The 57,671-nt window shown below is 26.4% G+C and carries 68 protein-coding genes and 1 CRISPR repeat array (2 of these 69 cut by a window edge); of the genes, 62 read left to right on the top strand and 6 right to left on the bottom strand.

Features of this window, described 5'->3' with window-relative positions; translation table 11 throughout:
* The 8 genes from J2S18_RS06160 to J2S18_RS06125 all read left to right on the top strand — a co-directional run.
* Positions 1–4, top strand: partial view of a 2-thiouracil desulfurase family protein gene (locus J2S18_RS06160; RefSeq protein ID WP_307484605.1) — the 3' end only. Its footprint begins 464 nt before the window's first position; the window shows 4 of its 468 coding nt (coding positions 465–468); the start codon falls outside the window, past its left edge; its stop codon occupies positions 2–4.
* Positions 5–126: 122 nt separating this feature from the next.
* Entirely contained in the window at positions 127–987 is an 861-nt protein-coding gene (gene licT, locus J2S18_RS06155; RefSeq protein ID WP_307484602.1) for a BglG family transcription antiterminator LicT, read from the top strand.
* A gap of 163 nt (positions 988–1,150) precedes the next feature.
* Positions 1,151–3,226 (top strand): glucose-specific PTS transporter subunit IIBC, encoded by a 2,076-nt coding sequence (ptsG, locus tag J2S18_RS06150; protein ID WP_307484601.1) that lies wholly within the window; start codon positions 1,151–1,153, stop codon positions 3,224–3,226.
* Positions 3,227–3,343: 117 nt separating this feature from the next.
* Positions 3,344–3,940 carry a 50S ribosomal protein L25 gene (locus tag J2S18_RS06145; RefSeq protein ID WP_307484598.1) on the top strand — a complete coding sequence of 199 codons (597 nt, stop codon included), beginning with the start codon at positions 3,344–3,346 and terminating at the stop codon, positions 3,938–3,940.
* A gap of 139 nt (positions 3,941–4,079) precedes the next feature.
* Positions 4,080–5,807, top strand: a complete 1,728-nt coding sequence (locus tag J2S18_RS06140; protein WP_307484595.1) for a phospho-sugar mutase — start codon at positions 4,080–4,082, stop codon at positions 5,805–5,807.
* A gap of 59 nt (positions 5,808–5,866) precedes the next feature.
* Positions 5,867–6,967, top strand: a complete 1,101-nt coding sequence (locus J2S18_RS06135; RefSeq protein ID WP_307484594.1) for a tetratricopeptide repeat protein — start codon at positions 5,867–5,869, stop codon at positions 6,965–6,967.
* A 132-nt stretch (positions 6,968–7,099) separates the two neighbouring features.
* Positions 7,100–7,651 carry a nitroreductase family protein gene (locus tag J2S18_RS06130; protein ID WP_307484591.1) on the top strand — a complete coding sequence of 184 codons (552 nt, stop codon included), beginning with the start codon at positions 7,100–7,102 and terminating at the stop codon, positions 7,649–7,651.
* Between the two features lie 87 nt (positions 7,652–7,738).
* Positions 7,739–8,383, top strand: coding sequence for a cyclodeaminase/cyclohydrolase family protein (locus J2S18_RS06125; protein ID WP_307484589.1), 645 nt, complete (start codon positions 7,739–7,741; stop codon positions 8,381–8,383).
* Between the two features lie 12 nt (positions 8,384–8,395).
* Here J2S18_RS06125 and pdaA read toward each other — a convergent pair whose 3' ends face one another.
* Positions 8,396–9,205, bottom strand: coding sequence for a delta-lactam-biosynthetic de-N-acetylase (gene pdaA, locus J2S18_RS06120; RefSeq protein ID WP_307484586.1), 810 nt, complete (start codon positions 9,203–9,205; stop codon positions 8,396–8,398).
* Positions 9,206–9,370: 165 nt separating this feature from the next.
* Between pdaA and ychF the strand changes: the two genes are divergently transcribed.
* The 5 genes from ychF (at position 9,371) to J2S18_RS06095 (ending at position 15,588) form a co-directional block, all read left to right on the top strand.
* Entirely contained in the window at positions 9,371–10,468 is a 1,098-nt protein-coding gene (ychF, locus tag J2S18_RS06115; protein ID WP_307484583.1) for a redox-regulated ATPase YchF, read from the top strand.
* Between the two features lie 528 nt (positions 10,469–10,996).
* Positions 10,997–11,758 carry an SDR family NAD(P)-dependent oxidoreductase gene (locus tag J2S18_RS06110; protein ID WP_307484580.1) on the top strand — a complete coding sequence of 254 codons (762 nt, stop codon included), beginning with the start codon at positions 10,997–10,999 and terminating at the stop codon, positions 11,756–11,758.
* A gap of 280 nt (positions 11,759–12,038) precedes the next feature.
* Positions 12,039–13,189: a CRISPR direct-repeat array (repeat unit 30 nt; unit sequence GATTAACTTTAACAAGAGTTGTATTTAAAT).
* A gap of 131 nt (positions 13,190–13,320) precedes the next feature.
* Positions 13,321–13,515: a hypothetical protein gene (locus J2S18_RS06105; RefSeq protein ID WP_307484577.1), complete on the top strand. Its 195-nt coding sequence runs from the start codon at positions 13,321–13,323 to the stop codon at positions 13,513–13,515.
* Positions 13,516–13,643: 128 nt separating this feature from the next.
* On the top strand, positions 13,644–13,976 hold the full coding sequence (locus J2S18_RS06100) for an inorganic diphosphatase (protein WP_307484576.1): 333 nt from the start codon (positions 13,644–13,646) through the stop codon (positions 13,974–13,976).
* A gap of 181 nt (positions 13,977–14,157) precedes the next feature.
* Positions 14,158–15,588, top strand: coding sequence for an MFS transporter (locus J2S18_RS06095; protein ID WP_307484574.1), 1,431 nt, complete (start codon positions 14,158–14,160; stop codon positions 15,586–15,588).
* 97 nt (positions 15,589–15,685) lie between these two features.
* On the opposite strand, the gene J2S18_RS06090 is transcribed toward J2S18_RS06095, so the two are convergent.
* The 4 genes from J2S18_RS06090 to J2S18_RS06075 all read right to left on the bottom strand — a co-directional run bounded on the left by J2S18_RS06090 (position 15,686) and on the right by J2S18_RS06075 (position 19,011).
* On the bottom strand, positions 15,686–16,348 hold the full coding sequence (locus J2S18_RS06090) for a phosphate ABC transporter ATP-binding protein (RefSeq protein WP_307484571.1): 663 nt from the start codon (positions 16,346–16,348) through the stop codon (positions 15,686–15,688).
* Entirely contained in the window at positions 16,332–17,159 is an 828-nt protein-coding gene (locus tag J2S18_RS06085; RefSeq protein ID WP_307484569.1) for a PstA family ABC transporter permease, read from the bottom strand. Before J2S18_RS06085 ends, J2S18_RS06090 begins: the two co-directional genes overlap by 17 nt.
* A 5-nt stretch (positions 17,160–17,164) precedes the next feature.
* Entirely contained in the window at positions 17,165–18,028 is an 864-nt protein-coding gene (pstC, locus tag J2S18_RS06080) for a phosphate ABC transporter permease subunit PstC (RefSeq protein WP_307484567.1), read from the bottom strand.
* 77 nt (positions 18,029–18,105) lie between these two features.
* A complete protein-coding gene (locus J2S18_RS06075; RefSeq protein WP_370873762.1) occupies positions 18,106–19,011 on the bottom strand; it encodes a phosphate ABC transporter substrate-binding protein in 906 nt (301 codons plus the stop codon).
* 240 nt (positions 19,012–19,251) lie between these two features.
* On the opposite strand from J2S18_RS06075, the gene J2S18_RS06070 reads away from it, so the two are divergent.
* The 22 genes from J2S18_RS06070 to J2S18_RS05965 all read left to right on the top strand — a co-directional run bounded on the left by J2S18_RS06070 (position 19,252) and on the right by J2S18_RS05965 (position 38,385).
* Complete coding sequence (locus tag J2S18_RS06070) at positions 19,252–19,935, top strand: DNA alkylation repair protein (RefSeq protein ID WP_307484564.1); 684 nt, start codon at positions 19,252–19,254, stop codon at positions 19,933–19,935.
* A 97-nt stretch (positions 19,936–20,032) separates the two neighbouring features.
* Positions 20,033–20,464, top strand: a complete 432-nt coding sequence (locus J2S18_RS06065) for a hypothetical protein (RefSeq protein ID WP_307484562.1) — start codon at positions 20,033–20,035, stop codon at positions 20,462–20,464.
* A 216-nt stretch (positions 20,465–20,680) separates the two neighbouring features.
* On the top strand, positions 20,681–21,109 hold the full coding sequence (gene mraZ / locus J2S18_RS06060; protein ID WP_307484559.1) for a division/cell wall cluster transcriptional repressor MraZ: 429 nt from the start codon (positions 20,681–20,683) through the stop codon (positions 21,107–21,109).
* Positions 21,110–21,124: 15 nt separating this feature from the next.
* Positions 21,125–22,057: a 16S rRNA (cytosine(1402)-N(4))-methyltransferase RsmH gene (gene rsmH, locus J2S18_RS06055; protein ID WP_307484556.1), complete on the top strand. Its 933-nt coding sequence runs from the start codon at positions 21,125–21,127 to the stop codon at positions 22,055–22,057.
* 38 nt (positions 22,058–22,095) lie between these two features.
* Positions 22,096–22,539, top strand: coding sequence for a cell division protein FtsL (gene ftsL, locus J2S18_RS06050; protein WP_307484554.1), 444 nt, complete (start codon positions 22,096–22,098; stop codon positions 22,537–22,539).
* A gap of 89 nt (positions 22,540–22,628) precedes the next feature.
* Positions 22,629–24,824, top strand: a complete 2,196-nt coding sequence (locus tag J2S18_RS06045) for a stage V sporulation protein D (RefSeq protein ID WP_307484552.1) — start codon at positions 22,629–22,631, stop codon at positions 24,822–24,824.
* 108 nt (positions 24,825–24,932) lie between these two features.
* Complete coding sequence (locus J2S18_RS06040) at positions 24,933–26,387, top strand: UDP-N-acetylmuramoyl-L-alanyl-D-glutamate--2,6-diaminopimelate ligase (RefSeq protein WP_307484549.1); 1,455 nt, start codon at positions 24,933–24,935, stop codon at positions 26,385–26,387.
* A gap of 11 nt (positions 26,388–26,398) precedes the next feature.
* Positions 26,399–27,754, top strand: a complete 1,356-nt coding sequence (locus tag J2S18_RS06035; protein WP_307484547.1) for a UDP-N-acetylmuramoyl-tripeptide--D-alanyl-D-alanine ligase — start codon at positions 26,399–26,401, stop codon at positions 27,752–27,754.
* A 44-nt stretch (positions 27,755–27,798) separates the two neighbouring features.
* The gene (gene mraY, locus J2S18_RS06030; protein WP_307484651.1) at positions 27,799–28,773 is read left to right on the top strand and encodes a phospho-N-acetylmuramoyl-pentapeptide-transferase; all 975 of its coding nucleotides are present in this window, start codon (positions 27,799–27,801) and stop codon (positions 28,771–28,773) included.
* A gap of 24 nt (positions 28,774–28,797) precedes the next feature.
* Positions 28,798–29,931 carry a stage V sporulation protein E gene (gene spoVE / locus J2S18_RS06025; RefSeq protein ID WP_307484544.1) on the top strand — a complete coding sequence of 378 codons (1,134 nt, stop codon included), beginning with the start codon at positions 28,798–28,800 and terminating at the stop codon, positions 29,929–29,931.
* A 154-nt stretch (positions 29,932–30,085) separates the two neighbouring features.
* Positions 30,086–30,850, top strand: coding sequence for a cell division protein FtsQ/DivIB (locus J2S18_RS06020; protein ID WP_307484543.1), 765 nt, complete (start codon positions 30,086–30,088; stop codon positions 30,848–30,850).
* Between the two features lie 15 nt (positions 30,851–30,865).
* Positions 30,866–31,603 carry a DUF881 domain-containing protein gene (locus J2S18_RS06015; protein ID WP_307484541.1) on the top strand — a complete coding sequence of 246 codons (738 nt, stop codon included), beginning with the start codon at positions 30,866–30,868 and terminating at the stop codon, positions 31,601–31,603.
* Complete coding sequence (locus tag J2S18_RS06010; RefSeq protein ID WP_307484539.1) at positions 31,603–31,941, top strand: small basic family protein; 339 nt, start codon at positions 31,603–31,605, stop codon at positions 31,939–31,941. Before J2S18_RS06015 ends, J2S18_RS06010 begins: the two co-directional genes overlap by 1 nt.
* A gap of 15 nt (positions 31,942–31,956) precedes the next feature.
* Positions 31,957–32,691 carry a DUF881 domain-containing protein gene (locus tag J2S18_RS06005; RefSeq protein ID WP_307484537.1) on the top strand — a complete coding sequence of 245 codons (735 nt, stop codon included), beginning with the start codon at positions 31,957–31,959 and terminating at the stop codon, positions 32,689–32,691.
* 93 nt (positions 32,692–32,784) lie between these two features.
* Complete coding sequence (locus tag J2S18_RS06000; RefSeq protein ID WP_307484535.1) at positions 32,785–33,447, top strand: YggS family pyridoxal phosphate-dependent enzyme; 663 nt, start codon at positions 32,785–32,787, stop codon at positions 33,445–33,447.
* 12 nt (positions 33,448–33,459) lie between these two features.
* The gene (locus tag J2S18_RS05995; protein WP_307484533.1) at positions 33,460–33,930 is read left to right on the top strand and encodes a cell division protein SepF; all 471 of its coding nucleotides are present in this window, start codon (positions 33,460–33,462) and stop codon (positions 33,928–33,930) included.
* A gap of 14 nt (positions 33,931–33,944) precedes the next feature.
* On the top strand, positions 33,945–34,220 hold the full coding sequence (locus tag J2S18_RS05990; protein ID WP_307484530.1) for a YggT family protein: 276 nt from the start codon (positions 33,945–33,947) through the stop codon (positions 34,218–34,220).
* A gap of 1 nt (position 34,221) precedes the next feature.
* Complete coding sequence (locus J2S18_RS05985; RefSeq protein WP_307484527.1) at positions 34,222–34,989, top strand: YlmH family RNA-binding protein; 768 nt, start codon at positions 34,222–34,224, stop codon at positions 34,987–34,989.
* Between the two features lie 16 nt (positions 34,990–35,005).
* Complete coding sequence (locus J2S18_RS05980) at positions 35,006–35,602, top strand: DivIVA domain-containing protein (protein WP_307484524.1); 597 nt, start codon at positions 35,006–35,008, stop codon at positions 35,600–35,602.
* 112 nt (positions 35,603–35,714) lie between these two features.
* Positions 35,715–36,632 carry an RluA family pseudouridine synthase gene (locus J2S18_RS05975; RefSeq protein ID WP_307484521.1) on the top strand — a complete coding sequence of 306 codons (918 nt, stop codon included), beginning with the start codon at positions 35,715–35,717 and terminating at the stop codon, positions 36,630–36,632.
* A gap of 13 nt (positions 36,633–36,645) precedes the next feature.
* A complete protein-coding gene (gene pyrR / locus J2S18_RS05970) occupies positions 36,646–37,188 on the top strand; it encodes a bifunctional pyr operon transcriptional regulator/uracil phosphoribosyltransferase PyrR (RefSeq protein WP_465254223.1) in 543 nt (180 codons plus the stop codon).
* A gap of 33 nt (positions 37,189–37,221) precedes the next feature.
* The gene (locus J2S18_RS05965) at positions 37,222–38,385 is read left to right on the top strand and encodes a THUMP domain-containing class I SAM-dependent RNA methyltransferase (protein WP_307484520.1); all 1,164 of its coding nucleotides are present in this window, start codon (positions 37,222–37,224) and stop codon (positions 38,383–38,385) included.
* A 35-nt stretch (positions 38,386–38,420) separates the two neighbouring features.
* On the opposite strand, the gene J2S18_RS05960 is transcribed toward J2S18_RS05965, so the two are convergent.
* Positions 38,421–40,151: an Rqc2 family fibronectin-binding protein gene (locus J2S18_RS05960; protein ID WP_307484518.1), complete on the bottom strand. Its 1,731-nt coding sequence runs from the start codon at positions 40,149–40,151 to the stop codon at positions 38,421–38,423.
* 99 nt (positions 40,152–40,250) lie between these two features.
* Here J2S18_RS05960 and dapF point away from each other — a divergent pair, with 99 nt between their 5' ends.
* The 27 genes from dapF to J2S18_RS05825 all read left to right on the top strand — a co-directional run.
* Positions 40,251–41,069 carry a diaminopimelate epimerase gene (dapF, locus tag J2S18_RS05955; protein WP_307484515.1) on the top strand — a complete coding sequence of 273 codons (819 nt, stop codon included), beginning with the start codon at positions 40,251–40,253 and terminating at the stop codon, positions 41,067–41,069.
* Positions 41,070–41,094: 25 nt separating this feature from the next.
* Positions 41,095–42,105, top strand: a complete 1,011-nt coding sequence (locus J2S18_RS05950; RefSeq protein ID WP_307484513.1) for a hypothetical protein — start codon at positions 41,095–41,097, stop codon at positions 42,103–42,105.
* A gap of 90 nt (positions 42,106–42,195) precedes the next feature.
* Positions 42,196–43,578 (top strand): GspE/PulE family protein, encoded by a 1,383-nt coding sequence (locus J2S18_RS05945; protein WP_307484510.1) that lies wholly within the window; start codon positions 42,196–42,198, stop codon positions 43,576–43,578.
* Positions 43,550–44,581: a type II secretion system F family protein gene (locus J2S18_RS05940; RefSeq protein WP_307484507.1), complete on the top strand. Its 1,032-nt coding sequence runs from the start codon at positions 43,550–43,552 to the stop codon at positions 44,579–44,581. Before J2S18_RS05945 ends, J2S18_RS05940 begins: the two co-directional genes overlap by 29 nt.
* A complete protein-coding gene (locus J2S18_RS05935; protein WP_307484503.1) occupies positions 44,578–45,012 on the top strand; it encodes a pilus assembly FimT family protein in 435 nt (144 codons plus the stop codon). Before J2S18_RS05940 ends, J2S18_RS05935 begins: the two co-directional genes overlap by 4 nt.
* A complete protein-coding gene (locus tag J2S18_RS05930; RefSeq protein ID WP_307484500.1) occupies positions 44,999–45,457 on the top strand; it encodes a hypothetical protein in 459 nt (152 codons plus the stop codon). The genes J2S18_RS05935 and J2S18_RS05930 overlap by 14 nt, the downstream gene beginning before the upstream one ends.
* Positions 45,418–45,930 carry a hypothetical protein gene (locus J2S18_RS05925; protein WP_307484497.1) on the top strand — a complete coding sequence of 171 codons (513 nt, stop codon included), beginning with the start codon at positions 45,418–45,420 and terminating at the stop codon, positions 45,928–45,930. The genes J2S18_RS05930 and J2S18_RS05925 overlap by 40 nt, the downstream gene beginning before the upstream one ends.
* On the top strand, positions 45,921–46,340 hold the full coding sequence (locus tag J2S18_RS05920) for a hypothetical protein (RefSeq protein ID WP_307484495.1): 420 nt from the start codon (positions 45,921–45,923) through the stop codon (positions 46,338–46,340). The genes J2S18_RS05925 and J2S18_RS05920 overlap by 10 nt, the downstream gene beginning before the upstream one ends.
* The gene (locus J2S18_RS05915) at positions 46,330–46,899 is read left to right on the top strand and encodes a hypothetical protein (RefSeq protein ID WP_307484493.1); all 570 of its coding nucleotides are present in this window, start codon (positions 46,330–46,332) and stop codon (positions 46,897–46,899) included. Before J2S18_RS05920 ends, J2S18_RS05915 begins: the two co-directional genes overlap by 11 nt.
* Positions 46,900–47,283, top strand: coding sequence for a hypothetical protein (locus J2S18_RS05910; RefSeq protein WP_307484490.1), 384 nt, complete (start codon positions 46,900–46,902; stop codon positions 47,281–47,283). It begins immediately after the preceding gene.
* A 3-nt stretch (positions 47,284–47,286) separates the two neighbouring features.
* The gene (locus J2S18_RS05905; RefSeq protein WP_307484488.1) at positions 47,287–47,655 is read left to right on the top strand and encodes a hypothetical protein; all 369 of its coding nucleotides are present in this window, start codon (positions 47,287–47,289) and stop codon (positions 47,653–47,655) included.
* A 199-nt stretch (positions 47,656–47,854) separates the two neighbouring features.
* A complete protein-coding gene (gene efp / locus J2S18_RS05900) occupies positions 47,855–48,412 on the top strand; it encodes an elongation factor P (protein WP_307484486.1) in 558 nt (185 codons plus the stop codon).
* A 62-nt stretch (positions 48,413–48,474) separates the two neighbouring features.
* A complete protein-coding gene (locus J2S18_RS05895; protein ID WP_307484483.1) occupies positions 48,475–48,840 on the top strand; it encodes a CD1247 N-terminal domain-containing protein in 366 nt (121 codons plus the stop codon).
* Positions 48,841–48,984: 144 nt separating this feature from the next.
* The gene (gene spoIIIAA / locus J2S18_RS05890; protein ID WP_307484480.1) at positions 48,985–49,905 is read left to right on the top strand and encodes a stage III sporulation protein AA; all 921 of its coding nucleotides are present in this window, start codon (positions 48,985–48,987) and stop codon (positions 49,903–49,905) included.
* Positions 49,893–50,408 carry a stage III sporulation protein SpoIIIAB gene (spoIIIAB, locus tag J2S18_RS05885; protein ID WP_307484478.1) on the top strand — a complete coding sequence of 172 codons (516 nt, stop codon included), beginning with the start codon at positions 49,893–49,895 and terminating at the stop codon, positions 50,406–50,408. Before spoIIIAA ends, spoIIIAB begins: the two co-directional genes overlap by 13 nt.
* A gap of 15 nt (positions 50,409–50,423) precedes the next feature.
* Complete coding sequence (gene spoIIIAC / locus J2S18_RS05880; protein ID WP_307484475.1) at positions 50,424–50,621, top strand: stage III sporulation protein AC; 198 nt, start codon at positions 50,424–50,426, stop codon at positions 50,619–50,621.
* A gap of 8 nt (positions 50,622–50,629) precedes the next feature.
* Positions 50,630–51,013 (top strand): stage III sporulation protein AD, encoded by a 384-nt coding sequence (spoIIIAD, locus tag J2S18_RS05875; protein ID WP_307484473.1) that lies wholly within the window; start codon positions 50,630–50,632, stop codon positions 51,011–51,013.
* Between the two features lie 9 nt (positions 51,014–51,022).
* Positions 51,023–52,228: a stage III sporulation protein AE gene (spoIIIAE, locus tag J2S18_RS05870; protein ID WP_307484471.1), complete on the top strand. Its 1,206-nt coding sequence runs from the start codon at positions 51,023–51,025 to the stop codon at positions 52,226–52,228.
* Between the two features lie 6 nt (positions 52,229–52,234).
* Entirely contained in the window at positions 52,235–52,819 is a 585-nt protein-coding gene (spoIIIAF, locus tag J2S18_RS05865) for a stage III sporulation protein AF (protein ID WP_307484470.1), read from the top strand.
* A 14-nt stretch (positions 52,820–52,833) separates the two neighbouring features.
* Positions 52,834–53,436, top strand: a complete 603-nt coding sequence (spoIIIAG, locus tag J2S18_RS05860) for a stage III sporulation protein AG (protein WP_307484467.1) — start codon at positions 52,834–52,836, stop codon at positions 53,434–53,436.
* 39 nt (positions 53,437–53,475) lie between these two features.
* On the top strand, positions 53,476–53,997 hold the full coding sequence (locus J2S18_RS05855) for a SpoIIIAH-like family protein (RefSeq protein WP_307484466.1): 522 nt from the start codon (positions 53,476–53,478) through the stop codon (positions 53,995–53,997).
* Positions 53,998–54,081: 84 nt separating this feature from the next.
* On the top strand, positions 54,082–54,465 hold the full coding sequence (locus tag J2S18_RS05850) for an Asp23/Gls24 family envelope stress response protein (RefSeq protein WP_307484463.1): 384 nt from the start codon (positions 54,082–54,084) through the stop codon (positions 54,463–54,465).
* A gap of 103 nt (positions 54,466–54,568) precedes the next feature.
* On the top strand, positions 54,569–54,973 hold the full coding sequence (gene nusB / locus J2S18_RS05845) for a transcription antitermination factor NusB (RefSeq protein ID WP_307484459.1): 405 nt from the start codon (positions 54,569–54,571) through the stop codon (positions 54,971–54,973).
* A gap of 13 nt (positions 54,974–54,986) precedes the next feature.
* Complete coding sequence (locus tag J2S18_RS05840) at positions 54,987–55,835, top strand: tetrahydrofolate dehydrogenase/cyclohydrolase catalytic domain-containing protein (protein WP_307484457.1); 849 nt, start codon at positions 54,987–54,989, stop codon at positions 55,833–55,835.
* The gene (xseA, locus tag J2S18_RS05835) at positions 55,825–57,048 is read left to right on the top strand and encodes an exodeoxyribonuclease VII large subunit (RefSeq protein ID WP_307484454.1); all 1,224 of its coding nucleotides are present in this window, start codon (positions 55,825–55,827) and stop codon (positions 57,046–57,048) included. Before J2S18_RS05840 ends, xseA begins: the two co-directional genes overlap by 11 nt.
* Complete coding sequence (locus tag J2S18_RS05830; RefSeq protein ID WP_307484453.1) at positions 57,032–57,256, top strand: exodeoxyribonuclease VII small subunit; 225 nt, start codon at positions 57,032–57,034, stop codon at positions 57,254–57,256. Before xseA ends, J2S18_RS05830 begins: the two co-directional genes overlap by 17 nt.
* Positions 57,246–57,671: the start of a polyprenyl synthetase family protein gene (locus J2S18_RS05825; RefSeq protein ID WP_307484645.1), read on the top strand. The gene runs 444 nt beyond the window's last position; the window shows 426 of its 870 coding nt (coding positions 1–426); its start codon is at positions 57,246–57,248; the stop codon falls past the right edge of the window. Before J2S18_RS05830 ends, J2S18_RS05825 begins: the two co-directional genes overlap by 11 nt.

The following is a 57,671-nucleotide window of genomic DNA, read 5'->3' as shown; positions in this document are numbered from 1 at the left end:
TTAATTATGTTAAATTTATTAACGAAATAAATAAATTTGTTATTGATTAATTATAAAAATTAAGACAATACCTAAATCAAAGTAACTTGGTTTAGGATTTTTTATTTGCTTCATGGAGAGATTACTATGATTATAGAAAAAATTTATAATAATAATGTATTATTAGCTATTGACTCTAAAACAAAAGATGAGGTAATACTTACAGGCTGTGGTATAGCCTTTAAGAAGAAAGTTGGACAAAACATAGATGAAAATAAAGTTGAAAAAAGATATGTATTAAAAAGTCCAAGCTTTGGGGATAAGATAAATCAATTAGCTAACAAGATTCCAGAGAAAATTTTTGAAATAACTTCAAAAATAATTGAATATACTGAAAAGAAATTAAATGTAGATTTAGATGAGCATATTTATATTGCATTAACTGATCATATATATTTTGGAATAAAAAGATATAAAGAAAATATGATGATTAAAAATGAACTTTTAAATGAAATAAAAAGAATTCATAGAAAAGAGTATGAAGTAGGTCTTTGGGCTGTAAGTTATATAAATAAAAAATTAGATGTTAAATTTACAGATGATGAAGCTGGATTTATTGCACTTCATATAGTTAATGCTAATTTTAGGGAAGAAAAACAAGGAACCTATATAAGCACAAAAATAATAAAGGGAATTCTTAATATTATAAGATATAGTTTTTCAGTAGAATTTTTACAAAATGATATTAATTATGATAGACTTATAACCCATTTAAAATACTTTTCAAAGAGAATAATTTCAGAAGATACTTCCTATAGTAAAGAGAGTAGTGAATTAATTGATATTATTAAAGAAAAGTATAAAGATGAGTATAAATGTTCAATGAAGATTAAAAAATATATAAAAGACAATTTTAATTATAATGTTAATGATGATGAAATAGTTTATTTAAGTATTCATATATCAAGAGTTATATCTGTTATAAGATTTGAAGAAAAAATTAAATAATAAGATTGTTACTGATAACGCAGGCAAGACTTGAATTTATTAAAATAACACATAGATTTAAGAATAGTTTATTCTAAATTTTTAATGTGTTTAATTTTGATAGGTTTAAGTCTTTATTTTTTTATAAATTATTTATTTTATTGAAAGAAGGAGAGACATATTAATGAAGAAAATATTCGGTGTTTTACAAAGAGTTGGTAAATCATTAATGCTTCCAGTTGCATTGTTACCAGCTGCTGGTATTTTATTAGGAGTTGCATCTGCATTTTCAAATCCTGATTTAATACAGCACTTTCCAGCATTAAATTCATATGGTGTACAACTTGTTGTTAGCGTATTACAAAATGCTGGACAAATAATTTTTAGTAACCTTCCACTAATATTTGCTGTAGGTGTTGCAGTTGGATTAAGTGAAGGTGATGGTGTTGCAGGACTTGCTGCAGTAGTTGGATTCTTAATAATGAATGTAACTATGGGAGTAGTAGGTGGAGTTACTACAGAATTTATTACAGTAGACCATAATCCAATGTATTCAATAGTTGCAGGAATTCCAACACTTCAAACAGGTGTGTTTGGTGGTATTATAATAGGTATTATTGCATCAGTTTTATATAAAAGATTTTATAAAATACAATTACCACAATATTTAGGATTCTTTGCAGGTAAAAGATTTGTTCCTATGATAACTGCTCTTGTTGCAATAATTTTAGGTGTAATACTTACATTTGTATGGCCTTTTATACAAAGTGGATTATTACATTTCTCACAAAGTATGATAGATGCTAATAGAACATTAGCTGCTTTTGTATTTGGACTTGTTGAAAGAGCTTTAATTCCATTTGGATTACATCATATTTGGTATAACCCATTTTGGTTCCAATTTGGAGAGTATATAGATAAGGCTGGAAATCTTATTATGGGAGACCAACAAATATTTTTCCACCAATTAAGAGATGGTGTTAATTTAACAGCTGGAACATTTATGGCAGGTAAATATCCATTTATGATGTTTGGACTTCCAGCAGCAGCTTTTGCTATGATTCACGAGGCTAAACCTTCAAAGAAGAAGCAAGTTGCAGGAATTATGATATCAGCAGCCCTTACTTCATTTTTAACAGGTGTTACTGAACCAATAGAATTTGCTTTTCTTTTTGTAGCACCAGTTTTATTTGCAGCTCATTGTATTTTTGCAGGACTTTCCTTTGCAATAATGAGTATTTTAAATGTACATATGGGAGTTACATTCTCAGGAGGATTATTTGACTTTTTAATTCTTGGAGTGTTACCTAATAGAACAGCATGGTGGCTTGTAATAGTTGTAGGATTAATATTTGCAGTTTTATACTACTTTGGATTTAGATTCTTAATTAGAAAGTTTAATTTAAAAACTCCAGGTAGAGAAGATGATGATGACATAGTTGATGATTCAGTTGCAAAGGGTGGACATAATTTAGCCTTTGAAGTTTTAGAAGCTTTAGGTGGAAGTGCAAATATAGTTCATTTAGATGCATGTATAACAAGACTTAGAGTTACAGTTAAAAATGTTTCAGATGTTAACCAAGATAGATTAAAAGCTTTAGGTGCAGCTGGAGTTATGATTGTTGGTGAAAACATACAAGCAATCTTTGGACCTAAATCAGATGTTTTAAAAACTGAAATAGGTGAAATAATGACAGGTAAGGTTCAAGTTAATAGAGATATTAAAGATGATCCTAAAGATTTAGAAAAAGAAATAGAAGAAGTTAAAGAATGTGAAAAAGAAACTTCAAAAGATAATGAAGAATTTGATATAATAGCTTCAGCAACTAATGGAGAGCTAGTAGACATAAGCGAAGTTCCAGATGAAGTTTTTGCAAGTAGATTAATGGGTGATGGTTTTGCTATGAAATCAGAAGATGGAATTATAGTAGCACCGGTTGAAGGAACTTTAGAAGTACTATTCCCAACAAAACATGCTTGTATAATAAAAACTAAAAATGATTTAGAAGTATTACTTCACTTAGGAGTTGATACAGTAAACCTTAAAGGTGAAGGATTTGAAACCTTTGTTGAGATTAGACAAGAGGTTAAAATTGGAGATAAGCTAATAAAAATGGATTTACCATTTATAGAGGAAAATGCTAAATCATCAATGATACCAGTTGTATTTACTAATTTACCAGAAGATCAAAAAATTGAAATTAAAGAAGGAAAAATAAAAGCTTCTGAAAAAGAAAGAATTTCAATAATTAAAAAATAAAATGAAAACTATAGATCAAAACTTTTGGTCTATAGTTTTTTTCTTATAAATGAATAAATCTATATCTTTTTAGGCATACTTAAAAAGAGTTTGTGATAAAGATTAGGAGGTATTCATATGAATGAATTAAATATACAAAAAAGAAATAAATGTGGAAACAGTGGAAGAAAAGCTAGATCAAAGGGGCTAGTTCCAGGAATACTTTATGGAAAAGAAATGGCAAATTTTATGTTTGAAGTATCTTCTCTAGAACTTGGAAGAGAAATTTCAAATAGTGGAGAACATGGAATATTAAATGTAAATGTTAATGGAGAAACTAAAGAAGCTTTAATTAAAGAAGTTCAAAGAGAACCTGTTAATCATGAAATAATTCATTTGGATTTAGAAATATTAAATGGAAATGAAAAAATAGAAGCAGAAGTTCCTATACAGTATTTAGGAGAAGGATATTTAAATAAAAAAGGTGCAGTTCTTCAAAAGGAAAAAGATTTAGTAAAGGTTTTGTGTAATTCTAATAAATTACCAAAGCATATTAAATTTGATGTTTCAAGTGGAATTAATGGTTCTGTATATAGAATGTGTGATTTAGAGTTAGCAAATGAAATAACAATATTAGATAATTTAGAAACTGTTATAGCATCAATATCAAATGAAAGAAAATTAACTTCTGATTTAATGGAAGAAGAAAAATATGATATTGTTTTAGATAAATAATTAATAATAAAGAAGAAGGCTTAAACTAAAAATTAGCCTTCCTTTTTTATGGTAATTGGAAGTAAGGAGGGAAAATATAGTTTGAATTTTTTACCTTATGTTGTATAATATATCTGAAACAATTAAAGGAGGTTCATAGATGGATTATAGGGAGAAATACAACATATGGTTAACATCAGATAGAATAAATGAAGATACAAAGAGAGAATTAAAAGAGATTAAAGATGATAAAGAGATTGAAGATAGATTCTATAAAGATTTAGAATTTGGAACTGGGGGACTTAGAGGAATTATAGGAGCTGGAAGCAATAGAATGAATATATATACTGTTTCTAAGGCTACTCAAGGTTTTGCTAATTATTTAAATGATTCTTTTGAAAATCCATCAGTTGCAATAGCATATGATTCAAGAAATATGTCAAAGGAATTTGCAAAGGCAACAGCTTTAACATTAGCTGCTAACAATATAAAGGTTTACTTATTTGAAAGTTTAAGACCAACTCCAATGCTTTCATTTACAGTTAGACACTTAAATTGTAATGGAGGAGTTGTTATAACTGCTTCACATAATCCAAAGGAATATAACGGTTATAAAGTTTATGATGAATTTGGAGGACAAGTAACAGACCTTAAAGCAGGAAAAATAATAGATTGTGTAAATGGAATTAAAGATTTTTCAGAAATAAAAAATATAACTGAAGAAGAAGCAATAGAAAAGGGATTATTAAATTATATTGGAGAAGAAGTTGATAAGGCTTATATTGAAAAAGTAAAAGGTCTTACTATTAGAGAAGACTTAGTAAAAAATAAAGCTAAAGGCTTAAAGATAATATATACTCCAATTCATGGTTCAGGAAATATTCCAGTAAGAAGAGTATTAAAGGAACTTGGATATGAAAATTTAGTAGTAGTAAAAGAACAAGAACTTCCAGATGGAAACTTCAAAACTGTTTCATACCCAAATCCAGAAAATCCAAATGTATTTGAAATTGCTTTAGAAATGGCAAAAACTGAAAATCCAGATATTATATTTGGAACAGATCCAGATTGTGATAGAATTGGTGTAGTTGTTAAAGATTCAGATGGAGAGTATAAAGTTTTAACTGGAAATCAAACAGGACTTTTATTAACTGATTATATATTAAATTCATTAAAGGAAACAGGAAAGCTTCCACAAAATGGAGCTGTAATAAAAACAATAGTTACAACAGAGGGAGCAAGAGAGATTGCAAACTATTATGGAGTAGAAATTTTAGATGTTTTAACTGGATTTAAGTATATAGGAGAAAAGATTAGAGAATTTAAAGAAAGTGGAGATAAAACTTATATCTTTGGATTTGAAGAAAGTTATGGATATTTAGCAGGAGACTTTGTTCGTGACAAAGATGCTGTTATAGCAGGAATGCTAATATCTGAAATGACTCTTTACTATAAAGAAAAGGGACTTAGCTTAGCTGAAGGATTAAACAAATTATATGAAAAATTTGGATTCTTTAAAGAAGAGTTAGTTTCAATAGAATTAAAGGGTAAAGAAGGTCAAGAAAAGATAGCTTCATGTATTGATTCGCTAAGAAATTCATCAGTAACTGAAATTGATGGAGTTAAAGTTAAAACAAGATTAGATTATAAATTAAGTATTGAAGAAAATTTAGATACAAATACTAAATCAAAGATTGAATTACCTAAGTCAAATGTGTTAAAATTTATACTTGAAAATGGTTCATCTTTTGTTGTAAGACCATCAGGAACAGAACCAAAAATGAAAGTATATCTTGCTGTAAAGGGAAGCAGCTTAGATGGAGCACAAAAAGATATGGTAAGATTTAAAGAAAATGTAATGAACTTAATTGAAGAAAAATTAAGTTAATCTATTATGCTACCATCTTTAAAGATGGTAGCAATATTTTTTTATAGGAGTGAATTTATATGGATTATAAAGCAATATTTAAAGAAAAACTAAATAAACTTTTATTTTTAGAAATAGATAAAGAGGGATTTAAAAAGGCAGTTAATATTCCAGAATATATTTCTTTTAAAAGTAAAGATTTATTTATACCAATAAGCTCTGAATATATAACAAGCAATATAGATAATAAAATAAAAATAGAAAACCTTCCTATATATTATTTTATAGAAGGAATGCTTTTAACATTAGGAGCAGATAAAAATATAGGTTATGCTGAGGATTATAAACTTTTATTAATGCAAATTCCAGAAAGTGAAGAGTGTGGTAAAAGTTTAGTAGCACAAAGAGTAAAAGAGGAACGTTTAGAAGATGCTTATCTTTTATTAAAGGGACTTCTTCAAATTGATGAAGATGAGGAATATATGAAAAAATTACTTTTAATAGGGGTAACTATTAGAGATAAGGATAGCGGATTTGAGGAAATATTACTAGAAGATATTGATGAAGCTAAAAAATTATTTAATAAGATGAAAGAACCATTCCTTTATAAAGGAATCATATTAAAGGATAAGGGCGATTATGTTGGAGCTAAAGTAGAAATTAATGAGTATTTAAGAAGAGGAGGAGAACAAACTCCTGATATTGAAATGCTTATGAATGATATAGAAAATGTAACAACTTATGAAAAAGCAGTTGAATTAATAGAAGAAAAGCCAGAAAAAGCAATAGAAATGTTTTTATCATTATTAGAAAAATTCGAAGATAATCCATTAATATATTATTATTTAGGAGTATGTTTTAGAAGAATAAATAAATTTGATAAAGCTATTTACTATTTACGTGAAAGTTTAAAACTTGAAAGTGGAATTTTAGATGTTGTTAATGAGCTTGGATTAAATTATGCTTGTATTGGTGAATATGAAGAGGCTATAAAATATTTTAAGAAAGCTTTTGAAGCCTCAAAGGAAGTTGAAATTTGTACAAATATAATAATGTGTTATTTAAATTTAGGAAATTTAAAGGATGCTAAATTACATTTAGAAATTGCAAAAAAATTAAATAAAGATGATGAAATTGTAAAGAAAATAGAAAAAGCAATAAGTAAAGAAGAAAATAAATAAAATATAAGTTTTATTGGAATACTAATTATATAAAATTAGGTTATGTTTTAGGTAAGTGTTAATTTAACATATCCCTTTAGACTTATTTAAAAAATATATCCTAAAATTAAAATATGATTAGGAGTGAATAAAATGGAATTTTATGATGTTATAAATACTAGAAAAAGTATTTCAAAATATAAAGGAGATGAAGTTTGCAAAGGCAGTTTAAATAATATGATTGAGGCTGCTATGAAATCTCCTTCTTGGAAAAACAGAACATCATTTAAACTTATAGTAGTAGATGATAAAAATATAAAAGATACTATAGCAGAATGTATACTAAATAGTGATAATAAAGCAGAGGAAGGCTTAAAGGAAGCACCTATGGCTTTAGTTGTAATATCTGAACCTGAAAAATCAGGAGAAGTTTATGGTAAAGAATTTTATATAGCAGATGGTGCTATTGCTATGGAACATTTTATTCTTGCAGCTACAGCAGAAGGCTATGGAACTATGTGGATAGGAGCTTTAAAGGAAGAAAAGATTAAGGCATTACTTAATATACCAGATAATTTTAAAATTATTGGAATTACTCCAATTGGAATTCCTGCTGAAGTTAAACCTCATAATGAGAAAAAAGATATGAAAGAATATGTATTTAATAACAAATTTAATAATCCATATAATTGTGAGATAAATTAATAGGCTTAAAATTAAGCCTATTAATTTTTTATGGAAGATATAAATTTAACGTGATATAATCATAAATATTGATTTAGGAGTGATTAAATGAAATTTAATGATTATAAGATAAAAGAATTTTTAGAAGATTTAGCATCAGATTCACCATCACCTGGAGGTGGAAGTACGGCAGCGCTTGTTGCAAGTCTTTCAGGATGTTTAAATAATATGGTATATTCATTAACTATAAATAAAAAATCCTTTGATAAATTAACTGAGGATCAAAAATCAAAAATGATTAATTTAGAAAAGGAATGTAAAAACTTCATAAAAAACAGCATTAACTTTATGGAGGAAGATAGAGAGTGCTTTAATAAACTTATGGATTCTTATAAATTGCCAAAGGAAAGTGAAGAAGAGATTAATTATAGAAAAAAAGAAATAAGAGAAAGAACATATGAAGCTATGTATGCTCCTTTAAAGCTTTGTAGAGAGTGTATTGATTTTTATTCTAATATAGAATTTGCTTTAGAATATGGTAATAAAATGCTTGCATCTGATGCTGGAGTTTCTGCAAGTCTTCTGCATTCTGCTATAGAAAGCTCTATTTTAAATGTAAAAATAAATTTAAATAGTTTAAGAAATGAAGTTTTTTTTAAAGAAATAGATGAAGAAATTAAAATTACTCTTGAAAAATCAAGAGAGAAGAAAGATTACATATTAAATAAATTAGATAGTCTAATATATAATTAAGAAGGGTGCAAATTAATTTGCACCCTTTAATATCATTTTTTCAGGAAGATCATCTAAGGATTTAAACTCATAGCCTTCATTCTTTAAAGAAATTAAAACTTCCTTTAATATTTTAGTGTTAGTATCTGATACGGCATGTAAAAGCATTATACAACCTGGGTGAACTCCATTTTTAATTTTTTCTACTGCATAGCTAGAAGAAGGTTGATTATCTACAAGCCAGTCTCTGTATGCAAAGCTCCAAAATATTGTTTTATAACCTAGATTTTTTGTTTTTTCTAAAGAAGCCTTTGAATATTTACCCATAGGTGGTCTAAAATATTTTGGCATATCCTTTCCTGTAAGTTCTTTGTAAGCATCCTCTACCTCTTTAAATTCACTTTTAAACTTTTCATCATTTGTAATTGATGCCATTGATGGATGTCTTGAAGAGTGATTACATACTAAATGACCTTCAGAAGCCATTCTTTTAACTGTTTCAGGTTGAGATGTTATGTAAGTTTTAACAACAAAGAAAGCAGCTTTTACATTTACTTCTTTTAATATATTTAGAATTTCTTCTGTATTGCCTTTTTCGTAGCCTTCATCAAAGGTTAAATAAAGTTCTTTTTTTGAAGTATCTCCAACATAAAAGGAGGGACTATCATTTAAGAAAGAAGAAGATTCCTTAGGTGCTTCTGGAGTTACATCCTTTCCTCTAGATACAAAATACCAGTTAAGTTCTGTATTATCACTTATGTTTTCTGCAAAGGCTTTAATTCCTAAAAAAGTAAAAATTATAAAAGAGGAAAAGATTATTATTTTAAAAATTTTTTTATTCATAACAAAACCTCCTAATGTTCTTCATATTTAGTATTAGAAGAATAATTTAAAAATAAACATGGTAATATTTAAATGAAAAAATCATATGTAGCAAAATGTTGAAAATTAGCCATATGTAGAGTATAATCTATTGGTATAGTTTAAATATAGAAGGGAATGTACATAATGAAGTTAGGAATCGTAGGTTTACCAAATGTAGGTAAGAGTACTTTATTTAATGCAATAACAAAGGCAGGAGCTGAATCAGCAAACTATCCATTCTGTACAATAGAACCAAATGTTGGAGTAGTTAGTGTTCCTGATAAAAGGTTAGATGTTTTAGAAAAAATGTATAATACTAAGAAAAAAGTTTACACTTCAATAGAGTTTTATGATATAGCTGGATTAGTTAAAGGAGCATCAAAAGGAGAAGGATTAGGAAACAAATTCTTATCACACATAAGAGAAGTTGCATCAATCGTTCACGTTGTAAGATGTTTTGATGATGGAAATGTAGTTCACGTTGAAGGTTCTGTTGATCCAATAAGAGATATAGAAACAATTAACTTAGAACTTATTTTCTCAGATTTAGAAGTGCTAGAGAGAAGAATAGAAAAGTCAGTTAAACTTGCAAGATCAGGAGATAAGAAAGCAAAAGCAGAATATGAACTTATGCTAAAAGTTAAAGAGCACTTAGAAAATAATTTACCAGTTAGAACTTTAGAAGTTAATGAAGATGAAGCAGCATTTATAAAAACTTTATTTTTAATAACATCAAAACCAGTTTTATATGCATGTAATGTATCAGAAGATGATGTTACTAGTGGAAATCCTCATAACGATTACGTTAAAAAGGTTGAAGAGTACGCTAAAAAAGAAAATTCAGGAATAGTTATAGTAAGTGCAAAAATTGAAGAAGAATTATCTGGACTTGAAGATGATGAGAAAGAAGAAATGCTTTCAGAATATGGATTAAAAGAGTCTGGATTAGATCAACTTATAAGAGAAGGATATAAACTATTAGGACTTATAAGTTATTTAACTGCTGGAGTACAAGAAGTAAGAGCTTGGACTATAAAAGAAGGAACAAAAGCTCCACAAGCTGCTGGAAAAATCCATTCAGATATAGAAAGAGGATTTATAAGAGCAGAAGTAGTATCTTATAATGATTTAGTAGAATGCGGTTCAGAGGCTGCGGCTAAAGAAAAAGGTCTTTTCAGATTAGAAGGTAAAGACTATGTAATGAAAGATGGAGACGTAGTAAACTTTAGATTTAACGTATAAATAAAAGATGGAGATTTTCTCCATCTTTTTTGTTTTTAAAGGTAGAAGATAATAAAGCCTTTATATTAAATATGTATACCTCCTTAAATGCGGCTTTAAAATATGATTAATACTTTTTAGCAAAGATTTTAACAAAAACATCTTAAATTAATTACATTAGATTAAATATTTGCAATATCTTATAATGAGAATTTTAAATAATTTTCTATCATATAGATAAATATAAATTTAAGGATAAGATTATTTATTAATAAAATCTTTTTAAGCTACTAAAAAATAGTGATTAAACTTTAATATTAAAATAAATCATATTAACAATAATATTTTAATAAATTAACATTATATTATTTTAAATAAATAAGATTAAGTAATAGTAAAATTAATTTATTAAAAGGTTAGTTATACCATTATTTGAATAGAAAATTTTATAAGAGTATATTGAAGTTTATATAGAAGATTTATTTTTTATAATTTTTATTTAGACAATTTAAATATTTTTAAATATGTAAATAAAGGGAGGTAAGGTTAATGGAAAAATTAAAAGGTAAAGTTGTTATTATTACTGGTGGAGGTCAAGGGATTGGTTTTGGAGTTGCAACTGCTTTCGCAAAAGAAGGAGCAAATCTTGTAATAACTGGTAGAACAGAATCTAAACTTCTTAAAGCAAAAGAAAATTTAGAAAAGTTATGCAATATAAAAGTTCTTCCTTTAGTAGCAGATGGAGGAAAAGAAGAAGATGTTAATAGTGTAGTTAATAAAACTGTATCTGAATTTGGAAAAATAGATGTACTTATTAATAATGCACAAGGTTCTAAATCAGGTGTTTTATTACAGGATCATACTAAAGAAGACTTTGACCTAGCAATAAAATCAGGATTATATGCAACATTTTATTATATGAAAGCAGCTTTTCCATATTTAAAGAAATCAAAGGGATCTGTTATTAATTTTGGGTCAGGAGCTGCTCTTTCAGGAAAAATAGGACAATCTTCCTATGCTGCATCTAAAGAAGGAATACGTGGTATGTCTAGGGTTGCAGCAGCTGAGTGGGGAGAGTATGGAATAAATGTTAATATAGTTTGCCCATTAGCCATGACAGAAGGTTTAAAGAAATGGAGAATAGAATATCCAGATTTATATGAAAAAACTATACAAGGAATTCCAATGAGACGTTTTGGTGATCCTGAAACAGATATTGGACGTGTTTGTGTATTTTTAGCTTCAGAAGATGCTAAATTTATAACTGGTGAAACAATATCACTTCAAGGTGGTGGAGGATTAAGACCATAAGTTTTTAAATTTTAGATATATTTTAAATATGAAAATTAATAGAAATAGAGATAAAACAATTTAAATTATTTTATCTCTATTTTATTTTTAAATTTACAATGTTATTTTACCAACCTTATATTTTTATTATTTGGTATAAACACTGTAAATATAAAGGCTAGATAGGTTTTTTTATAAGACCTTTTAATTTTAAGGTAACATTGGTAAAATAATAGTAGAAGTATTGAAAATACTGATGTTATATAAATTTATAAGTATAAGAAATGGCTTATTTTCAATGGATTAACTTTAACAAGAGTTGTATTTAAATAACTTTGGTGGAGTAGGCTGTGCAACTAAAAGTTTAGATTAACTTTAACAAGAGTTGTATTTAAATCCTAGCACTTTAAATTTTCCATGTCCTTGTTTACAATGATTAACTTTAACAAGAGTTGTATTTAAATTATTTTCCACATTCACAGTATGCTATTTGCCTTTTAGATTAACTTTAACAAGAGTTGTATTTAAATGACAAAGGAACATCTAATGTAAATAGTAGTTTGGAGATTAACTTTAACAAGAGTTGTATTTAAATCGTGAAACATTATTTTTTAATTGCAACTAAAAAACGATTAACTTTAACAAGAGTTGTATTTAAATTAGCTTCGTATAGTTCTTGCCCATATAAATCAAGAAGATTAACTTTAACAAGAGTTGTATTTAAATTCTTTTTCATATTGTTACCTCCTAAAACTAATCTTCGATTAACTTTAACAAGAGTTGTATTTAAATTTATGCACTATTCTATGGTTACGTTCTGTTAAATAGGATTAACTTTAACAAGAGTTGTATTTAAATATTACCTCTGGCGTAACAACACCATTATCTCCTTTGATTAACTTTAACAAGAGTTGTATTTAAATATTTTATTTTATAAATTTTATGTAAAATAAAAAAGGATTAACTTTAACAAGAGTTGTATTTAAATTTTACTTTTTCTATTGCAGTATTTAAATTTTCTTTAGATTAACTTTAACAAGAGTTGTATTTAAATGAGCATGGAAATGTCTATGAGTGGGTAAAAAAGAAAAGATTAACCTTAACAAGAGTTGTATTTAAATGAAGAAATATTAGATTTCCTAAAAAAATCTAAGGAGATTAACTTTAACAAGAGTTGTATTTAAATTTGAAATTGTATTAAATGTAAGGGTACAAGGCTTTAGATTAACTTTAACAAGAGTTGTATTTAAATAAAAAGATGAACCAGATTTAGATGCTAGAGATATAGGATTAACTTTAACAAGAGTTGTATTTAAATTAGTCTATCATTATTCAAATAAGTAACTTTTTGACCATGATTAACTTTAACAAGAGTTGTATTTAAATCAGTTTGACATAACAACTGCGTGTGCTCCAATCCCTGATTAACTTTAACAAGAGTTGTATTTAAATAAAAACTATTCACCTTTAGAATTATTTACTTAGTTTAAAATTTTTTATATAAAAGATTTAATCTTATATACATTAGTTGTTATTATTTGGTACTGCTATTATAGCTTATTGTTAAAAAAGGAGGAGATGATATGAAAAAAAGTAAAAAAACAAATAAAATAGGAACAATAATAAGCACTTTAATTATTAACATATTTTTTTTAATAACTACATATAGAACAACTAAATTTAAATTAACTCTACAGACATTTATATATATAATTAGTCTAATTATTATTGATATACTTTTTATATGGTTTAATAAAAAATATAACATTAAGAAATAATATTAGAAATATTTAAAAATCTTTTGTATAAAATAACTTTTATTAAAGTGGAGTTATTGTTGTTTAAAAATATGAAATGAAAAATATTGATAATGAAAATAGATAATTAATACTGAAAGGAGAAAATTATGAAAAGCTACTTAAATAAAAAAGTAAAAGTCATAATAGATAGACCATTAGGCTCTAAACATCCTAAACATAATTTAATATATCCAATAAACTATGGATATATTGAAAATACAATTTCGGGATATGGAGAAGAAATAGATGCATATATTATTGGAGAATTTAATCCAGTAAAAATTTATGAAGGGTATGTTGTGGCAATAATAGAAAGAAAAGATGATAATGAAGATAAACTTGTTGTATGTAAAGAAAAAAGTAAATATAGCAAAGAACAAATAAAAGCTTTAGTAGAGTTTCAGGAAAGATTTTTCAAATCAGAAGTGATTATTATTTAAAAAATAATATATAAAAATTAATGTGAATAGCTTCTGTTAGTAAAATTATGAATTAGATAGAATTATATATTTAATTTCTTTAAATAGATTGCTATGGCTTTTTTTGCTTTATGAAATTACTTTGTTGTTTGTATTATAATTATCCCTATGGTTAAAATAATTAAACAAAAGAGAAGAAAGGATGATTAAAGTGGGGAAAAATGCAGAAGATACTATCTATAATAATAGATGGAAAATACTTGTGTGCATTGTAACAGTAACCTTTATGAATTGTTTAGATGCAAGTATTGTAAATGTAGCACTTCCTATGATATCAGAAGATTTAGGGGTAACTATGGCACAAGTCCAATGGATTGTTACAAGTTATCTTATAGCAATATCATGTTTAATATTACTTGGAGGAAGATTTGGTGATGTAAAAGGTAAATGTAATACTTTTAAAATTGGTATATTTTTATTTACATTAGGATCATTATTTTGTGGATTATCACATACATTACCTTTACTTGTTATATCAAGAGTATTCCAAGGAATTGGTGCATCTCTTACAATGGCAAATAGTTTAGGAATAATAACAGATACCTTTTCAAAAGGGGGGAGAGGAAAAGCTGTTGGAATATCAGGAGCATCAGTTGCCCTTGGAACAATGGTAGGACCTGCCCTTGGAGGTATTATTGTATCACTTAGATGGGAATATATATTTTTAATAAATGTTCCAATAGGAATAATAGCTTTTATTGCTGCAATGAAAATACTTCCTAAAGAAGAAGGTCATAAGAATAAAAAGATAGATATAATTGGAACATTACTTTTTGCAATATTTATAATTTCAATAGTTTTAGTATCAACAGAAGGTCAATTTGTAGGATATACAAGTTTGCCTATAGTAATTGGATTTATAGTTAGTATATTGTCACTTATACTATTTATAATTATAGAAATGAAAATAAAATCACCAGTTTTAGATTTAAGTATATTTAAAAATAATTTATTTTCAATAAGTGTATTTTGTGGATTCATATCATTTATAGCAATTAGTTGTTTTACAATTCTTTTACCTTTTTACCTTCAAGATGTATTAAAACTTACACCTTTTTATGCAGGGTTATTTATGATTATATATCCAATAACATTATCAGTAGTATCACCTTTAAGTGGTACATTAGCGGATAAGATTGGTTCAGAAATAATAGCACTTATAGGACTTTCTATGTTATCTTTAAGTTTTGTGCTTATGTCCACAATACATGAAGGTACACCAATATGGCTTATTGGAATTTATTCAATTGTAATGGGACTTGGTAATGGAATGTTCCAATCACCAAATAATACTCTTGTAATGTCTACAGTTAAGAAAAATAAACTTGGAATTGCAGGAAGTGTAAATGCATTAGTTAGAAATTTAGGAATGATATTTGGAGTAACTTTAGGAACAACTCTTTTATATAGTAAAATGAGTAACATGTTAGGATATACAGTAACTAATTATATAAATGGAAAGGATCATGTATTTATAATGTCTATGGATTTTGTTTATATAGTAGCTGCAATAATATGTTTTGTTGGAGTTATAATTAGTGCTACAAGATTTAAAAAGAAGTTACCTAGATAAAAATTACAGCTATGATTTATTTAAGTGTTAAACTATAGGGTAAATTAAAAGAACTACTTAAAAGTATAATTAAATTATATTTTTAAGTAGTTTATTTTTATATTAATTTTCCATTTTCAATATAAATTTTTTTGTCTGCTATTCTTTCAGCTTGATCTAAATTATGTGTTACAACTAATATTGTATAATCCTTTTTTAAAGATTTTAAAAGTTCTTCAATATTTAAAACATTTTTAAAATCTAAAGCTGAACAGGGTTCATCTAGCAAAATTACTTTTGGATTAACAGTTAAAGCTCTAGCAATACATAATCTTTGTTTTTGTCCACCTGAAAGTTTAAGGGCATTCATTTTTAAGTTACCTTCAATTTCATCATAAAGGGAAACCTTTTTTAAGTTATCCTCTGCTATAGTTTTTAAATTACTGCTTCCAAAGTATTTTGAAGCATAAATCATATTTTTATAAATTGAAAAAGGAAAGGGTGTAGGATTTTGAAAGACCATTCCTATTTCTTTTCTTACCTTTTGAATTGGCATATTAAAGATATTTTCATCTTCTAGGAATATGTCCCCTTCTTTAGATAATGAAGTTTCTTCTTCAAGCATTCTATTTATACTTTTTAAAAGAGTAGTTTTACCTCCACCAGAAGGACCTAAAATAACTGTTATTTTATTTTTTTCTATATCTAAGTTAATATTGTTTAATATTATCTTTTCTTTTGTTTTTACTGAAAAGTTTCGTATTTTAATCAAAGTGTTCATCTTTTTTAAGACCTCCTAAAATTGCTCCAAAGAAGTTTATTATAAGAACTAAAATAATTAATATTAATGCTGTTCCATAGGCTTTATCTATTCCAATACCTTGTTGCATTAAAATATATAAATGGTAGGGAAGAGCCATAAAAGGATCAAGCAAATTTTTAGGAGCGTGAGCATTTACAACAGCACCAGTTAACATTATAGGGGCTGTTGCTCCCATTGCAAAACCAGAAGCCATTGTAATAGATGTTATAATTTCTTCTTTAGTTCCTTTTATAACTAAATTTTTTATAGTATATTCTTTAGAAACTCCAAGGGCATAGGATGAAAGTAAATATTCCTTTTGAAATTCTCTAAAAGATTTTTCTATTCTAACTTCTATATAAGGATATATCATAACTGCTAGTGTTATTGATGCTGAAAGTACACTTTTGCCAAAACCTAAAGTTACTACTAAAAAAGCATATCCAAAAAGTCCAAGAACAATAGAGGGAACTCCAGAAATACATTGAACTATTGTACATATAATATTGTTAAGTTTCTTATTTTTAACATAAAAAACACTATATATAGCAGTACATAAACCCATAATTCCAGCTATAACACTTGAAATAAGTGTTGTAACTAAACTACCTATAATAGCTGGAAATATTCCTCCAATTGAACCAAGAGGTATTCCTTTAGGAGAATCAAATAAAAATTGCTTATTTATTTCAGATATACCTTCTTTTGCTATAAAAATTAAAATAAAGGTTAATATCATAATTACAATTATCATACTTAAGTATATCCATACATTAATAAATTTTTTCATTATAATTACTCCTCTATTACTGAATTTTTTATTTTTTGAAAAACTATGTTTATTATTATAAGGACTACCATTAAAATAAAGCCTGATGCATAAAGTCCATAATAGTGTAAGCTTTTAAGTTCAGCTGAACCTACTTCTAAAGCTAAAAGTGATGGTATAGTTTCAGCTTTACCAAGTAGTTTTGGCATTAAAGGAGCATTTCCTATAACCATCATAACTGCCATAGTTTCTCCCATAGCTCTTCCAAGGGATAATACTATACTTGCAATAACACTTATTTTTGATGATGGTAAAATTAATTTTAATATCATATAAGTTTTAGAAACACCAAGAGCCTTAGAACCTTTACCATATTTTTTGTAAATTTTAGAGAAACTTTCTTCTAAATTAGATATGATATAAGGAATAATCATTATAGCTAGGACTATAGCCCCTGCTAAAACACTTTCTCCAGACTCTCTATTAAAGGTAACTTCTATAAATTTAACAACTACTAAAAGACCTATAAATCCATATACTATTGATGGTATTCCAGCTAATATTGAAATAAAAGAATGGATTAGTTTTTTATATTTTTTGTTAATGAAAAAACTTATATATAAAGCTGCACCAGTAGATATTGGAGTGGCTATTAAAATAGCTAAAAATGATATATATAAAGTTGATAATATCATTGGTAGTATACCAAGCTCTGGTGGCTCACCTAGTGGATTCCAATCCTTTGAAAAAATAAATTTAGTAAAAGAATATTCTTTAAAAAGTTTTATACTTTCTTTAAAAATAAATATAACTATAAGAGCAATTATACTTAAAGAAAGTATAGCAATTAATTTTACTACTAATCTAAATAATTTATCTTTTAGATTCATAAAAAAGCCTCTCTTTCTAAAAGAAATTAACTTGTAATAAGTAGTTATACTTATTACAAGTTAATTAAGGATAATAATTATTTTTCAGGTATGAATCCTAATTTTTCTACTACTTTTTGTCCCTTATCTGAAAGAGAAAAATCTACAAAGGCTTTTTCCCCTTGATTTAAATCTCCACTTTTTATAATTAATAATGGACGAGTTATTTTATATTTACCATCTACAATATTTTTCTTGTTAGGTTCTATTCCATCTACCTTTACAGGAACTAATTTTCCTTTATTTTGATTAACAACACCATAGGAAGCATAGCCTATTGCATATTCATTTTCTATAATTTTACTTGCTAAAGCTCCCATTGATGGTGCTTGAATAACATCTTTTTTAACCTTTGTATCTTTCATAACGGTTTTTTGGAAAACTTTATGAGCACCACCACTTAAATCTCTAGTAACTACTACTATTTTTTTATGAGGTAAACTTTTATCTACATCACTCCAATATTGATATTTTCCTGAAAATATATTTTTTATTTGTTCTGTAGATAAATTATCTGTTTTCTTTAATATTTTATTTTTAGGATTTACAGATAAAGTTAAAGCATCTGTTCCAAGTTTAAACTCTTTATAATCTTTTATTTTAGCCTTTTCTTCTTTAGTTACTTCTCTAGATACAAGTCCAAGATCAGCAGTTTTATCAATAACAGCTTTTAATCCTTCTCCTGAACCTCCAGAAGTAATTGTTATTTTAATTTCCTTATCAGGAAAATCTTTGTTTATTTTATTCCAAGTAGTTTTTCCGTCCTTTGTGAAATCTTCCTTTATACCATCTATTACAGGTACTAAAGTTGATGAACCGGCAAAAGATATTTCACTTTTGAAATCCTTTACCTGATCTTTAGAATTACCGCATCCTGTAAAAATTAAAGACATAGGTATTAAACCTGCAAGTAATAAGGCATTAAGTTTTTTCATTTTTAACATTTAATTTTCCCCCTTAGTTAAATTTAAATATTTATCATTTGTAAGTTATACATATTATGACAAAAATATATAATTTATAGAAAGTTTTATAAGATTATTTTAACATAATAAAAATATATATGAAAGATAAAGAAAAAATGTAAAATAAATGAATTCATATTAATATTTTTATTAAATTAATATTTTAATATATAATGGTAATTAATACTAAAGAAATTATAAAAATAAGGAGGGATTTAAATGGATAAATTAATTAGAAGGCAAATTTTAGAATTAGCAGATGAAGATTATAAAAGATTTCATACAAATTTATTACCTAATGGTGAATTTAATGTAATTGGGGTTAGAGTTCCAAAGTTAAGAAAGTTAGCAAAGGAAATTTCAAAGGGAAATTTTAGAGAGTATCTTAACTTTGGAAGAGAAGATTATTATGAAGAAATTATGCTAAAGGGAATGATAATTGGCTGTGCAAAAATGGATTTAAAAGAAAGATTAAAGTATGTAAAAATCTTTGTGCCTAAAATAAATAATTGGGCAATTTGCGATGTTTTTTGTGCAGGACTTAAATTTACAAAAAAGAGTAAAGAAGAGGTATTAGAATTTATAAAACCATATTTAAAATCAGATAAAGAATTTTATCTTAGATTTGCTATAGTTATGCTTTTAGATTTTTATATAGATGAAGAACATATTAATGAAGTGTTAGAAGCTTTAGATAAAATAAAGAATGAAGAATACTATGTAAAAATGGCAATTGCTTGGAATATATCAATTTGTTATATAAAGTTTCCAAAAGAAACTATGGAATATTTAAAGAATAATACATTAGATAAATTTACATACAATAAAGCATTGCAAAAAATAACAGAATCTCTTCGTGTAGATAAGGATACTAAGGTGTTAATTCGAGGTATGAAAAAATAAAAGATATTATGCCATTTATTGTTTGCTTTACTTTTGATAAAGGCAATGTAATAAGTATAGAAAAAATTATTTTATAAAAAATAAGGTGATTAATTATATGAATAAAGTAAAAGAAAAAGTTTCAAAGGTAAATAAATATAATTATTTTAACACGGAAAAATACATTTTTGTGGAGTTAAAGGATATTAAGCCAAGTCAACTATATATAAATTCTGAAAAGTTAAGTAAGGTTTTAAAATGGTTTAATCCGAAAGATTATAATAGTTATGAGCCTATTCCAATTAAAGAATTAGATGGTGAATTAATATTTACTGATGGACATACAAGAGCATATGCAGCTTACTTAAAAGGAGTAAAAACTATAAAAGTTTATTTTGATGAAGATGAATTAGATTGGAATTTATATAGAACTTGTGTTAAGTGGTGCAGTCTAGAAAATATAAAATCTATTAAAGATTTAAAAAATAGAATAATAACTCCAAAGGAGTACGAACTTTTATGGATTAAAAGATGTGAAAATATTAATTAGGATTACTTTAAAAAGTAGTCCTTTTTCCTTTTATTTTACAAGTAATTAAATTTAAATAAAAATTCAAATAAAAGTTACAATAAATATAAAAAAATAATGAAATTAAAGAAGGAAAATATTAATGATTATAGAATATATAAAATAAGTGGTTAAAAGTGGTGAATAGTGGTTGAAAGTAGAGTAAAATAACTGTAAAGTATAATAGGGAGAAAAATTATGTTTATAGGTGAATACCATCATGGAATTGATAGCAAAAATAGAATGATTGTTCCCTCAAAGTTGAGAGAGGGATTTAATGGTAAGTTCATGATAACAAAGGGACTTGATGGTTGTTTATATGCATACCCTATGGAAGAATGGAAAATATTAGAGGAAAAAATGAAAACACTACCACTTACTAATAAAGATGCAAGAGCCTTTGTAAGGTTTTTCTTTGCAGGTGCTTGTGAGATAGAATTAGATAAACAAGGAAGAGGTTTAATTCCACAAAATTTAAAAGAATATGCTGGAATAGATAAGGAAATAGTAAGTATAGGAGTATTAAGCAGAGTAGAAATTTGGAGCAAGGAAAAATGGAAAGAATATAATGATTCTAATGTTGACTTTGAATCTATTGCAGAAAAAATGAGTGACTTAGGAATCTAATAAGGAGAAAATAATATGGAATTTAAACACGTTTCAGTACTTTTAAATGAATCTTTAGAAGGATTAAATATAAAGGAAAATGGAAAATACGTAGATTGTACATTAGGTGGAGCAGGACATTCATCAGAAATAATAAAAAGATTATCAAAAGATGGTCTATTAATAGGAATAGATCAGGATAAAGATGCATTAAAAGCAGCTGGAGAAAGATTAAAAGATTATGATAATAAAATATTAGTTCATAATAATTTTTATAATATAGGCGATATTATTGATAGCTTAGAAATAGGAAATGTAGATGGTATATTAATGGACCTTGGAGTTTCATCTTATCAGTTAGATGAAGGTGAAAGAGGATTTAGTTATATGCAGGATGCACCTTTAGATATGAGAATGAATAGAGATAATGAATTTTCAGCTTACCAAGTTATAAATGATTATAGTGAAGAGGAATTATATAAAGTTATAAAAAATTATGGCGAAGAAAAATTTGCAAAAAGAATAGCATCATTTATAGTTAATAGAAGAGCTGAAAAGCCAATAGAAACAACTCTTGAGCTTGTTGATATAATAAAGAGTGCAATACCAGCTAAGGCTAGAAGAGAAGGACCTCATCCAGCTAAGAGAACATTTCAAGCTATAAGAATTGAAGTTAATGGAGAACTTAGAATATTAAATAAAGCAATTGAAGATGGAGTTAGCAAATTAAATAAAGGTGGAAGAATGGCAATAATAACTTTCCATTCTTTAGAAGACAGAATAGTTAAATTGAAATTTAGAGAGTTAGCTGACCCTTGTACTTGTCCTAAGGAATTTCCAATATGTGTTTGTGGTAAAAAGCCAATAGTTAAGCTAATTAAAAGGAAGGCTATAGAACCAACAGAGGAAGAGGTAATGGAAAACCCTAGAAGTAGAAGTGCAAAGCTTAGAGTTATAGAGAAAATATAAAAATTATTATGTTATAATTTCAAGAGGATGTGAATAAAGTGATAGTGAAGGAAGTCGATTATATAAGAGGAAATACGGCAAATGCACCACAAAGAAAATATGATGATATAAAAAAAGATAAAAGTATTGAAGATGCTAAGAAAAGAAAAAATAAATTACTTAAAGAAAAGAAAAAGAAAACTAGAAATGGAGCTTTACAAATAGCTTTAGTTATTTTTGTTTTAGGAGTTTTAACAATATGGAGAGATACTAAAGTATACAATTTACAAACACAAATTGGAACTTTAAATAATGAAATAAAAGTGGTAAACTCAGAAAATGAAGCTTTAAAAGTTGATTTATTAAAGAACTCATCATTAAAAAATATTGAATCTAGTGCTCAAAAGAAACTAGGAATGATTGCACCAGTAGATGCCCAAAAGGTAAATGTAGATTTATCAAAAGATTATCTAGCTGGATTAGAAAATTCAAATAAAAAATAATTATATAGGACTTATTTTTTTAAATGGATGCACTTTATTGCATAAGTGCATCCTAAATGTTTTTAAGCAATGTTTACGGAGGAGTTAGTGTGAAAAAAAGAAACTTTATTGATAGAGCTTTATCAAGAAAGAGAATGAGATTAATTGTAGGTATATTAACAGTTGTTTTTGCAATTTTAGCTCTTAGGTTATCTTATATAATGATTGTTAAAAGACAAGAATATGCAGCTAAAGCAGAAGAACAATGGACAAGCGAAGTAAAAATAGATGCAAGAAGAGGAAGAATTTTAGATAGAAATGGTGCTGAACTTGCAGTGTCAGCAAATGTTTATAGAATAGATTTTGATTTAAATTCTATAAGAGCGTATCTTAAAGATTCAAAGAAAACTAATGCACAAATAGCCCCTGAAATTGCAAAGGCTGTTGGGATGAAAGATGAGGATGTGCTTAAAAAGCTTGAAACTAAATTACCAAGTGGAGCACAGGCAGGATCTGCTACACTAATTAGAAGAATAGAAAAAGAACAGGCTGATAAGGTTAAAGCTTTAAAAATACGTGGGATAATAGTTTCACCTGATACAAAGAGATATTATCCTAATAATAATTTTGCAGCTCACCTTTTAGGAAGTACAAATATTGATGGACAAGGATTAACAGGGGTAGAGCTTCAATATAATAAAGATTTATCAGGTATTCCAGGAATGAGAATAGCTGAACTTGATAGTAAAAGCAATGATCTTCCATATACTGTTTCAAAATTTGTTCCTCCAGTAGAAGGAAAGGATGTAACCCTTACAATTGATGAAAATATTCAATTCTTTGCAGAAAAAGCAGCAGAAAAAGCCTTAAAAGATAATAAGGCAAAGGCTGCATCAGTTCTTGTAATGGATCCTAAAAGTGGAGAGATTTTAGCAATGGTAAATAAACCAGACTTTAATCCTAATGAACCTTTTAAGGGAGCAGATGCATTTAAAGGAAAGACAGAATATGATAAAGTTCAAAAGATGTGGAGAAATAGACTTGTAAATGATACTTTTGAACCAGGATCAATATTTAAGGTAATTACAGCTATTGCAGGTATGGAAGAAAAGGTTGTTAAACCTACTGATACATTTGTTTGTAATGGGTATTTAACATTTGGAAATAGAAAGATAAAATGTTGGAAAACAGGTGGACATGGAACATTAACATTCCCAGAAATAATACAAAATTCTTGTAATGTTGGTTTTATGGAACTTGGTAAAAAACTTGGTAAAGAAAAATTATATGAATATATAAATAAATTTGGCTTTGGTAAAAAGAGTGGAATAGATTTACCTGGAGAGGCACCAGGAATTGTTAAAAACATTAATAATGTTTCTGCAACTGACCTTGCAACAATTTCTTTTGGACAGACAAATACAGTAAATTCTGTTCAATATATGTCTGCTTTTAATGCAATTGCAAATGGAGGAGAACTTATAGAACCTCATGTTATGAAAGAAGTTACCCATAAAGATGATAGTGGAGTAAATGTAACAGACAGTAAGTTTGAACCAACAAAAAAGAAAGTTGCAGATAAAGAGACAACAGCACAACTTAGAACATATTTGGAAAGAGTTGTTACAGCAGGTTCAGCAAAGGGAACATTTATAAAGGGATATCATATTGGTGGTAAAACTGGAACTGCTCAGAAGGTAAATTCTGAAAATGGTACCTATGAGGCAGGAAAATATATTTCATCCTTTGTTGGAATGGCACCAGTTAGTGATCCTAAAATAACAGTTATGATTACAATTGATGAACCAAGTAATGGAAATTATTATGCAGGAGTTGTAACTGGACCAGTTGCTAAAACATTATTTACTGATATATTTAATTATTTAGAAGGAGACTTCTCTAAAGAAAATAAAGAAGCAATAATTAGAGATGCAATAATTCCTGAAATAAGAGGAAAAAATATTGAAGAAGCTAAAAAGATTTTAAAAGAATCAAATTTAGATTATAATGTAGAAGGTAGTGGCAAAACTATAACAAATATTAAACCATATCCAGGATATTCAGTTAAAGAAGGAACTAAGATAACACTATATACAGAAGGAAATAGTAACAATAAAGAAGCTATTGTAATGCCAGATGTTAGAGGATATTCTAAAGAGGCAGCAAATAAACTTTTAATTGGTCTTGGATTATATGTAAAATTCGAAGGTGAAGGTAAAGTAACCAACCAAAGCGTACCAAGTGGAGAATTAATTAACAAGGGAACTAATGTTAAGTTAACTTTGAACTCAGATTATAAAGATTAAATTCTTGATTGTTATAGCATGTAGGGAGGAAAACCTTACATGCTATTTTATACATTAAAGGTAATTATAGATAGATAAATAGCATATTATTTTAAAGGAGATGGTTAAATGAAATTATCTAATCTATTAGATGGACTTAATTATGAAATAATTAAAGGAAATTGTGATGTTGAAATTGAAAATATTAACTATGATAGCAGAAAGGTAAAGGAAGGAGATATTTTTGTTTGCATTAAAGGATTTGCAAGTGATGGACATAAGTTTATTAATAGTGCAATAGAAAAAGGTGCAAAAGTTATAATATGTGAAGACGATGTTCTTGTTAATAAGGATGTAACAGTAATAAAGTTTAAAGATACAAGGAAGGCATTAGCTAATATTGGAGCAAAATATTATGATAATCCAAGTGAAAAACTTAATATTATAGGTATAACAGGAACAAATGGAAAAACAACTACAGCTTTTATGATAAAGGATATATTAGAAAAGTCAGGAGAAAAGGTTGGTTTAATAGGTACTATTGCCAATTACATAGGAAACAAAAAGATAGATACAGAAAGAACAACTCCAGAATCATTAGAATTACAAGAATTATTTAAAAGAATGGTTGATGAGGGAGTTAAATATTGTGTTATGGAAGTTTCTTCCCATTCATTAGAATTAGATAGAGTTTATGGAGTTAATTTTAAGGTAGGTATATTTACTAACTTAACAAGGGATCATTTAGATTTTCATAAAACATTTGAAAATTATTATAAAGCAAAATATAAATTATTCCAAAGAAGTGAAGTTAGTATAATAAATATAGATGATAATTATGGAGTTAGAATAACAGAGGATTTAAGAAAAGAAAAGATAAATAATTTTATAACATATAGTATTAAAAATTCAGCAGATATAATGGCAAAAAATGAAATTTTAGAAAGTATGGATATAATATTTGATCTTTCAATAGATGGAAAAACTGAAAAAATAATTTTAGGAATTCCAGGAGAATATAATGTATATAATGCATTAGGTGCAATTGGAGGATGTTATAACCTTGGAATAAATTTAGAAAATATAAAACTTGGTTTAAAAGATGTTATTGTTCCAGGTAGATGTGAAAGAGTTTCAAAAAAATATAATCTTCCATATGAAATAATAATTGATTATGCTCATACTCCAGATGGATTAGAAAATATATTAAAAACAGCAAGAGAATTTACTAAAGGAAGATTAATATCTGTCTTTGGTTGCGGAGGAGATAGAGATAAAGTTAAAAGACCACAAATGGGTAAAATAGGTACAGAACTTTCTGATATAGCAATAATAACATCCGATAATCCAAGAAGCGAAGATGCAGAAAGTATAATAAATGATGTGTTAGAAGGTATAGATAAAGATAATTATATAAAGATTGTAAATAGACAAGATGGAATAAAAAAGGCTATGGAAATTGCAAAAGATGGAGATGTAATAGTTATAGCTGGAAAGGGTCACGAAACATATCAAATATTAAATACAGGAAAAATTCATTTTGATGAAAGAGAAGTTATAGATGAAATTTTAAAAAAGAACTAGAGGTGTAATTTATGGAATTAACATTTAAAGAGTTACTTGAATATTCAGGTGGAGAAATAGTAGTAGATAATGAAAATAAAACATTTAATGAGTTATCAACAGATACTAGAAATATAAATAATGGAAATGTATTTTTAGCATTAAAGGGAGAAAACTTTAATGGTAATAAATATATAAAAGAAGCCTTTAATAAAGGAGCATCAATTGCAATAGTAGATGAAATTCTTTTTGATAAAGAGGATATAAATGGAGTAGTTATTAAAGTAAAAGATGGTAAAAAAGCTCTATTAGATATAGCTAAAGGATATAGAGAAAAGTTAGGGATTAAGGTTGTTGGAATAACTGGATCAACTGGAAAGACATCAACTAAGGATTTAGTTAGTGCATTTTTAAGTGGAAAGTATAAAGTTTTTAAAACAAAAGGTAATTTTAATAATGAAATAGGACTTCCTTTAATGGTTTTAAAATTAGATAGTTCAATAGATGTTGCTGTCCTTGAAATGGGAATGAGTAACTTTAATGAAATTCATAATCTTGCAAGTTGTGCAAAGCCAGATATTGCAATGATTACAAATATTGGTGTTTCTCATATAGAAAATTTAAAAACAAGAGAAAATATTTTAAAAGCTAAAATGGAGATAACAGATTTCTTTACTAAAGATAGCACCCTTATAATAAATGCTGAAGATGATATGCTTCAAAAAATTAGTAATAAAGAGTATGAAATAATAAAAATTGGTTATAATGAAAGCTATGATTATTATGGAAGTAATATTGAGTTAACTAAGGATACAACTTCCTTTGATTTTAATTATAAAGGAGAAAAGCACAGAATAACACTTCCTATGGTTGGAGCGCACAATGTTTTAAATGCTTTATTAGGAATAGGGGCAGCCTTTAAACTTGGTCTTACAGTAGATGAAATTTTAGAAGGACTTAAAAATATAGAAGCAACTTCAATGAGATTAGAATTTATTGAAGGGGATAAAATTGAAATAATAAATGATTGCTACAATGCAAGTCCAGATTCTATGAAAGCAGCCCTTGATGTTTTAAATAGTAGAAGTGGAAGAAAGATTGCTATACTTGGAACTATGAGAGAACTTGGAGAGGAAGCTTCAAGATGTCATAGAGAAGTTGGAGAGTATGCAAAGGATAAAATAGATATGCTTATTACTTGTGGTGAGTTTAAAGAAGAATTTAAAGAAGGCTTTGAAAAAGAAGAAATAAAATTATATAATACAAAGGTGAACCTAATAAACGACTTAAATTCAATCATTAAACCTTTCGATGTTATATTAGTAAAAGCATCAAGAGGAGAAAAATTCGAAGAAATAGTCGAGACATTAAAAAATATTAAACAATAACGAAGGAGGTGAACTATCAAAGAGTTAAATCTTTGATGGTACAGATGGGGGATTTTTTTAGTAGTTTTATAAATCCAATGACGCTTTTAGCGTTAGGATTAGGTTTTATTATATCAATAATATTAGGACCGATATTTATACCTATGTTACACAAATTTAAATTTGGGCAAAACATAAGAGAAGAGGGACCAAAGAGTCATTTTAAAAAAGCTGGAACTCCAACAATGGGAGGAATTATATTTATAATAGCAGTTACTATTACAATGGTTGTAATGAGATACAATGTATCTAGCAAAGGAATGGTAATTTTATATTCAATGATAGCTTTTGGTTTTATAGGATTTTTAGATGATATGCTTAAGATCATACATAAAAATAATTTAGGATTAAGAGCATGGCAAAAAATGTTATTATTACTTTTATTTTCAGTAGCAATGGCTTACTATAGTTACAATGTTTTAGGATCTGAAATAATGGTACCATTCTTAGGATATAACATAAATTTAGGAATTTTCTATATTCCTTTTGTAATAATTTATTATGCAGCAACAACAAATGCTGTAAATCTTACAGATGGATTAGATGGACTTGCAACAACAGTAACAATAATAGTTCTTATATTTTTTAGTATAGTTTCTTATAAGGATGGAAGTTATGAAGTATCAATATTTTCAGTAGCATTAATTGGAGCGCTTTTAGGATTCTTAAGATATAATGCTTATCCTGCAAAAATATTTATGGGAGATACTGGTTCATTAGCTTTAGGTGGAGCACTAGCTAGTATTGCTCTAATGATAAAAAATCCAGTAGTTATTGTAATTGTTGGAGGAATTTATGTTTTTGAAACATTATCAGTAATAATACAAGTAGTGTCTTTTAAAACAACAGGAAAAAGAGTATTTAAAATGGCACCAGTTCACCATCATTTTGAACAATTAGGATGGTCAGAAAGAAAAATTGTTGCAATTTTTTCAATTATTACTGTTATTCTTTGTATTATAGGAGGCATTTCACTTTAGCAATATATAGTGGAGGAATTTTGTATGAAAAAGAGAAAACCAAAAGGAAAGAGAATGGGAGAAATTGATTATGGTATATTTTGTACTATAATATTACTTCTTGCCATAGGTGTTGTAATGGTATATTCAGCAAGTTCATATTATGCTATGTTTCATTATAATGATAGTATGCATTATTTAAAAAGACAGGTAATATGGAGTGTTTTAGGTATAGCTGCAATGATGTTTATGATGTCTCTTGATTATCATAAATTAAAAAGATATACATTTTTAGCTTTAATAGTAACAATACCTTTATTACTTGCAGTTTTCGCTTTTGAGGGGGTAAATGGAGCTCAAAGATGGATTCAACTTGGTCCATTTTCATTTCAACCTTCAGAGCTTGCAAAGTATGTTGTTGTGCTTTATTTAGCAATGTTTTTAGAAAAAAAAGGTGATGGAATTAAAAAGTTAAAAACAGGAGTTATTCCTTGCTTTTTTGTTGCAGGAGTTTTTGCTGCTTTAGTTTTAGCAGAAAAGAATTTAAGTATAGCATCTGTAATAATGATAGTAACTTTCGTAATGGTTTTTTCAGCAGGAGCAAGAAATAAGCACATGTTTGGACTTGTAGCACCAACATTAGTTTCAGCAGCATTAGTTTTTGCTTTAGGAGAAGACTATAGAAGAGCAAGAATGCTTAACTTTATAGATCCATGGAAAGATCCTGCAAAAAATGGATATCAATTAATCCAATCTTTCTATGCTCTAGGAGCTGGTGGTATAACAGGTCTTGGACTTGGGCAATCAAGACAAAAAATGCTTTATATGCCAGAACCTCACAATGATTTTATATTTTCAATTATTGGAGAAGAACTTGGACTTATTGGATGTTTAATAATAGTTTCTCTATTTGTAATTTTTGTTTGGAGAGGAATAAGAGTTGCAATGAGAGCAAAGGATACTTATGGAAGTCTTTTGGCTATTGGAATAACATCAGTTATAGCAGTTCAATCAATAATAAACATAGCTGTTGTAACAGGATCAATGCCAGTTACTGGAGTTCCACTTCCATTTATAAGTTATGGTGGTACTTCATTAGTTATTAATATGATAGCTATGGGAATATTAATTAATATCTCAAGACAAATAAGTGGTAAAGAAAAAATAGAAAAGAAGTAGTTTAAAAACTTAGTAGAGATTATTCTGCTAAGTTTTTTTATATAAACAATAATTAATTCCTTGTTAAGAATTTTTTAATGAAAAATAATTTTAACAGTGGTATTATATTAATGTATATAAATAAAATATAGCAAGAGGATGGGTTTTTTCACATATGGGATCAAATGAAAATAGATACATAAAAAAAGCAAGAAGAAAAAGAATGATAAAAAGAATTGTATTTATAATGATTTTAGTTATAATAGCAGGAGGGCTTTTTGTAACTAAGTCTAATGTATTTTTAATTAAAAAAGTAAATGTTACAGGAGGAGATTTAATTACAAAAGATATAATTAATGAAAAAGTTAAGCAAATTAAGGAACAGAATATATTTTTTGTAAAGAGTAGTGAAGTTGAAAAGCTTCTTAAATCAGATCCTTATGTTGATAAGAGTACTATTAAAAGAAAATTACCATCAACATTAGAAGTAAATGTTACAGAAAAAAATGTAGGTTATTATGTTAAAATCGGTGATAATTATGATATTATTAGTTCTGATTTAGTTTTATTAGAAAAAGTTAATAAACTTAAAACTGAAGATCTAATTCAAATTACTGGACTTAATGGTACTAATAATAAATTAGGTGAGGCGTATGTAAATACTAAAGGCGATAAAAGATTAGAAGATTTTCTTGTTAACCTTTATGAAATAAAAAAAGCTAACAAAACAGATAACAAAATAACAATGGTAAATGTAGCTAACATAAATAAAATAAAAATTTATTTTAAGGATGTTGAAGTTAAAGTTGGTAATGGAGAAAATTTAGTAAAAAAAATGAGAACAGCTTTAAGTATATTAGAAGATAAAAAACTTAATTTGAAAAATGGATATATAGATTTAAGTTTTGATGGCACACCAGTAATTAATGAAAAAAAGTAGGGAGGTTATATAAAAATGAAGAAATCTACTTCACAGATTTCAATTGCAATTGTATGTGCTTTGCTAGGATTTCTCTTAGTATATCAATTTAAAGTTTTGAGCAAAAATAATGAAAGTAAAATAGAGAATTATAATAAAAATGACATAATTGCAGAAATAGATAGTCTAAAAAAAGAAAAGGAAGAACTTCAAAATAAAAACAACTCTTTAAGTGAAGAACTTAAAAAGTTAGAAGAATCTGCCTCAAAAGAAGGTAATGTTGGTAAGGAAATAAAAAATCAATTGGATTCTGCAAGAATGCATTTAGGGTTAGTTGATGTAAAAGGGCCTGGAGTAATTATTAAAATAACTCCTAAAACCTCAATATTTAGTTCAAATACTGATGATGCAGGAAGAAGTTTAAACGATGAAGAGTTAATACACATAATAAATTTACTTTGGTATGCAAAAGCTGAGGCTATTTCAGTAAATGGGTATAGAATAACTCCTCAAACTGGAATAAAAAATTCTGGTAACTATATATGGATAGGGTCAGCTGGAAAAGTTAGTCCAAAAGAACCAATAACAATAAAGGCAATTGGAGATAAAGCAAGATTAAATGTAGGATTAAACTTCCCAGGGTCACTAGATTTTGGAGCACTTCAAAATTATAATTGTGAGGTTGAACAAAGTGACAGTGTGGTTATAAAGAAAACAACTCAAACAATTAAGAGTGACTATTTAAAACCAATTGAGAAGAAGGAGGAAAAGTAATGGTACCTTTTATAGGATTATTAATAGGAATAATATTTGGCTTTGTATTTGACGTCAATATACCAGATAAATTATCTCCCTATATGTCTGTAGCTATACTTGCTTGTTTGGATTCAGTTTTTGGTGCAATTAGAGCAAACTTATCAAAAAACTTTCAACCAGATATATTTATTTCGGGATTTTTTGGGAATGCATTACTTGCAGCAGGCCTTGCTTATCTTGGAGATAAATTAGGTATACCAATTTATATTGCAGCAGTAATAGTATTTGGTGGAAGAATATTTAATAACTTTGCAATTATAAGAAGACTTATTTTAGAAAAAATTAAATCGCGCTAAGTAAGAGGTAATGATATGAAAAAGTCTAATGGTGGGTTAATGGTTTTTTTTGCATCAATTATAGTTGGATTATTAATAGCCTTTAATATGAATTTTAATGGAATAATAGGAAGTTCAATTCAGCTTAGTGCTAAAGATTATAAAGATGCTATAAATGAAAAAAGTGATTTATATAAAGAAATTTCAAACTTAAAAAAGAGAAATGGCGAGATGCAAGGGACGATAAATCAATATAAATATGATGATAAAAAACAAGATAATGTATTAGACAGCATGAAGAGTCAATTAAAAGATTATGGAATGATTACAGGTCTTAGGGCAGTAAGAGGACCTGGTGTACTATTAAAAATAAATGATGGAAATATAAATACAAGTAAAGATACTGAATTTGAAGCTAAGTCAAAGATTTTCCATGATAATGATATGGCACTTGTTTTAAATGATTTAAGAAAAGCTGGTGCAGAGGCAATAAGTATTAATAACCATAGAGTAATTCCAAGCACTGGGGTAATATGTAATTGGGCATTTTTAGGTTTTGAAGATGATTCAACAGAATATGCACCTTTTTATATTTATGCAATTGGAGATCCTGACGTTTTAAAGACAGCTTTATTAGAAGATGGAAGTCATATTAGAGAATTAATGGTTAGGCAATTATCAGTGCAAATAGAAAAAAAAGATAATATAGTAATGCCAGCGGCACCTAAATTAGGTTCTACTGAATATATGAAGGAATATATAGAAAAATAATAAAAAAATAATAAAAATTTTAGAGGAAATTGAAAACAAATGAAGAATAATAATATGTAAGAGTGAAAGCTCTTTTTTAAGGAGGTCTTTTATTTGAGTATAAGGGAAAATATAGAAAATATAGAAAAGAGTATACCAAGTAATGTTAAACTTCTAGCTGTATCTAAAACTCGAAGTATAGAAGAGATGGAAGAGGCTTACGAAACGGGTATAAGAGATTTTGCAGAAAATAAGGTTCAAGAACTTATGCGAAAGGAAGAGATTTTTCATAAAGATGTAAAATGGCATCTTATAGGCAAATTGCAGACTAATAAAGTAAAATATATAGTTGGTAAAGTTCATTTAATTCATTCTCTTTCAAGTATAAAGCTTTTAGAGAAAATAGAAGAGCTTTATGGAAAAGAAAATCTTATAGCGAATACTTTAATTCAAATAAATATAGGAAGAGAAGAAAGTAAAAGTGGAGTTTTACTAGAAGATTTAGAAGACTTAATTCAAAAAGTAGAGGAATGTAATCATGTAAAGGTAAGTGGAATAATGGTTATTATACCTAAGGGAGATGAAGAAAGTAATAGGTCTTACTTTAAAGAAACTCATAAGATTTTTTCAGAGTTACAAAAAAGAAAATTTAAAAATATAAATATAAAAATACTATCTATGGGAATGACTCATGATTATAAAATTGCCATAGAAGAAGGATCAAATATGGTTCGAATAGGAACTGGAATATTTGGAGAAAGAAATTATAATATTTAGGAGGATAAAAAAATGGCGAATATGTTAGCAAAAATGAAAAATATCTTAGGTTTTGGAGATTACGATGATGAATTTGAAGATGAAGAATTTGAAGATGAATTTGAAGAATCAACAGAAGGAAATATGGCTATAGATGAAAATATAGAACCAGTTATTTCAGGAAAGAGATCAAATAAAGTTGTAAATATCCATACTTCAGCTTCAGCTAAGGTATTAATAACAAAACCAGCAGCTTATGAAGAAGCAATGGAAATATGTGATGCAGTTAGAAATAGAAGAATTGTTGTTGTAAATACAACTAACCTTGATATAAGAACAGCTCAAAGATTATTAGATTTTATTGGTGGATCATGTTATGCATTACATGGTGACATTCAAGAAGTTGAAAAGAGAGTATATCTTTTATCACCTTCAAATGTAGAAGTAACTAGTGAATTAAAGAGTGAGTTAACTTCTAAGGCGTTATTTAACTGGTCAAAATAATAGGGGGATGCTAAATGAGTGGTATGATAGCTAATTTTATCAATTCACTTTTTCGTGTTATGGAACTTGCTATTATTATAGAATGTGTCCTTTCATGGATTGTTAGAGATAGAAATAGTGGAATTATGGGAGTTATAACAAGTTTTACAGATCCTATTTTAAAACCTTTTAGAATGATTCAAGAAAAGCTTTTAGGAAATGTTCCTATAGATATATCACCTATATTTGCATTTATTGCTTTAGATTTATTAAAACCTATAGTGATTTCATTAGTGGTAGGTATATTATAATATGAATAGAGAATTTATATTAAAAAGTTTTAATGATGAAGATAAGTCTAGTGCTATTAATTTATACGAGAAAATGATGTTTTCCTATGAAAGAAATATTCCTATGTTTGGTAATGATTTTTATCCGCCAAATATATGGAAGTTCTTTCAGGATGAGGTTAAAATAAAAGATTTTAAAATTGAAAGTTTTGGAGCCTTTAAGGATTCAGAAAGAAGAATGATATCTTTTAATAACATTTTTGATTTACCTTTTCCAATTAGAGTTTTAGAAATAAAGAATACATCAAAATTTAATGAGGTTTCACATAGAAATTTTTTAGGAAGTATTTTGGCATTAGGAATTGAAAGAGATAAAATAGGAGACTTAATTGTAAAAGAAAATATTTGTTATGCAGCAGTACATGAGGATATAGCAGATTATATAATAATAAATCTAAAAAAGGTTTCTAAAGTACCTTGTAAAGTTAAAGAGATATTTGATGATATTCAAAATATAACTAATAATTTTAAAGATGAAATTATTTTAGTTCCTTCAATGAGAATAGATACAATTGTTGCTAAACTTATTAATAAATCTAGGGGAGTAGCACAAAAATTAATAGACGAAGGAAATGTACTTATAAACTATAATATAAATAGAAATAAAAGTTTAGAAGTGAATGAAGATGATAGAATAACTATAAGAAGATATGGTAAATTTATTATAGGGGATTGTACAGGCTATAGTAAAAGTGGCAAGTGTAAAATAAATATAAAAAAATATACATAATAGAGGTGTGGAAATAATGAAATTAACTCCAATGGATATAAATAATAAGGAATTTAAGAGAGGACTTAGAGGATACAATCCAGATGAAGTAGATGAGTTCTTAGATGAAATAGTAGATAATTATGAAGAGTTATATAAGGAAAATTCAAAATTAAAGGAAAAGTTAGAAGTTTTAGAAGAACAAATATCACATTATGCAAAAATAGAAACAACTATTCAAAACACTTTAGTTCTTGCTCAAAATGCAGCAGACCAAGCAAAGGAATCTTCTCAAAAGGAAGCCGAAATAATAGTTAAAAATGCTAATGAAACAGCTCAAAGAATAGTTGATAAAGCTCATAATGATGTTATTCAAATAAATGATGAATTTGATAGAGTTAAACAAGAATTTATTAAATTTAGAGCAAAATTTAGAAACTTTATGAATACTCAATTAGAAACATTTGATGATTTAGAAAAAGATATTAATAAGAATTATTCAATTTCTACTCCAGTTGAGGAAGAAGTGAATATTAAAGATATTTCATATGAAGATAATAATGAAGGTGAAGAAGAAGTTTCACAAAATGAATTAGATGAAATAAAAAGTTTCTTTGCTAAAAAGGAAGATTAATATTATCAGCATTACAAATGTAATGCTGATTTTTTATATACACTTATAGTTGAGTAAAGTTAGTCAATATATTATAATTGTTAAAGTAATAAAGATTTAGGAGACTTAAATAATGGAAGAAATGATATACAACATAAGTTCTGAGGAAAAGGGAATTAGAATTGATAAATTCCTTTCAAGCAAATTTGAAGAAAAATCAAGAAGTTTTATTCAAGGACTTATAGAAAATGAAGGCGTTTTAGTTAATAATAAAAAAGTAAAAAGTAATTATAAGTTAAAAGAAAATGATAAGATAGAAATAAAAATGCCAGAAGTTAAAGAATTAGAAGTAGAGGCAGAAAATATTCCACTTAATATAATATATGAAGATAAAGATGTTATTGTTGTAAATAAACCAAAGGGAATGGTTGTACATCCAGCCCCAGGAAATTACAATGGAACTCTTGTAAATGCACTATTATATCACTGCAAAGATTTATCAAGTATAAATGGAGTTATAAGACCTGGAATAGTCCATAGAATAGATAAGGACACAACAGGAGTATTAGTAGTTGCAAAAAATGATAAAGCTCACAACAAATTATCAGAACAATTAAAGGCTCATTCAATGAAAAGAGAATATTATGCTTTAGTTGAAGGAAGAATTAAACAAGATAGTGGAACAGTAGATAAACCACTTGCAAGATCTAAGAAAGATAGATTAAAGATTGCAATAATGCCTGATGGAAAACGTGCAGTAACTCATTATGAAGTTATTGAAAGATTTAAAAATGCAAGTTTAGTAAAATGTATATTAGAAACTGGAAGAACACATCAAATTAGAGTACATATGGCTTCAATTGGGTATCCTTTAGTTGGAGACCCTACTTATGGATTTAAAAAAGGAAAGTTTAAAAATGAAGGACAGATGTTACATGCTAAAACATTAGGATTTATTCATCCAACTACTGATGAATATATGGAGTTTACATCAGAACTTCCAGAAAATTATAAAGAATTATTAGAAAATTTAAGAAAAGATAATATATAAATTTATAAGGAGGATAATAATGAATTTAAAAGCTAATCTTTTAGATGACAAAGCAATAAAAAGAAGTTTAATTAGAGTTTCTCATGAAATTATTGAAAAAAACAAAGGAGTAGAAGACACAGTTCTTATAGGAATAAAAAGAAGAGGATACCCACTTGCACAAAGAATTTCTAAACAAATAACAGCAATTGAGGGAGTAGAAATTCCAGTAGGATTAGTAGATATAACTTTATATAGAGATGATTTAACAAAGGATAATGAAATACCACAAATAAGAAGTATAGAATTAAATTGTGATATTACAAATAAAAAGGTAATACTTGTAGATGATGTTTTATATACAGGTAGAACTGTTAGAGCTGCTATTGATGCAATAATGGATGCAGGTAGACCAAGTGTTATAGAACTTGCTGTTTTAATAGATAGAGGACATAAAGAGCTACCTATAAGAGCTGATTTTGTAGGTAAAAATATACCAACATCAAGAGATGAGATTGTTGGAGTTAAAATTCTAGAAATAGATGGGGAAGACTCAGTAAAGATATACGAAAAATAAGTTTAATTTAAAACTTAAAGGAGAGAAAAATAGATGGAATATGATTTAATTGCAACCACTACCTTTGGTATAGAAGGTGTAACAGCAAAAGAGTTAAAGGCTTTAGGATATGAAGGTCTAAAATCAGAAAATGGTAAAGTACACTTTCAAGGGGATGAAATGGATATTGCAATAGCTAATATTCATTTAAGAACTGCAGATAGAGTTTTTATAAAAATGGCAGAATTTGAAGCTAGAAGCTTTGAAGAATTATTCCAAGGAACTAAAAAAGTTAAATGGAGTAAGATTATCCCTAAAAATGGAGTTATGCACGTAGTTGGTAAGTCTATAAAATCAACTCTTCATAGTGTTCCAGATTGTCAGTCAATAGTTAAAAAAGCTGTTGTAACTGAAATGAGCGAAGCTTATGGAATTGATAGATTTAGTGAAGATGGTCCTGTTTATAAAATAGAAGTTGGAATATTAAAAGATAAGGTAACCCTTACTATTGATACATCAGGAGTAGGACTTCATAAGAGAGGATATAGAGAAAATGCAGGAGCTGCACCTCTTAAAGAAACATTAGCAGCTTCTATGGTTCTTTTATCAAGATGGAAAGAAGATTATGTTTTAGTAGATCCATTTTGTGGTTCAGGAACAATTCTTATAGAAGCATGTATGATAATGCAAAATATTGCTCCAGGACTTAAGAGGAAATTTGCATCAGAAGAATGGCCAACAATGCCACCTGATATATATAGTCAAGTTAGAGAAGGTGCAAGAAGAGCTATAAAAAATAAAGATATAAAACTTTTAGGATATGATATAGACCATAGAGTCTTAAGAACTGCAAAAGAAAATGCAAGAAAAGCTGGAGTTTTAGAATATATAGAATTCCAAGAAAGAGATTTTAGAGATTTTTCTAATAAACATAAATATGGATTTATAATTTCAAATCCACCTTATGGAGAAAGATTAAGTGATGAAAGAGAAGTTAGAGAACTTTATGGAATTTTTGGTGGATATAAAAAGAAATATTCAGATTGGGAATTTAATATACTTACTTCCTATGAAGGATTTGAAAATGCTTTTAAAATAAAATCATCAAAAAATAGAAAACTATATAATGGTAAATTAAAATGTTACTATTATCAATATTTTGATAACAAATTAATAAAAAATCCAGGAGATACTCTAATGCAGTGCCTAATGGATTAAAAAAAGATTCGCATAAATTTTTATGCGAATCTTTTTTATACTTGTTCTAAATTAAGATTTAAAAAATCTTTTGGCTCTGCATATAATGTAAAGTTTGTATGATATATTACCATACCTGGTTTAGCTCCATTTGGCTTTTTTAAATTCTTCACTAAAGTATAATCAACAGGTACTTTAGATGAAGCCTTAGCTTTGCTATAAAATGCAGCTAAAATAGCAGCCTCTTCTAATGTTTTGTCTGGTATATCCTTTGAACAGATTATTACGTGAGAACCTGGTATATCTTTAGTGTGAAGCCACATAAAGTTTTTATTAGCAAACTTTAAACTTAAATAATCATTTTGTAGATTATTTTTACCAACATATATATCAATTCCATCAGAAGATATAAAATGAAGTGGCTTTGATTTTAATTTCTTTTTACTTGAAGATTTTTTGAATTTTAAATATCCAGTTTCCATTAATTCGTTTTTAATTTCTTCTATTTCATCATAGGATTCAGCATTTATAATATTAGTTAATACTGAATTAAGATAATTAAGTTCAGTTTCATTTTTATCTAGTTGAATATAAGCTTCCTCTTCTGCCTTTTTTAATTTATTATATTTTTTATAATAAAATTGAACATTTTCAGAAGGTGTCTTATTTGGATTTAATTTAATTTCTTCATTTGGAGAATCTTCCTTATAAAAGTTTTGCAGTACAATAGATTTATCACCTTTTTTGAAGCTATAAATAAATGATGTTAATAAATCTCCTTTAATTTTAAAACTTTCTTTAGAGTCACAATCATTTAATGTATTTTCAAGGATTCTTTTCTTTTTTAAACATCTTTCAATATTTGTATGAATAAGTTTTTGTAAATTTTGAGATCTATTATGAAGTCTTTCTTGTTTATCTTTTTTTCTATAAAATTCATCTAACATTATAGAGGGATTATCATATTTTATAGAAGAAAACTTATCTTTAAAGGATAAAAATTCCATTGAGTGAAAATCCTTGAAAAGCCCGTCCTTATCAACATATATATGAAATGAAGGAAATTTTTTTATAGTTTCAAATAAATTTGTAACAAATTTGTATAATATTTTACTATCCTTTAAGTTATAATTAGAGTTAGAAAGATTAAGATATAATTCTTTTGATAAAATTTTACTAACACCTGTAAAGTTTTTAAAGAAGAAATCTTCATTAATATTAGAATTATCATTTAATAAATTAATAAAAGATTCTTTTGAAAAGTTAAAAGGATTTAATTTAGTTGATTTAGGAGGATAAACATAGGTAACACCAGGATATAAAACTCTATAACTGTTTATATCAGGAGTTATGTGTTTAATTGATTCCATAACTTTTAAATCTCTTTCTCTAACAAGAGTTATATTTGAATGTCTTCCCATAATTTCAATAATTAATAAATATTTACTATCAAAACCAAGTTCATCTCTAGAAGATATATGGATTGTAACAACTCTATCTCCCTCTTTTTGGGTTATGTCAGTTATAAGTCCACCTATTAAATATTTTCTAAGAACCATTAAATAAAGTGGTGCTTTAAGGGGATTTTCTTTTTGAATGTTAGTAATATGTAATCTTGCAAATTGTGAGGATGCTGAGATTAAAAGTTTAAAGTTTTTTCTATATTTTCTTAAATGTAAAATTATTTCATCCTTTTCTGGTTGATTTATTTTATCTATTTTAGAATCAATTATAGATTCCTTTAAATTATCGATTAAATTATTTAAAAATATACCATCTAATGCCAAAGGTATCATCCTTTCTTTTTTAGAATTTAAAAATAGTATAACACTAAATTAAGGTAATAATCAATTTAATATATAAGTACTTTAGGAGGAGCAGAAGTTATGAAATTTACAAAGATGCAAGGAATAGGAAATGATTTTATTTTTATAGAGGATTTAGATAATACTCTAGAAAGTAGTGAAATAGATATAGCTAAAAAGTTATGTAATAGACATTTTGGTATTGGGGCAGATGGATTAATAATTATAAGGAATTCAAAAAATTCTGATATGAAAATGACTATTATAAACAGTGACGGTTCAAGAGCAAATATGTGTGGAAATGCAATAAGATGTTTTGGAAGATATATTTATGATAAAGGATATGTTAAGGATAAATGTTTTACTGTTGAAACAGATGATGGACAAAAAGAAATAACTCTTATTTATGAAAATGAACAATTTATAGGAGCTAAAGTATATATGGGGAAACCTTCCTTTGAAGGAGATAAAATACCACTAAAAAATAAAAAAGAACTTATAAATGAAACTATTAATATAAATAATAAAGATTATAACTTAACATCTGTTTTAGTTGGGGTACCTCATACTATAATAATAGAAGATAAAGATGGTTATAATGTAGAAGAAGGAAAGTTTATAGAAAAGTTTGATATTTTTAGTGAAGGAACTAATGTAAATTTTGTTAAGGTTATAAATAAAGATCATATTAAAGTAGAAACTTGGGAAAGAGGAGCAGGTGCAACCCTTGCCTGTGGAACAGGAACTTGCGCATCTGCTGTTGTTGCATATAAATTTGGATTAACTAATAAAAAGGTATTAGCAACTCTTAAAGGAGGAGAGCTTATAATAGAGGTTGAAGATGATGGAGTATATATGACAGGTAACGCTGAATATATTTGCACAGGAGAAACTTTATAAAATATAAGTTAGAAGAGGGAATAGAATGAATGTTTTAAAAAAAAGACCACTATATATATTAATTTTTTTAGGTTTTTCATTTATTCTAACTGCATGTGGACAAAAAAATGTGCAAAATGATGGACTTACTGGTAAAAACGGAGAAGAGCTAAAAGTGCAAAGCGGTTCAGTGTTATTAGAAGAAAAGGGAGAATATAGTACTTTAAATTTTTTGGATGGGAAATATAATAACTTAAATAGTAAAAATATTGTAACTAACTATAATAAGGAGAGCGGAAATTATATTTTTCTAAAAGATGGTAAGCACTACATTTATTATAAGGGTAAAAATAGAGAAATAGAGGATAAAGATTATAGTTTTATTAAACTTTCTCCTTCCGGTAATTATGTTTCTTACATGGTTTATGATAATGGATATAAGCTGAAAGTTTTATCATTAGAGGATAATAAAGTTATTAATATACAATCGAAGGTAGCTATATCAGGAGAATTTTATGATTTTATAAATGGAGATACATTAGTTTATTATGGAATTTCAGATGATGGAGTTAATGGGGTTTTCACTTATAATTTAAAAACTAACAAAGAAGAACTGTTATATAAATTAAAAGGTGGATATGTTAAATTTTTAAAGGGACTAGAAAATGAAGTTGTAATACTTCAGGAAACTCCAGACAATAATAAAATATTAAAGGTTATAAATAATAATGATAAAAAGGAAAATATAATTTCTAAAAACTTTAAGGAAGTTAATGATATTTTAAAGGTATCTAATGAGTATTATATTTTGGGAACTGCAGTTAATGATGCACCTTCATTATATAAGGTTAATAAAAATTCAAAGAAAAGATTAGTATATTCCTTCCCTTCAATTATTAATTTAAAAAAGGGAGTAGGAATTGGTGATAAAGGGGATATACTTTTTATAGGCTCTAATAGTGGGAAGGATAATGAAGAGGTTTTTTCATATAAAGATGAAAGTATTTCTCTTATAAGTAATAAAACAGGAAAATATGAATTTATAAAATTTAACTAGAAAAAAGTCTTGGTAAAAATCCAAGACTTTTTTCTTTTAAATGGAATAAAAATTATTAGAATGTGACCATAATTAAATTGGAGGTGTTAAGTGAAAGAATTAATAAGTATTTCTGATTTAAATTCAGTGTATAAAATATCAAAGGAAAAAATGATTAAATTTAAAGTTATTCCTCTTTATGAAATAGACAATTATATTAATGTAGTTACCTATGAAGAAAATTATGAAAGCAAGGATTATATTGAATTTATTTTTGGCAAAAAGGTGAAATTTATAATAGTAGACAAAGAAATATTTAATAATCTTATATTAGCTTTAAAGCCTAATTTAGATGTGAATTTAGAGGAAACTATAATAGAGGAAACAATTAATAAAAATGGAAGTGATATTCATTTTGAACCTTCAAGAAATTTTGTAACTATAAGGATAAGAATAGATGGAATTTTATCTATTGTAGGTAAAATTAGAAATATAGATTATAACCAAATATTATCTAGAGTTAAGTTAAATGGGAATATGGATATTGCAGAAAAGAGAAAACCTCAAGATGGGAAAATTTTAATTAAAAATTCTAAAGGAAGTTTTGATTGTAGAATATCTACAATACCAGTAATTTACGGAGAAAAGATGGTAATAAGAATTCTTTACAAAGAAAAGTTAGATCATAGTATAGATAGTTTAAAACTTCTTCCTTTTCAGCAGGAAATATTAAATAAAATTATTAATGCAGAAACTGGAATGCTTATTATAAGTGGACCAACAGGCAGTGGTAAAACTTCCACATTGTATTCAATTATATCAAGTATAAAGGATAAGGACATTAATATAACTACTATAGAGGACCCTGTAGAGTGCAATATTAAAGATATAAACCAAATGAATGTAAATAGAAAGATAAACTTTAGTTTTGCAGAAGGATTAAGAAGCATTTTGAGGCAAGATCCAAATGTTATTATGGTTGGAGAAATTAGAGATGAAGAAACAGCTAGTATGGCAACAAGGGCTGCTATTACAGGACATAAAGTTTATTCAACTATTCATACAAAATCAAGTAGAGATATATTTTTAAGACTTGAAGATATGAAGGTGAAAAATTATTTAATAAAGGATTCTTTAATAGGTGCTATTTCACAAAGATTAGTAGGGAGATTATGCCCAAATTGCAAAGAAAAACACAAGGAAATAATAAAAGGAAAAGAATATACATTATATAGAGAAGTTGGCTGCAAAAAATGTAACTTTACTGGTATTAAGGGAAGAAGATTAATTTGTGCAATACATTTTATAGATGAAAAAACAAGAAATAAATTTAATAATATTTACAATGATTTAGAATTTCTTTCTAACGAGCAAATGTATCATGTATGTAAAAGTTTACTTAAGAATGGAGAAATAAGCTATAAGCAATATAGGAGATTTATTCATGGAGAGGATTTAATTAAATATGAAAATAATGAAAAAGAAATCTTATAAAGATATAAGTATAATGTGTGAAAACCTATATTCATTATATAATGATGGTCTTCAAATAACAAAATCAATTGAATTACTTAATGATTTTCCTCTAAGAAAAGACTATAAAGAAAGTATTAAATATATAGGTGAAAGAGTTAGAAAGGGAGAAACATTAGGGGAAAGTTTTTCTAAGTTTTCTAATTTATATCCAACATTTTTAACTGGAATGATATCTATTGGAGAAAAGACAGGAAGGTTAAGTGATGTATTAAAAGAGATGAGTATATATTACAAAAGAAAAGATAGTATGAAAAATAATATTATTAATGCATCAATTTATCCAATATTTTTAATTGTAACAATGTTTATTATGTGTATATTTTTTATTATATTTATAATCCCTCAGCTTGAAAGTGTTTATGTATCATTAGGAAGCAATATACCTAATTTAACAAAAAATATATTAAATTTATCACTTTGGGTTAATAAATATCCTGCTTCTGCTATTTCTTTTACAGTATTTTGGTTTATTTTAACTCCTGTTATATTTATAAAATTATATTATAACAAGATTACAAATATATTGTTAAATAAAGTAAAACTTTTAAAGGAAATAAGAGAATATGAAATAATTTTGCTAATAAAAGTTATTATAGTTAGCGGAACTAATATATCAATAGCACTTAAATATTGCGAAGAAGATAGTTTTAGAAAAAATTTATATAGAGATATAAATGAAAGGATACTTAAAGGAAATGAAATATCAGAAGTAATAGAAGAAGTTATAAATCCATCTAATTATACAATTGCAATGATTAAATTAGGAGAAGAAAGTGGAGCTTTAGATGAAAGACTTGAAAACTTAACTAATACTTTAAATGAAAGATGTAATGATAAATTCAAAAAGATAGCTTCATTACTTCAACCGATATCAATATTATTAATAGCATCTATTGTATTTACATTTCTTATAACTTTTATTTTACCAATTTTTGATGGAATATATGGAGGGGTATCTTGAAAATAAAAAAGGGATTTACATTAATAGAATTAATAGCATCTATGGCTATATTAACTATTTTGTTTACATTTGGATCTATATCCTTAAAATATTATAAAAAATTAAATGAAGATATTAGACTAGATAATTTTTTTGTTTCAATAAAGCATATATTGTCAGAAGGAAAAGCCATTGCTATAGATGAAGATATAGGATTAAGAATATCTTTTGATAATTTAAATAAGAAAGTAAAATTACAAAAAGGAAAAGTTCATAAAGAAATGATAGATATTCCAGATTATATAGAAGTTATATCAAATCCTAATATCGTTATATCATCTAATGGGCAATTAAAATCTCAAACAACAACACTTAACAATACAAAAAACAATAAAAAATATTATATAAAAATTAGAGTAGGAGTTGATTATGTAAATATTGAAAGTTATTAAGAAAAAAGGAAGTATGCTTCTTGAATGTATGTTATCTATATTTATTATTTCAATAACTATTATTTCTTTTGCAGGAGTTAATAAAGAGGATGTTAATTCTTTTAAAAGCAGAAATGAAGTCCGAGAAAATAATATATTAATGAATAATATAATAAATGAAATTAAATTTAATACAACAATAGAGGAATTAGAAAATAAACTAATAGGAAATAAAATTGTAATAGGTATAGGAGAAAATATATTAAGTGATTTAAAGACAAAGGATGTGTTAAATATTAAAGATAACTTTAACAAAAAAGTAATAGAAGTAGAAAAGGTTAGTGGAACATTAGAAAAAATTAATCTTAGAATTTCTTTTGTAGAAAATGGGAATAAAATTTTAAAAGAAGAGGTAGAAAAGGAACTTTGGATGGAACAAAGAGAAAAAAAGATGGTTTTACATTAATTGAGTGTATAGCGTATATATTTATTTCAACAATAATACTTTGTTTAATTACAACAATAACTATTGATGGATATAAACATTTCATTAGAAGAGGAGAATTTATAAATAGGGAAGATGAAATAGATAATGCAATATTAACTATAAGGAAGATATTTAGTGATGTAAATAATACAGATTATATTATAAAAGATAATAAAGTGGAAATAATTAAAGAAGAAGAAGGAATTGAAGAAGTAAACAATAAAAATAATGTTATAAATAAAAATTTAAATGTAAAATCAAAAGAGTTTGAAGTTATAAGTGGAAATTTATATGTTAAATATTATTCTTATAATCAATTTCAAAATAAGAAAAAATATGAAACATCAAATATTATTTTAAAAAATGTAGAAGAATTTAATGTATTAAAAAAGGAAAACTTAATATATGCAAATTTTATAGTTGATGGAAGAGAGTTTTTAGTATGTTTGTAAAGAAAAAGGGATATATTTTATTAAGCACTATGCTTCTTATTTCTTTTATATCCATAGTTATTTTAGGAGGAGCATCCATACATAAGATGAATTTTACATATTCTAAAAGATATAAAGCTCATAAAAGTATGAGAGATTTAGATCGTGTAGAGGAAACAGTCCTGAAATATGCTAATAATTGGATTAATGAAAATACAAAATTATTAATAGAAAAGATGAAAGAAGACTTTTCTCAGCCTATTAAAAATAGTGAGTATAGACTTAATTTAAATTATATAAAGGATAAGGATACTTTTAAATTAAGTTATGGAATAGATAAAATAGATGATTATATTTATTGTTCCTATATAAAAAATGAAGAAAAGATAATTTTAATACCAAAAAGGAGGATAAATGTAAGTGATACTTAGAGAAAAAATAATTACTATTAATAAAAATAAATATATGTATAATGGTGAAGGTAAACATTTAAAAGATATAATAAATGAAGTTAAAAAGAATAAAAAAGCTAATTTTGTAATATTAGATGAAGAATTGTATATTAAAGAATATGATACAACTAAAAGAAGTGAGATAAAAAATATTATTAATAATGAAATAAAAAAAGAATTCAATAATGATGATTATTTAATTCATTTTACTATAGATAGAAAAAATAAAAAAACTTTTATTTATGCAATAAAAGGAGGAAATAGAATAGTTCCTTTTATTGAGAATATTAAAAAAATAGAAGTTAAACCTATTCAATTCATATTAATAAAGTTTTTAAGAGAAAAGATAGGAAAAAGAAAATTTGAATCATTAATAGAAGTAAATGAGAAATATTATTTTTTAGAAGTTAATAATAATTTTATTATAAAAAGTTCTATACACTTATCAAATGAAGAATTTTCATCTTTTAAAAATATTATTTTAGCAAAATTTGAATTTCCATATAAAAAGCAAAATCTAATTATTGAGGGGAAATAAATGAACAAAAATTTTATACCAGAAAAGTTTATTTCTAAAAAAGAAGAGAATAACAATAAAAGTATTAATAGAGGAATTGTTTTATTGTTATTAGCTAATATATTAATATTTCCTATTAATATAAGCAATGTTAATAAAGCATTTTCTGAAAAGAATAATACTAAAAAAGAAAATGTTGTTGAAAAGAGGATAGATGTAAAAAGTGAATTAATAAATTGGATTGATTTATTGCATAAACATACTAACTATGGAGATATTGAAGATAACTCTGGGAAAATAGTATTAAAAAATGTTAAAGATATAAAAAAGATAGAAAAGGATTTAACTATAAAAAAGGTATGGAATGAAGATAAAAAATATTATTTAAATGTGTTAGGAGATTAAATTTTGAAGAAAATATATATTAAATATTTAGTATTAATAGTAATTTTATTTTTACAAGGTATAGTATTTCTATCTTTTTCTAATAAGGAAGAGGAATTTCATAATAAATATTCTGTAGATGTGTCTAATGAATATAAAGATAAAAATATTAATGATATATTTAATTATTTTAATAATATAAAGGGAGCTGAGATAAACAGTATAAATAATGAGGAAGATTTTAGTATGGAAGTAACTATGAAGGGAAATAAAAATAGGATAGTTAAATTTTTAAAAGAAATAGAAGATTATAATGTAATAAACTATAATATAAATTATATGGATGAAAAGTTTTGTCTAAAGGTGACTGTTTTAGGGTATAAAAATTTATAATAAGTATAATAATATTTAAAGATAGAGTCTAAATATATAAAAATACTGTTAAATTAGCACTCTAACTAATTGCAATTAATATGAAGTTTTGATAAAATAAATTTGTATGTCAGAAGAAACCAAATTATGATTATATATGTTTAAAAGTTAATAATATAATTTATTTGGATTTGAATTTATACTTTTGGAGGGATATTTAATGATATCAGCAGGAGATTTAAGAAAAGGTACAACTTTCGAACACGAAGGACAAGTATTTACAGTTGTAGACTTTTTACATGTTAAACCAGGAAAAGGCGCAGCTTTCGTTAGAACAAAACTTAGAAACGTTATATCAGGTGGAGTTACTGAAACAACTTTCAACCCAACAACTAAGTTCCAAGAAGCTGTAATTGAAAGAAAAGAAATGCAATATTTATACACAGATGGAGAGTTATACTACTTCATGGATCAAGAAACATATGATCAAATTCCTTTAAACTATGAAAAGGTTGAAGAAGCTATAAAATACTTAAAGGAAAATATGTTTGCTATTATTAAATTTTACAAAGGTGATGCTTTCTCAGTTGAAGCTCCAAACTTTGTTGAATTATTAATAACACACAGTGAGCCAGGCGTTAAAGGAAATACAGCAACAAATACATTAAAGCCAGCTACTGTAGAAACAGGTGCAATCATAAACGTTCCAATGTTCGTTAATGAAGGAGATACTATTAGAGTTGATACTAGAACTGGAGAGTACATGGAAAGAGTTTAATAGTACAATAAATTGCTAAGTTCAAAGAACTTAGCAATTTTAATATAAAAGGAAGTGTTGATATGAATGATATAAAAAAAGAAATCCAAGAGCTAAATAATTGTATAGATAAAATAGATAATACTGAAAATAAGGATATATTAAATAAAGTTTCTAGTATATTTAATAAATTATCAGATAAAATAGAAGAGCTTCAAATAAATCAAGAAGCAATACAAGAAAATTTAGAATATATGGATGATGATCTTTCAGGAATTCAAGATGAATTGTTTGAAGAAGTTTCTTTAGAGGAATTAACTGAAATTGAAGATGAATATAAAGAAATAAATTGTATTCATTGCAATAAACCAATTTTTATTGAAAGTTCTGCATTAGAAAAGAACAGTAATATTCCATGTCCTTACTGTAATAAAAATATAATGAAATAGTAGTTTAAAGAGTTTTGATTTCAAAGCTCTTTTTTTTATACCCATTTTACATATTTTAATAAAAATAAGTAATATTTACTTAATTATAAAAATATTAATTATAAAGGGTAAGGTAAGTTTAACTATGTGAGGAGAGAATGTTAAATGTTAAGAGAAGAAGAGAGAATTAATATTTTTCCTAAAAATATTATGAGTTTAATTAATGAATATGTTAAAGAAGGAATTCAAGAAATACGTATAAAAATAAATAAGCCAATTATATTATATACAAATAAGGGAGAGGTTATATTATCTAAAGAAGTTACAAAGGAAGAATTTAAATTTATTCTGCAAAGAATATCTAATTATTCTATTTATGCCTATGAAGAGGAAATAAAGCAAGGTTTTATAACTTTAAAAGGTGGACATAGAGTTGGCATTGCAGGGGAATGTGTTATGAATGGAGATTCAATAAAAACAATTAAAAATATAGCCTCTTTAAATATTAGAATTTCTAAAGAAATAATTGGCTGTGGGAAAAAAGTTATTAAATTTATTTATGAAAATAATATTATAAAAAACACTTTAATTATATCTCCACCTAAATGTGGTAAAACTACAATTTTAAGAGATATTGCAAGAATATTGTCCTCTGGAGATTCTAAAAATAAATTAGAAGGGAAAAAAGTAGTTGTAATTGATGAAAGAAGTGAAATAGGAGCAAGTTATCTTGGAATTCCACAAATGAATTTAGGAATTAGAACAGACATATTAGATAACTGTTTGAAAAGAGAGGGAATGATTATGGCTATAAGGTCATTATCACCTGATGTTTTAATATGTGATGAAATAGGAACAAAAGAGGATGTAATTGCCTTAAATACCGCCTTTAATTCTGGAGTTAATGTTGTTGTAACTGTTCATGGAAGCAATTTAGAGGATGTTAAAAGTAGAAAAGTTTTTAGTAATCTTTTTAATTTTGGAATTATAGAGAGAGTTATTCTTCTTAGTAATAGATTAGGAGTTGGAACTATTGAAAAGGTATATTCCATAGGAAAAGAAGGTGATGTCTGTTGCTTAAATTAATAATTTTAATAATTGTATTTTTAGCATTTTCTTATGGTGGTTATGCATATGGAGAAAAATTTAATAATAGATATAAAAATCTTAAAGAAATTTTAAAGAGTATATTACTTCTTCAAAATGAGATTGTTTATAATATGACTCCTTTGCCAGAGGCTTTAAATTCAATTGGGACAAAGTGTAGAACTCCAATAAAGGAATTATTCTTAAACTCTTCAAAGGTCTTATTAGAGGGAAAAGAAGATAGTGTATACCATGCTTTTAAAATTATATATGAAAAAGAAAATAATATTTATTTAAATAAGGAGGATGAAAGGGTTCTTGGAGATTTCCTTAAATCATTAGGGGAACTTGGAGTTTATGGACAAGAAAAAATGTTTAATTTAGTAATAGCTAATTTAAATATCAATATTAAAGAAGCAGAGACAATAGCTAATAAAAATATAAAATTATACAGATATTTAGGGGTATGTATTGGTGCAATGATTATTATATTTTTATTATAAATTAGGAGGGGTGTTATGTTAGATGTAAGTATACTGTTTAAAATAGGGGGCGCTGGAGTACTCATAATAATATTAGACAAAGTATTAAAAAGTAGTGGTAAAGATGATATAGCCGTAATAACTAATATAGCTGGAGTTGTAATTATTCTTCTTATGATAGTTTCTCTTATTGGGGATTTATTTCAATCTGTTAAAACTATGTTTATGTTATAGGTGATATTATGATGATTTTAAAGGTAGTAACCTTTGCTTTAATTGCATTATTTATCTTTTTACTATTTAAAGATAGGAAAAGTGAACTTGCCGTTTTAGTTTGTCTTGTAGCTGGAATACTAATATTTGCGTTTATGATGGGAGAACTTCAGGGAATAATTTCATTTTTAAAAGATATTGCAAATAGAGCAGGAATTGATACTGTATACATTGGAATAATAATGAAAATATTAGCTATTGCATATTTAGCTTCCTTTGCAACAGAAATATGTAAAGATGCAGGAGCACAAACAATTGGTTCTAAGGTTGAATTTGCAGGGAAAATAATGATTTTAGCCCTTGCTGTACCAATCTTAATGGCTGTACTTGATTCTATTTTAAAAATACTGTAGGTGATAAGTATGAATAAATTTTCAAAAAAAACAATTGTTGCAATAATATTTACTATAGTATTTTCAGTTATTTTAGGTTTTCAAATATCAACTAATAAAATAGTAGCAGTAGCTGAAACGAAAGAAACAAAAGAAAATCTTATGAATAAAGAAACAAAGGAAGGTTTAGATAATTTATATGATTATATAAATAAAATGAAAACAGATGTTGAACTTGTAAATGAGCTTAATCCATCAGAGTATGTAAAGTCATATATAGAAAATGGGGAAGGCAATATAAGCTTTTCAGTTATTTTAAAAGCTATTTTAAGTTTGCTCTTTAGAGAAGTTAGAAGCGTTTTGAAACTTGTAATATCAGTTATGGTTATTGCAATTTTATGTTCCCTTCTTAAAAATCTTCAGGATGCCTTTAAAAATGACAACATATCACAAATTGCTTTTTTTGCATGTTACTCAATATTAATTATGATACTTTCAAAAAGTTTCTTAATATCAATATCTGTTGCCACAGAAGCTATTAATGAAATTTCTAATTTTATGAATGCATTACTACCTATATTAGTTACAATGATTGCATTAGCTGGAGGTTTAGTACAAGCTGCCACATTAGATCCTATTATACTAGCTGGAGTAACTATAATTCCTAAAATATATGTAACTATTATTATTCCATTAATACTTATAAGCTTTGTTATGGAGTTTGCAAATAATCTTTCAAATGAGCATAAAATAGATAATTTATGTAAGCTTCTTAAGCAGGTTATAATGTGGCTTCAAGGAATAATAATAACTGTATTTATAGCAGTTTTAACAATTAGAGGAATTACAGCAGATACTATGGATGCAGTAGCCCTTAAAACTACAAAATTTGCTATTGATAATTTTGTTCCTATAGTTGGAAAAACATTTTCAGATGCAATAACATCCGTTGCAGGGTATTCACTTATAATAAAAAATGCAATAACTGGAGTTGGGCTTATTGTAATTGTATTAGTTCTTATATATCCAATAATAAAGTTAATAATAATGGCCTTTATATATAAACTATCAGCTGGATTAATTGAACCTATAAGTGATAAAAGAATTACCTCATCTATAGCATCAGCAGGAGATGCATTAATGCTTTTACTTTCCTGTGTTATAAGTGTAAGTTTTATGTTTTTTATTTTACTTGGAATAATGGCATCCGCTGGAAAATTTATTGTAGGAGGGTAGTTTGATTTGGAACTAATAAGAAATTTTGTAATTACCTTAGTTACAACTTTAATATTTATAGCAGCAGTAGAATTAATAGCACCTGATAATAATATGAAAAAATATTTAAAGTTTGTGTTAGGACTTATTTTAATATCGGTAATTTTAACACCTATCTTAACAATATTTTCAAAAGGTGAAGATAAATTAAAAGATGTAATTAGCTCATACGAAACTGAATATAATTCAAATAAAGATAAAAAAAATTATGATGATAATTTAAAAAATACTAATAAGGAAAGTTTTAAAAATAATTTTAATAAAAATTTAGAAAATATGTTAAAAAAAGAATTTGAAAATTTAGATTTTAAATGTGAAGTAGATTGTGAAGTGGACTTTAATAAGGGAAGTTTAGTAATAAATAATTTGGATGTAAAGATAAAAGATAAAAAAATAAAAAATATAGAAAAGGTTAATAAAGTAAAAATAAATTCTAAGGGAGAAAAAAATAAAAAAGATAAAGAAAATGATAAGTATAGAGAGGTAGTTAAATTTATATGTAAGGAGCTTCAAATTGATAAGGAGAAAATTAACATATATAAAATGGAGTAAAGGAGGAGAAAAATATGGACTTTGAAAAGATTAAGGAGATTGTAAATAATTTTCTTAAAAAGAAGAATGTTAACATTTTAATTGCAATAATAATAATTATGTTATTTTTATTATTAGCATTAAACGTATTAGGGCCTTCTAAAGATAAAGATAATAAGAAAGAGGTACAAACATCAAGTAGCCTTGAAGAAAATATTCAAAATGAAGCAAAAGTAAGGGATGAGTATGAAAGAGAACAAAAGGAGCAATTAACTACTATTTTAAAAAAGATAGAGGGGGTTGGTAATGTTGATGTTATGATTTCTTTTGAAAGTGGAGAAATTAAAGTTCCAGCATATGATGAGGATACACATACATCAGTAACTGAAGAAACAGATAGTGAAGGTGGAAAGAGAATAAATAAACAAAAAAATGATGGATCAAAAATAGTTATGAAAACAAAGGATGAAGGAAATGAGCCATTTATATTACAAACATATAAGCCTAAAGCAATAGGTGTTGTGGTTACAGCAGAGGGAGCACAAAATAGCAAAACAAAATATGAAATTCAAAAAGCAGTATCAAATTTATATAATCTTTCTGTTGATAAAGTTAATGTATATCCTATGAATAGTTAGCATATAATTCAATAGGTAAAGAATGGGAGGAGAATGAAAATGAATAAAAAACAATTTGGTATTATTTTCACTTTACTTGGATTAATAATTTGCGTAGGACTTTTAGCTACAAAGCTTAATAATGGAGGATTAAATGATCCAATTGGATTAAGTCAAGTAAGTAGTGTAACAGATGAGAATGAAAAAAATAATGAAAAGGAAGCTGAAACATCAGCAAAAAAAGATTTCTTCTATGATTCAAGAGGTGAGAAAGAAGAAAAGACTGCAGAAACAATTCAAAATTTAAAGGCTATAGTTAATGATAAAAATACTTCAAAAGAACAAAAAGCAAGTGCTCAAAAAGAGTTATTAGAAAAAACTAAACAAAAAGATAATGAACATAGAGTAGAAATGAACATAAAAAATAAAGGTATAGAAGATGTATTATGTACTATTGATGGAAGTAAAGCAAAGGTATTTGTAAAGACAGAAGGAATTGACCAAAAGATGAGTTTACAAATCCAAGAAATTGTTCAAGATGTTGCAAATATAAACGATGTATCAATAGAAGTTAAAAAATAAATACATTGTAATGTAAAATCATATTTGATATAATAATCCTAGATAAATAGTTTTGCAAATGTGAAACCTAGGAGGTCGAATGTAATGGAAAACTTCAATAATGAAAACATTGGAATAGTGAAGATTTCTGATGAAGTTGTTTCAGTTATTGCTGGTATTGCAGCAGAAGAAATTGATGGTGTTATGGAATTCCAACATGGAGTTACAAATAACATATCACAACTACTAAAAGGAAAAAAATCATCAGGTAAGTCTGTTAAGGTTACTTTAGAAGAAGACAGAGCAAGAATAGAAATAGCATTAACAGTTGAGTATGGTGTTAAAATTCTAGATGTTGTAGGTCAAGTTCAAGAGAACGTAAAGAAAACTGTTGAAGCTATGACAGGTTTAGTTGTAAGTAGTGTAGATGTATATGTTCAAAACATATACTTACCAAAGAATTCAGAAAAAGAATCAAAGGAAATTTAGTTTCACCCTCTGATATTCAGAGGGTGTTTCCTTGCCATAATATATAATTTTTAGTACTATTAGAAAAGGCTTATAAAGAATTAAAGAAATCTAGGAGGAAAAGATGAGTAGAAAATTATCAAGAGAGAAAGCAATGGAATTAATATTTAGCACAATGCTAACTAAGGAGTCATATGACGAGGCAATAGAAACATTTGTTGATAATTATGAAGGAAATATAAAAGATGTAGATTTATCATATATAACAGAAGTTTTAAAAGGTGTAGAAGAAAATAGAGATTCAATAGATGAATTAATAAAGGCTAATCTTCAAAAATGGAGTATTGAGAGAATTTCTAAGGTAAACTTAGCTATATTAAGACTTGCACTTTATGAAATGAATTATGTAAGTGATGTACCAGAGAAGGTTGCCATTAATGAAGCTTTAGAAATAACAAAGAAATATTCAGATGAAAAATCAGTTTCATTTATAAATGGTATTTTAGATAAGATATATAAGAGCAAATAGGAGGAGTTTAGTATTGAATAATATTATTGATGGAAGAGAAGTATCAAAAAAAGTTAAAGAAGATATAAAAGCTTTTATAGATGAAAGAAAAGCTAATTTAAAATCAATCCCTAAAATTGCTTCAATTTTAGTTGGAAATGATGGTGGATCAATATATTATTTAAATTCACAGGAGAAAGTTGCAACTTCTCTTGGAGTTTTATTTGAAAAAATAATTTTAGATAGTGAAATTGAAGAAAAAGAGTTAATTTCATTAATAAATAAATTAAATAATGATAAAACTATACATGGAATAATGCTACAACTTCCTCTTCCAAGGCATATGGATGAGAAAAAGGTTGTTGATACAATAGACCCTTCTAAGGATATAGATTGTTTAACTTACAAATCTGTTGGAAAGTTATATCTTGGAGAAGAAACTTTCCTTCCATGTACTCCTAATTCAGTAATTAGACTATTAAAGAGTAAAGATATTGATTTAGAAGGAAAGAGGGTTACAATATTAGGAAGAAGCAACATAGTAGGAAAGCCTCTTTTGCAATTATTCTTAAAAGAAAATGCAACAGTTACTATATGTCATTCAAGAACTAAAAATTTAAAAGAAGTTTGTAAAGAAGCAGACATATTAGTAGTAGCAATAGGAAAACCAAAATTTATTACATCTGAATACATAAAGGAAGGTGCAATTGTAATTGATGTTGGAACGTCATCTTTTGAAGGTAAAATAACAGGAGATGTTGATTTTAACGATGTTTCAAAAAAAGCATCCCTTATAACTCCAGTACCAGGAGGGGTAGGAGCACTTACAACTACACTTTTAATTAATAATGTTTGTGAGGCAATAAAAGAAGATGAGAATTAAAGTTTTAAAGGTTTCAGAGGTTAATAATTATATAAAGAAAATCATAGATAATGATTTTATATTAAGCAATCTCTCTGTAAAAGGAGAGATTTCTAATTTAAAGTATCATTCTAGTGGACATATATATTTTTCATTAAAAGATGATAATGGAAAAATAAATTGTATTATGTTTAGAGGGGATGCTTTAGACTTAAAATTTGAATTAAAAGAGGGTATGGAGGTAATTGTTAGAGCAAGAGCCTCTGTTTATCCTGTAAGTGGAAGTCTTCAATTATACTGCAGAGAAATGGAGCAAAGTGGAATTGGAGATCTTCATATAAAATTTGAAAAGCTAAAAGAAAAACTTTTAAAAGAAGGTATTTTTGATGAAGAATTTAAAAAGAAAATACCAAAAAATCCAAAAAGAGTTGGTGTAATTACAGCAGAAACAGGAGCTGCAATACATGATATTTTAAATGTTTCAAGAAGAAGAAATTCTTCAGTAGATATAGTTTTGTATCCAGCTAAAGTTCAAGGAAAAGATGGATATAAAACAATAATTAATGGAATTAAATACTTTAATAATAAGAAATCAGTAGATGTTATTATAATTGGAAGAGGCGGTGGTTCCATTGAAGAACTATGGAACTTTAATGAAGAGGAACTTGCATATTCAATATTTAAATCAAAAATTCCAATAATATCAGCAGTAGGTCATGAAGTTGACTATACTATTTCAGATTTTGTTTCAGATTTAAGGGCAGCTACTCCATCTCAAGCAGCTGAGATAGCAGTAAGCAATAAAAATGAAATTATAAGTGAAGTTATAAATATGAAAGCTTTACTTAATAAAAATATTGATAGTATAATAGGATTAGAAAAAAGTAACTTAAATTCTTTAGAAAGAATATTAAAATTACATTCACCAATTTCTATAATAAGTAATAATTATTTAGAAATAGATAGAATGAAAAAGAATTTGGATTTAGTTATTAAAAATAGATTGTCAAAAGAAAATAATAAATTACAAGAATTAAATTCACTTTTAATGGCAAATAACCCTTTAACAATTTTAAACAAAGGATATGCTGTAATTAAAAGTGAGGAGAAAATATTAAAAAGTAAAAATGATTTAGTTAATAATAGGGATATTGAAATATTATTTAAAGATGGTAGTGTAAAAGGGCAATTTAGGCCTGAAAATGAAGGAGAAGAAAATGGCGAAGAAAGTTAGTTATGAGGATATGCTTCAAAATTTAAAGGACATTTTAGAAAAGCTTGAAGAAAATGAATTAAGTTTAGAAGAAGCTATGAAGGAATATGAAAAAGGTATAAAACTTGTAAATAAGCTTTATAAGACATTAAATGATTATGAGGGAAAAATATCAATTGTAAAAGATGAGGAAGAAGTGAAATTTGAAGATGGTTCTGATGAATATTAATGATTTAAAGCAGGAAATAAACCTTTATTTAAAAAATTATTTTAATGATAGAGATGATTATAATAAATTAATATATGATGCACAAAGTTACAGCTTAAATATTGGTGGAAAAAGAGTAAGACCTATATTAGCATTACTTACATATAATTGCTATAAAGAGGATTTAGATAAAGCTCTTAAAATGGCTTGTGCAATAGAGATGATTCACACATATTCACTTATACATGATGATTTACCTTGTATGGATGATGATGATTTAAGAAGAGGAGAACCTACAAATCATAAAGTATATGGAGAAGGAATAGCAGTACTTGCTGGAGATGCATTATTAAATGAAGCTATGATTCTTCTTATGGAAAATGGAATAGATAATGGATTAAAGGGTTTAAAAGCATCCCTTGAAATATCAAAGGCT

Source organism: Eubacterium multiforme, assembly GCF_030813415.1.
GTDB lineage: Bacteria > Bacillota > Clostridia > Clostridiales > Clostridiaceae > Clostridium > Clostridium multiforme.
Note: the sequence above shows the minus strand (reverse complement) of the source record. Positions and strands in the feature narration are given on the sequence as shown.

Coding starts and splice junctions, on each gene's coding strand:
- ptsG (WP_307484601.1), top strand. CDS start 1,151: ATGAAGAAAATATTCGGTGTTTTACAAAGAGTTGGTAAATCATTAATG.
- spoIIIAA (WP_307484480.1), top strand. CDS start 48,985: ATGTTAAGAGAAGAAGAGAGAATTAATATTTTTCCTAAAAATATTATG.
- J2S18_RS06130 (WP_307484591.1), top strand. CDS start 7,100: ATGGAATTTTATGATGTTATAAATACTAGAAAAAGTATTTCAAAATAT.
- J2S18_RS06065 (WP_307484562.1), top strand. CDS start 20,033: ATGAATAAAGTAAAAGAAAAAGTTTCAAAGGTAAATAAATATAATTAT.
- mraY (WP_307484651.1), top strand. CDS start 27,799: ATGGGGGATTTTTTTAGTAGTTTTATAAATCCAATGACGCTTTTAGCG.
- J2S18_RS06040 (WP_307484549.1), top strand. CDS start 24,933: ATGAAATTATCTAATCTATTAGATGGACTTAATTATGAAATAATTAAA.
- spoIIIAG (WP_307484467.1), top strand. CDS start 52,834: ATGGACTTTGAAAAGATTAAGGAGATTGTAAATAATTTTCTTAAAAAG.
- pstC (WP_307484567.1), bottom strand. CDS start 18,028: ATGAATCTAAAAGATAAATTATTTAGATTAGTAGTAAAATTAATTGCT.
- J2S18_RS06110 (WP_307484580.1), top strand. CDS start 10,997: ATGGAAAAATTAAAAGGTAAAGTTGTTATTATTACTGGTGGAGGTCAA.
- J2S18_RS06005 (WP_307484537.1), top strand. CDS start 31,957: ATGAAAAAGTCTAATGGTGGGTTAATGGTTTTTTTTGCATCAATTATA.
- nusB (WP_307484459.1), top strand. CDS start 54,569: ATGAGTAGAAAATTATCAAGAGAGAAAGCAATGGAATTAATATTTAGC.
- licT (WP_307484602.1), top strand. CDS start 127: ATGATTATAGAAAAAATTTATAATAATAATGTATTATTAGCTATTGAC.
- J2S18_RS05995 (WP_307484533.1), top strand. CDS start 33,460: ATGGCGAATATGTTAGCAAAAATGAAAAATATCTTAGGTTTTGGAGAT.
- J2S18_RS06075 (WP_370873762.1), bottom strand. CDS start 19,011: ATGTTAAAAATGAAAAAACTTAATGCCTTATTACTTGCAGGTTTAATA.
- J2S18_RS05895 (WP_307484483.1), top strand. CDS start 48,475: ATGAATGATATAAAAAAAGAAATCCAAGAGCTAAATAATTGTATAGAT.
- spoIIIAE (WP_307484471.1), top strand. CDS start 51,023: ATGAATAAATTTTCAAAAAAAACAATTGTTGCAATAATATTTACTATA.
- J2S18_RS05920 (WP_307484495.1), top strand. CDS start 45,921: ATGTTTGTAAAGAAAAAGGGATATATTTTATTAAGCACTATGCTTCTT.
- J2S18_RS06010 (WP_307484539.1), top strand. CDS start 31,603: ATGGTACCTTTTATAGGATTATTAATAGGAATAATATTTGGCTTTGTA.
- mraZ (WP_307484559.1), top strand. CDS start 20,681: ATGTTTATAGGTGAATACCATCATGGAATTGATAGCAAAAATAGAATG.
- xseA (WP_307484454.1), top strand. CDS start 55,825: ATGAGAATTAAAGTTTTAAAGGTTTCAGAGGTTAATAATTATATAAAG.
- spoVE (WP_307484544.1), top strand. CDS start 28,798: ATGAAAAAGAGAAAACCAAAAGGAAAGAGAATGGGAGAAATTGATTAT.
- dapF (WP_307484515.1), top strand. CDS start 40,251: ATGAAATTTACAAAGATGCAAGGAATAGGAAATGATTTTATTTTTATA.
- J2S18_RS06085 (WP_307484569.1), bottom strand. CDS start 17,159: ATGAAAAAATTTATTAATGTATGGATATACTTAAGTATGATAATTGTA.
- J2S18_RS05830 (WP_307484453.1), top strand. CDS start 57,032: ATGGCGAAGAAAGTTAGTTATGAGGATATGCTTCAAAATTTAAAGGAC.
- J2S18_RS05985 (WP_307484527.1), top strand. CDS start 34,222: ATGAATAGAGAATTTATATTAAAAAGTTTTAATGATGAAGATAAGTCT.
- J2S18_RS05975 (WP_307484521.1), top strand. CDS start 35,715: ATGGAAGAAATGATATACAACATAAGTTCTGAGGAAAAGGGAATTAGA.
- J2S18_RS05910 (WP_307484490.1), top strand. CDS start 46,900: ATGAACAAAAATTTTATACCAGAAAAGTTTATTTCTAAAAAAGAAGAG.
- ychF (WP_307484583.1), top strand. CDS start 9,371: ATGAAGTTAGGAATCGTAGGTTTACCAAATGTAGGTAAGAGTACTTTA.
- efp (WP_307484486.1), top strand. CDS start 47,855: ATGATATCAGCAGGAGATTTAAGAAAAGGTACAACTTTCGAACACGAA.
- J2S18_RS06100 (WP_307484576.1), top strand. CDS start 13,644: ATGAAAAGCTACTTAAATAAAAAAGTAAAAGTCATAATAGATAGACCA.
- pdaA (WP_307484586.1), bottom strand. CDS start 9,205: ATGAATAAAAAAATTTTTAAAATAATAATCTTTTCCTCTTTTATAATT.
- J2S18_RS06135 (WP_307484594.1), top strand. CDS start 5,867: ATGGATTATAAAGCAATATTTAAAGAAAAACTAAATAAACTTTTATTT.
- J2S18_RS05855 (WP_307484466.1), top strand. CDS start 53,476: ATGAATAAAAAACAATTTGGTATTATTTTCACTTTACTTGGATTAATA.
- J2S18_RS06015 (WP_307484541.1), top strand. CDS start 30,866: ATGAAGAAATCTACTTCACAGATTTCAATTGCAATTGTATGTGCTTTG.
- J2S18_RS05850 (WP_307484463.1), top strand. CDS start 54,082: ATGGAAAACTTCAATAATGAAAACATTGGAATAGTGAAGATTTCTGAT.
- rsmH (WP_307484556.1), top strand. CDS start 21,125: ATGGAATTTAAACACGTTTCAGTACTTTTAAATGAATCTTTAGAAGGA.
- J2S18_RS05940 (WP_307484507.1), top strand. CDS start 43,550: ATGAAAATAATGAAAAAGAAATCTTATAAAGATATAAGTATAATGTGT.
- J2S18_RS05950 (WP_307484513.1), top strand. CDS start 41,095: ATGAATGTTTTAAAAAAAAGACCACTATATATATTAATTTTTTTAGGT.
- J2S18_RS06145 (WP_307484598.1), top strand. CDS start 3,344: ATGAATGAATTAAATATACAAAAAAGAAATAAATGTGGAAACAGTGGA.
- J2S18_RS06105 (WP_307484577.1), top strand. CDS start 13,321: ATGAAAAAAAGTAAAAAAACAAATAAAATAGGAACAATAATAAGCACT.
- spoIIIAD (WP_307484473.1), top strand. CDS start 50,630: ATGATGATTTTAAAGGTAGTAACCTTTGCTTTAATTGCATTATTTATC.
- J2S18_RS06070 (WP_307484564.1), top strand. CDS start 19,252: ATGGATAAATTAATTAGAAGGCAAATTTTAGAATTAGCAGATGAAGAT.
- J2S18_RS05980 (WP_307484524.1), top strand. CDS start 35,006: ATGAAATTAACTCCAATGGATATAAATAATAAGGAATTTAAGAGAGGA.
- spoIIIAC (WP_307484475.1), top strand. CDS start 50,424: ATGTTAGATGTAAGTATACTGTTTAAAATAGGGGGCGCTGGAGTACTC.
- J2S18_RS06140 (WP_307484595.1), top strand. CDS start 4,080: ATGGATTATAGGGAGAAATACAACATATGGTTAACATCAGATAGAATA.
- J2S18_RS06125 (WP_307484589.1), top strand. CDS start 7,739: ATGAAATTTAATGATTATAAGATAAAAGAATTTTTAGAAGATTTAGCA.
- J2S18_RS06090 (WP_307484571.1), bottom strand. CDS start 16,348: ATGAACACTTTGATTAAAATACGAAACTTTTCAGTAAAAACAAAAGAA.
- J2S18_RS06020 (WP_307484543.1), top strand. CDS start 30,086: ATGGGATCAAATGAAAATAGATACATAAAAAAAGCAAGAAGAAAAAGA.
- J2S18_RS05965 (WP_307484520.1), top strand. CDS start 37,222: ATGGAATATGATTTAATTGCAACCACTACCTTTGGTATAGAAGGTGTA.
- J2S18_RS06095 (WP_307484574.1), top strand. CDS start 14,158: ATGATTAAAGTGGGGAAAAATGCAGAAGATACTATCTATAATAATAGA.
- J2S18_RS05990 (WP_307484530.1), top strand. CDS start 33,945: ATGAGTGGTATGATAGCTAATTTTATCAATTCACTTTTTCGTGTTATG.
- J2S18_RS06035 (WP_307484547.1), top strand. CDS start 26,399: ATGGAATTAACATTTAAAGAGTTACTTGAATATTCAGGTGGAGAAATA.